This is a genomic window from Thalassospiraceae bacterium LMO-SO8 (genome assembly GCA_031655335.1).
Classification (GTDB): Bacteria; Pseudomonadota; Alphaproteobacteria; order Rhodospirillales; family Casp-alpha2; genus UBA1479.
Map to the genome: position 1 here is coordinate 1024445 of CP134226.1, position 57671 is coordinate 1082115.

A 57671-nucleotide genomic window follows, 5' to 3' on the forward strand; every position below is an offset into this window, starting at 1 on the left:
CGCCATGCGCGACTACATCACCGGCATGACCGCCTGACGACCCTTCCAACCATAAGGACCAGCAGAACACCATGACCACCACGACCACGCCAGGGCAGGACCTGGTGCTTTATCATGCCTGGGCATCCTCCGCATCGCGCAAGGTGCGCATGTGCCTTCACGAAAAGGGCCTGACGTTCGAAGCCAAGATCGTCGACCTCAACAAGTTCGAACACCATGCCGACTGGTACAAGAAGTTGAACCCGTCGGGCATCGTGCCGGCGCTGATGGTCGACGGCCGCCCGCTGGTCGAAAGCAACTTCATCAACGAATACCTGGACGAGGCCTATCCCACGCCGCCGCTGCGGCCGACGGACCCGATGCTGCTGCACGACATGCGGCTGTGGGGAAAGTACATCGACGACACCTGCCTGCCGGCGATCCAGAAACACAACTGGATGCACCATTTCCACCCCATGGCCCGCGAATGGTCCGACGAAGAGCTGGAAAAACGCCTGGCCGCCATCCCGACCGCCAACCGCAAGCATGTGTGGTACCGCATGGCCCGCGATCCCTACACGGCGGAGGAACTGGAGGCGGCGCTGAACATCCTGCGCGACATGATGGATCGCATCGAGGCGCGGATCAAAGCCACCGGCTTCGTCACCGGCGACGCCTATTCCCTGGCCGATATCGCCGCCGCGCCCTACGTCATCCGCACGGAGGAACTGGCGCCGGAAGAGGTGTCGGCGGAAAAGCGGCCCCATGCCGCCAAGTGGTGGGCGGCGGTCAAGGCCCGCCCCGCCTACAAGGCCGCGCATATGGAGCCGTTCAACGACCAGTGCTGGTCTGGATGGATGCCGCCGGCGGCGTAGCCCCGGTGGGTCAAAAACACGTCATGATGACGGCGAAGGCCAACAATATGCCGACGAAAACCGCGGAGACATGCAGGGTGCTTTCATTGCGTCGCGGTGATTGCTGACATCACCGTCGGTTTTCTGAAGCGTCGCATTTCCCACCTCTTAGCCTTCCCCAATATCCTCATCCCAATCTGTTGGGCGCTCGCGCTTCAGCCGCGCCATGAGCTCAATACAGGATTGGTGGCCAAGAATTTCGACCTCGACGCCATGATCGCGGAGGAATTTCTCGTTGCCGCCGAAATTGATGTTCTCCCCGATAACGACGCGGGGAATCTTGAACTGCACGATGGTTCCGGAACACATCATGCAGGGCGATAGGGTCGTATAGAGCGTGGTGTCCCGGTAGCTTTTCTGCCGCCCGGCATTTTGAATGCAATCCATTTCGCCGTGAAGGATCGCGCTGTCCTTCTGAATCCGCTGGTTGTGGCCCCTGCCGATGACCGCACCGTCCCTGACCAGGACCGAGCCGATCGGCAGACCGCCCTCATCGAAGCTTTTTTCGGCGAGGCGATAGGCCTCGTCCATGAACTTGATGTCATCCGCGGCCATCGCCCATCACTCTCCGTTTTTCAGACGTCGGCACCCGTGCACCCCCGGCGGCACGATCAGCCGCTTCGGGCCTTGTCGATGCGGCGGGTGAATTCCTGAATCACGCGCTCGTAAAGGGCGCCCTTCAGAACCTTGTCCTCGACCCCGCCGTCGATGTTGGGGTTGTCGTTGACCTCGATCACGAACACGCCGGCCTCTGTTTCCTTCAGGTCCACGCCGTAGAGCCCGTCGCCGATCAGGGCGGCGGCGCGGCGCGCGGTCTCGACCACCACGGGCGGGGCCGCGTCGATCGGCATGGTTTCCCAGGCGCCGGAGACCGATTTTTCGCTGTCGACATGACGGTAGATCTGCCAGTGGGAGCGCGACATGAAGTACTGGCAGGCAAACAGGGGCTCCCCCCCGATCAGGCCGATCCGCCAGTCGTAGGGCGTGTACATGTATTCCTGGGCCAGGATCACGCGGGAGCGTTCGAACAGGCCCTCCGCATGGCGCAGGAAATCCTCCCGGTTCTCGGCCTTTTCGACCCCGCGGGAAAAGGCGCCGTCGGGAATTTTCAGAACCACGGGATAGCCCATCATGGCTTCGATTTCGGCCAGACGCTTGTCGTTGAAGGTCGACCGGTTGAGCAGTTCCGTGCGCGGCGTCGGCACGTTGGCCGCCTTCAATGCTTCCGACAGGTAGACCTTGTTGGTGCAGCGCAGGATCGAGCGCGGATCGTCGATCACCGGAATGCCTTCGACCTCGGCCTTGCGGGAAAAGCGGAAGGTATGGTGGTTCAGGGCCGTCGTCTCGCGGATGAACAAGGCGTCGAATTCGGGGATGCGCTGGATGTCCTTGGCGGTGATGAATTCGACCTCGACCCGCTGATCCGCCCCGGCCTTGGCCAGGCGTTTCAGCGCCACCTCGTCCGACGGCGCCAACCGTTCGTTGGGATCGACCAGAACCGCCAGTTCGTAAAGCGCCGACGGGCGGCTCTTGCGTTGCGACGCGGGCACCCGGACATAGGTACGCAGCGCATCCTCGAACACGGCGGCCAGGTCGTCGTTGATCTTGTTGATGCCGAGCGGATGGATCGCCTGAATCCGCCAGCGCTTGTCGCGCACGATCTGGATTTCCAGGATCGGATAGCGGAAGGCATCGAAGACTTCGGCGGCAAGCCGGCGGAACCGCGCATCGTCGGGCCGCCCGAAAAACACATGCAGTGCGAACCCGGTCGTGGGCGGGCTGGCCAGCCGCTTCATCGTCGCCTGCAGGATGCGTTCCAGATCGGGGACCGCATAGGCGTAGGACCCCCGCTTGTCCAAATCGATGATGTCGACCACCGTCGGCATGGGCAGGTCGCCGCGGGATTCCGACAGCAGCGAGCAGTAATACCCCGCCGACAGATACTTGTAGCGGCGGCACAGGTTGATGACGCGGAGCGGCCGTTTGTTCGGCGTGCGCTTTTCGGCGATGAAGGCGTCGACCGTCTGGATGTTCAGGCCCTCCTGATTCCAGCGCCAATCGGAAAGGCGGTCGACGACAATGACGCTGCGGGCCATCAGGCGCTCCTCTTTTTCGGGCCGATGACAACCACCGCATATTGCTTTGACCCGCCGTAGCGCATCATGCGGTCGAACTCCTCGAGACGGATGGGAATACCGAAACAGACCGTTTCGGTCTCTCCCTCGTCGGTATCGACATAGGGTTCGTGGACATAGACGAAACGGTCGTCGAAGCCGGTGATGGCCATCCAGTGCGGCGCCTTGTAGCCCGTCAGGCGATAGGCGCTGATCAGAACGATGGGGACATGACCCTTTTCGAACCGGCGGCGCAGGTCCGCGAGCGCGGGCGGCGCATGCTTGACGCGCACGCCGGTCCTGCCGATTTCCTCGATGAAATCGGCCTGGACCAGACGGATGACTTCCTTCTTCTCCTCGTTACGCACGCCATTGGCGAACATCGCCCCGTCCTCGCTGACGAACATCTCGACGGTGAACCCCCGCTTCCAGGCGGACAGCGCCAGGCCGTAGGGTCCGCAGCCGCCGTGGCCCGACGTCATGAAGATGGTGGTCGACTCGCGCCACAGGCGCAGTTCGAACGTCCGGTCGAGCACCAGATCCGGCTCCTGGGCCTTCATGGCCATCATCAGGCAGGCCGGGCCACAGGTGAATTCCAGGGTCTGGGCATAATAGGGAACAAGCGCGTCGTCGGCCGAAAGATGCGGCGCCAGCGCCTTTTCCATGCGCACCGCGTCGACGTGATCCTCGTAATAGTCCGGATAGGTCGAAAAGGCGCGGTAGCCGGCCTTTTCGTAAAACGCGAGGGCGCGCGCGTTGTCCCGCCGCACTTCCAGCCGCATCATCACGAAGCCCTTTTCCAGGGCGATTTTTTCCGACTGGGCCAACAACACGCGGGCGATGCCGCCGCGCTGGTGGGTGGGCAGGACGGCAAACGAATAGAGGCGCGTCATCGACGTGTTGCGGTGGAACAGCACAAGACTGTAACCGGCAATGGCGCCGTCCACCTCGTCGACGATGAGGGACGCGTTACCGCGCGTCAGCAGGTAACGGAAGTTGCGCGGCGACAGCCTGTCGGTGTCGAAGCACTGCTGCTCCAGGTCCGCGAGGACCGGAACATCTTCCAAGGTGGCGTTGCGGATCACGGTGGAACCTGCGCGACTTTCAAGGGACATACAAATCAGCGGAGGGCCGGGCCCGGGCCGGCGACATTCCGCGCACGGTATTACGCCCGAACAGGTACCTCAAAAGTCGGCTCTTGGCTATAAGCCGTCGTCGATTCCCGCCATGCGGTGCGCGCGCGGCAGCCCCCTCGAAACCAGGGGGCGCGGGGGCTATTCCTCGGGCTTCAGGGCCAGGGATGCCGAGTTGATGCAATAGCGCAGACCCGTCGGCTCCGGCCCGTCCGGGAACACGTGGCCCAGATGGGCGTCGCATTTGGAACACACGACCTCGACCCGGCGCATGAAGAAGCTGACGTCCTCGTGCTCGGCCACGGCGTCCTTGCTGACCGGCTGATAATAGCTGGGCCAGCCGGTGCCGCTGTCGAACTTGGTGTCGGATGAAAACAGCGGCTCGCCGCAACAGACGCAGACATAGGTGCCCGGCGCCTTCTCGTCATGGTACTTGCCGGTGAACGCGCGCTCGGTGCCCTTCAGGCGGGTCACCTTATACTGCTCGTCGGTCAGTTGCTGGCGCCATTCGGCGTCGGATTTCTCGATCTTGCCGGTCATCTTACGTTTCCACCAATTAAGGTCCTGACCGATCATATAGGACGGCCACGCCCCCTGACGAGGCCCCTCGCGGGAAGTTTACCGGAAGGTGGCTACCCTACTTTTCCGCCAGCTTCTGATAACCGTCGCGGGTCTGCGGCAGTTTGCGGCCCAAAATCTGGGTCGCCACCATGTTGCGCAGGACCTGTGCGGTGCCGCCGCCGATGGTGAACATGCGGGCGTCGCGGTACATGCGTTCCATGGGCAGGTTGCGGGAATAGCCCATGGCACCGAACACCTGAAGCGCCTCCGACGTCACCTTGATGGCCATTTCCGAGGTGAAGATCTTGGCCTGGGCGGCCAGGGTCATGTCGGGGAAACCGCTTTGGTCCGTCTCGGCGCTGGCGGCGGCGCGGTAGATCAGCGTCTGCGCCGCCGTGATCTGGGTCGACATGTCGACCAGCATCCATTGCAGGCCCTGAAATTCGGCGATGGGGCGGCCGAACTGTTCGCGTTCCTGGGCGTAAGCCAAGGCCTTTTCGTAGGCCCCCTGGGCGATGCCCAAGGCCACCGTGCCGGCGCCCACGCGCTGCGAGTTGTAGGCCGTCATCAGGCCCGCGAAGCCGCGGCGGATGCCCTGGGGCGGGATCACGGCCATGGATTCAGGAACTTCCAGGTCCTTGAAATGAACCTGGCATTCCGGGATGCCGCGCAGCCCCATGGCCGGTTCCCGCGTGCCGATGATCAGGCCCGGATGCTCGTTGCGGATCGCGAGGAAGCCGCCGATGCCCTGTTCCTCGCCGTTTTCGAACACGCGGGCGAAGATCAGGTGAACCTTGGACACGCCGCCGCCGGTGATCCAGTGCTTGGTGCCGTTGATGATGTATTTGTCGCCGACCTTGTCGGCGCGGGTCGTCATGTCGGTGGCGGCGCTGCCGGCATTGGGTTCGGTGATGCAGATGGCGGGTTTGTCGCCGGCCAGCACATGTTCAGCGCAAAGCTTCTTCTGTTCCTCGGAGCCGTAGCGCATGACGGCGGAAATGGCGCCCATGTTGGCCTCGACCACGATGCGGCCGGTAACGCCGCACTGCTTGGCCATTTCCTCGACCACCAGAACGGCGTCCAGGAACGACCGGCCCTGCCCGCCGTAGGCTTCGGGGATCGTCATGCCCATGAAGCCGGCGTCCTTCAGCAGCGCAACGTTGTCCCAGGGATATTCCTCGGTACGGTCGACCTCGGCGGCGCGGTCGGCCACCGCGCCCTCGGCGAGGGCACGGGCCTTGGCGCGCAAGTCTTTCTGGTCGTCGGTCAGGTCGAACATGGCGGAATCCCTCTTTGTTAAATCAGTCCGTCGTCACGCAGCTTGGCGCGGTCTTCGTCGCTCAGTTCCAGAAGCTCGGCCAGGACCTCGTCCGTGTGCTGGCCCAGGGTCGGCGGTGGGCGGCGGTAGGAAACGGGCGTTTCCGACAGCTTGATGGGGTTGCCCAGAAGCGCCACCTTGCCGCCCTTGGCGAGCGGCTGGTCCATTTCGATCTTCATCTCGCGATGCTGGATCTGCGGATCGTTGAAGGTCTGTTCCAGATTATAGACCGGGGCGGCGGGCACATTGCGCTGTTCCAGGCCCTCGATCCATTCCTGGGTGGTCTTGTTCGGCGTGACCTGTTCCAGCTTGGCGACCAGTTCGTCCCGGTTGACCAGCCGCTTCGGATTGGTGTCATAACGCGGATCGGTCGCCAGTTCGGGCACGCCCGCGAACTCGCAGAACCGGGAATACTGCCCGTCGTTGCCGGCGGCCAGATAGAAATAGCCGTCCTTGGTCGGGAATACCTGATAGGGCACGATGTTGGCGTGCTGGTTGCCGCGCCGCTTGGGCAGGTCGCCCGAGGTGAAATAGTTCAGCGCCTCGTTGGACGCCCAGGCCACGGTGGTGTCGAGCAGGCCCAGGTCGATGTTCTGGCCCTGGCCCGTCTTGTCGCGGTGGCGGAGTGCGGCCAGGATCGCGGTCGAGGCGTACATGCCGCACATGATGTCGGAAATGCCGACGCCGACGCGCACCGGCTCCCCATCCGGGCTGCCGGTCAGGGACATGATCCCGCCCATGGCCTGGGCCAGGGCGTCGTAGCCGGGCCGCTTGGCGTAGGGCCCCGTCTCGCCGAAGCCGGAAATGTGGCAGTAGACCAGGCCGGGGAACTCGTCCTTCAGGTCGGCATAGCCGAGGCCGAATTTCTCCAGCCCGCCGACCTTCAGGTTATGCGCCATCACGTCGCAATGCTTCAGAAGCCGCTTGATCAGGGCGACGCCCTCGGGCCGGGAGAAATCGACCGTGACCGAGCGCTTGTTGCGGTTGACCGCCAGGTAATAGGCGCTTTCATCCAGGTCCCCGCCGTCTTCGGCCGTCAGGAACGGCGGCCCCCAGCTGCGCGTGTCGTCACCGACGCCGGGGCGCTCGATCTTGATCACGTCGGCGCCCAGATCGCCCAGCAACTGGGCACAGGTCGGCCCCGCCAGGATGCGGGTCATGTCGAGGATGCGGATTCCCGCCAAAGGGCCGGCGGGTCGGGTGGTGGTTTCGGTCATGGATGTTTCCGTTGGGATGCGGGCGGGACATGAAGGAGACGCATGCTACACCCCCGATCTGCCCAGGCAAAGACCGCGCGGCCAAAATGAAACGCTAAACCGGCGGTTAGCCGGCCGCGGTCAGGTCCGTGTGGGCCGGCTTGCCCTGAACACCCTTGTACAGGATGCTCTGGCGCAGCTTCATGATGCGCGCGTATTCGGCCAACGCCGCTTCGTCCATGTCCGCGTCGGGCGGGGTTTCATGGATGAAGTTGCCGTGGGTGTCGGTGCCGCGGACCAGCCAGGCGCAGTCCTTGTCGGCGTTGATCTGCGACACGTCGGGACGGATGTAGCGGATGGCGAAGCCGATGCGCCGGTCGTCCGTGACATTGGGCGTGGAGGCATGGGCAATCAGCACGTGATGCAGCGAAACCTCGCCGGGGTTGAGCGGCATGTAGGCCGCCTCGTCCTCGTTGACCTCGACCGCCAGTTCCTGGCCGCGGGTCAGAAGGTTGTTCTTGTCCAGGGTGTCGCGGTGGTCGACCTGGTTCCATTTGTGGCTGCCGGGCAGGACCTTCATGCAGCCCGCTTCCACGGTCGCCGGCGACAGCGCGACCCAGGCGGTCAGCACATCGGGCTTGGACAGGCCCCAATAGGTCGCGTCCTGATGCCAGGACACGAAACCCGGGTCGTGCGCGTCCTTGACGAACAGCGAGCAGCCCCAGGCCAGGATATCCGGGCCGAGCACGTCCTCGACCGCGTCGAGAATTTTCGGATGGGACACCAGTTCCGCCGCCCAGGTCTGCAACAGGTAGAGCTTCTGTCCCTTGGACAGTTCGTACCAGCCGCCCTGAGCCGTCTCGTAGGCTTCGAAGCGGCGGCGGTAGGACAGCGCCTCGTCCGCCGACATGATCGGCACCGGCGCGACGTAGCCGTCCTCGCGGAATTGAGTGACCTGTTGTTCCGACAACAGTTTCGGCATGGAGTCCTCCCAAGGATCGTGCGGATGTTCCGGTTTTTCGGAATTCTACGCGGGCCAGCCTGTTTCGACCAGTCCCAGCCCATGATTGGGCCCCAACCGCGCCTGTGCCGCAAGCGAGATTTGCTTAACGCCTGCCCAAGGAATCCTAATGCAAGGGCGGCGGCGAATCAGGTGTCAGCGGATCAGGTGACGTTGAAGTCGCTGTCGTCGAGCGCGGCGCCATCGGTATCCGTCAGTTCGATTTCCATGTCGACCTGGGCATCCCCGTCGGCATCGATTTCCAGGATCTTGGTCTGATCGTTGAACCGCGCCTGGGTGTTGCCGCCGCCGTCGAAGCCGTGGGTTTCGTCGCCCAGGAAGGCGAACACGCCGGTCACGAAGCCCGAAAAATCGAGAATATCGACGGAATTCCCGGCACCGCCGGCGTCGAAGTCCTCGATCACGTCGCGCAGGGCCGCCCCGGTGCCCGATTCATCCGCCGAGCGGTAGATGAACACGTCCCGCCCCTCGCCGCCGATCAGGATGTCCTGGCCCAGGCCGCCGGTGATCGTGTCGTCGCCGTCGCCCGTTTCCACGATGTCGTCGCCGTCGCCCGCGTCGATCACGTTGTCGCCGCCATAGGCCCAGATGTCGTCGTTGCCGGCGCCGCCGAACACGATGGCGCCGCCGTCGTCCAGGGTCACGAAATCGTCGCCGTCACCGGCGTCGATGTAATTTTCGCCGTACCCGGTTTCGATGTCGTCGTCCCCGGCGCCGCCGTAAATTTCGTTGTCGCCGTTACCGACGATGATGATGTCGTTGCCATCGCCGCCGTCGATGTAATTGTCGCCGTCGCCGGCATCCAGATCGTCGTTGCCGGCGCCGCCGAAGATGCGGTTGTCGCCGTCATCGACGATGACAAGATCGTCGCCGTCGTCACCATGGATCGTGTTCTCGCCGTTCAGCCCGTCGATCAGGTCGTTACCGGCCCCGCCATGGATCACGTTGTCGCCGTCGCCGATCAGAATCTCATCGTCGCCGTCGCCGCCCTCGACGTAATTGTCGCCGTCGCCCAGGTCGACCACGTCGTTGCCGATCCCCGCGAACACGCGGTTGTCGCCGTCGCCGGCGGAAAGATCGTCATTGCCGGCGCCGCCGATCAGCTCGTTGTCGCCGTTTCCGAATTCCCCGGCTTCGACAACGTCGTCGCCGTCACCGCCGTCGACGTAATTGTCGCCGTCGCCCAGGAATATCTCGTCGTTGCCGGCCCCGGCCAGCACCGTGTTCGCGCCGTTGCCGCCGCGCAGGATGTCGTCGCCGTCACCGCCGTCGAGGAAATTGTCCCCGGCGCCGCCGATCAATTCGTCATTGCCGCCGAGCCCGTAGATCGTGTCGTCGCCGCCAAGCCCGTCGATGGCGTCGTCGACCGACGACCCGATCAGCAGATCGCCGCCCTGGGTCGCCGTGTCGGGCACGTCCTCGACCGTGACGACGAAGGTTTCCGTGCGGCTGAGGCCGCCCGCGTCGGTCGCCGTGACCTCGACGGAAACCGAAGGCGTCGTCTCGAAGTCGAGCGTGACGCCGTCCTTCAGCTTCAGTTGCCCGGCGACGATTTCGAACCGCGCGTCACTGACCGCAAGCGTATGACTGTCGCCGGCGTCGGGGTCGGTCACGCTGAGCGTCCCGACGACCCAACCCGGCTCGTTCTCGCGTACGGGTGAGGCGTCGAGCGCGATATCCGACGGCGCCTGATTGGCGTCCGGCAGGGTCAGAACGAAGGCCGCGGTGACGGCGGCACTGGCGCCGTTGGACTGTTCCGTGGCGGTCGCCGTGACCTGGACCGTGACGTCGCCGGAAACGCCCGTGGGCGGGGTCAGCATCAGCCCGGCAAGGTCGCCAGGGGCCAGGGTGAAGGTGCCGTTGGCGTTCGCCGTGCCCGCCGACAGCAGGCTTCCGGCCGGCAAGCCGGACAGGGTCAGGCTGAGAACTTCCGAACCGTCCGTGTCGGTCAAGGCGGCGGCGATGTCGAGCGCCAGGGGCTGGCCCGCCTGACCGGACACGCCCTGAACCGTCAGGACCGGCTGATCGGCGGAGGCCTCTATCTCGAAGGTGACGGTGGCGGTGGACTGGGCGCCCGAACCGTCAACGACGGTATAGGTGAACCCGGCCGGGCCGGAATGGTTCGCGGCGGGCGTGAACACCACGTCGCCGTTCGCGTTCAGGGCGACCGTGCCGCCCTGGGGGTTGCCGAGGGCGGCGATGGTCAGCACGTCGTTGGCGTCCGCGTCCGTGTCGTTGGCAAGAAGATCGCCCGCGGAAATCACCAGGGCCGTATCCTCGACCCCGTTCGCGATCACGTCGGCGGCGGCCACGGGACCATCGTTGGTGCCGGTGATGGTGAGGGTGACCAGGCCTTCGTCCGAATCGCCGTCCGCGTCGGTGACGCGATAGGTGAAGGTCTGCGTCGCCGTTTCGCCGGCGCCCAGGTGATTGAACGCCTGGCCCGGATCATAGGTGAAGGTGCCGTCGGCATTGAAGGTCAGATCGCCCTGAGCCGGGCCGCTGACCAGCGCGACCGAGGCCACCAGATCTGGCACCAGATCGTTCGCCAGGACAGAGCCGGACACGGCGGCATCCTCGCCCGCCGTCACGAAAACGTCGTCGTTCGCCGTCACGCCCTGGTCGGCGGGATCGATCTCGACCCCGTCGACGACGATTTTCAGGTTCTCGAATTCCTTGGCCTTCAGGCCGAAGGCGGAGAACGTGAACCATTTGCCGTCGGCTTCGCCCCGGCGGCCCGTGTGATCGTCGATGAAGTCCAGATAATCGCGGACGTCCTGCTGCACGTCGGCGCGCAGCCATTCGGCCTGGGTCAGGTCCAGGCGCAAGGTATCCACGCCCTTACCGCCTTCGTAGGTGTCGCGGCTGCCGGCGTTGTCGCCCATCACGTAGACGGCGGTGTCGTCGCCCTTGCCGCCTTTGACATGATCGCTGCCCGCACCGCCGGACAGGATGTCGTCACCCTTGTCGCCGTCGATGAAGTCCCGGCCGCTGCCGCCATTGATGACGTCGTCGCCGCTGCCGCCGTGCAGGTGGTCGTCGCCGCTGCCGCCGTCGACCACGTCGTCGCCGCTGCCGGCATGAACCAGATCCCGGCCGTCGCCGCCGTCGATGTCGTCGTCGCCGCTGCCGCCGTCGATATGGTCGTTGCCGGTGCCGCCGGACAGCACGTCATTGCCGCTGCCGCCGTCGACATGGTCGTTGCCCGACCCGCCGGACACGGTGTCGTCGCCGTGGTCGCCGTGGACATGGTCGTTTCCAGACCCGCCCTCGATCACGTCGTCGCCGTTGCCGCCATAAATCCTGTCGTCGCCGCCGGCGCCGTCGAGCGTATCGTCCCCGCCGCGGCCCACAATTTTGTCGCGGCCGTTGCCGCCGACGATCACGTCATCGCCGTTGCCGCCGTATGGCGGTTGCGGCGGCGCGGGCGGGGCCGGCGGGGAGAATTTCGCGATAAGGGCAGCGAACAATTTGAAAAGAAACATGGGTGTGCTCGATTCCAGTCGTCATGCGGGGACGCGCCCGGCGCGAATGCGCCGCCGCCATGGTAGAAATTCGATTTTCCCTCAAGGCACCCTTAGTGGGCACTCGGCATGAATTGGCGCGGATACTAGCAGCCGACCCTGACAGCAAGTTGACTGGTATGAAAATCGGCCAAATACCGAAAAGCCCCCGGGTGGGGAACCCGGGGGCCTTAAGCGGAGTGACCTCATCGGTCGTTGGGGTGAGGCCCGGCGGCTGGGGGGAAGGTTGGGGAGTTGGGGAGTGGCCGCCGGGCCTCTTTCTGCGGGGTATTAGGGCAAACGTAATGGGAAAGGCTCAGCCAAAAGCGGCAGAGGCAATGACGGCGGTCGCGACCGTGATGCCGATGACTATGCCGGTCACGGTCAGTGATGTCGCTTTTGCTGAAGCGTGAATGCGCTGCATCGTCGCACCTCCTTCTTGAGGTTTGCAGGCATGGCAACTTCTCTTGCCATAGCCTCCTGCACTTAAAGTCAAGTCGTCCCAAGGCCAACATTAGGGAGGAGTCATTAACGATTTCTGAATCAAACTTAATTTTCTTTAAGCCTAAAAACGCCTAGTCTGGCGCCCAACGAAACGCAAAAACGTCCAAGAAACGAGACCCAAGGGAGTTCAGAAATGCAGACCCGCGCCGCCGTCGCCCTCGAGGCCGGCTCCCCCCTGTCCATCGAAACCGTCGAACTGGACGGCCCCAAGGAGGGCGAGTGCCTGGTCGAAATCAAGGCCACCGGCATCTGCCACACGGACGAATTCACCCTGTCCGGCGCCGACCCCGAAGGCATCTTTCCGGCCATTCTGGGCCATGAGGGTGCGGGCGTGGTGGTCGATGTCGGCCCCGGCGTCACGTCCCTGAAGAAGGGCGATCACGTCATCCCGCTGTACACACCCGAATGCCGGCAGTGCGAATACTGCCTGAACCCCAAGACCAACCTGTGTCAGGCGATCCGCGCGACCCAGGGCCAGGGCCTGATGCCCGACGGCACCTCGCGGTTCAAGCTGAACGGCAAGGACGTGTTCCATTACATGGGGACCTCGACCTTTTCCAACTTCACCGTGGTGCCGGAAATCGCGCTGGCGAAAATCCGCGAGGACGCGCCCTTCGACAAGGTCTGCTACATCGGCTGCGGCGTGACCACGGGCATCGGCGCGGTCATCAACACGGCCCAGGTCGAGCCGGGATCGAACGTCGTGGTGTTCGGGCTCGGCGGCATCGGGTTGAACGTGCTGCAAGGCGCCAGACTGGTGGGCGCCGACATGATCGTCGGCGTCGATCTGAACCCGGCGCGCGAAGACCTGGCCCGCAAGTTCGGCATGACCCATTTCGTCAATCCCAAGGACCACGGCGACGATCTGGTGGCGCATCTGGTCGAACTGACCAAGGGCGGGGCCGACTATTCGTTCGAGTGCATCGGCAACACCACCGTCATGCGCCAGGCCCTGGAATGCTGCCACAAGGGCTGGGGCGAAAGCATCATCATCGGCGTCGCCGGCGCCGGGCAGGAAATCTCGACCCGGCCGTTCCAACTGGTCACCGGGCGGTCGTGGCGGGGCACCGCCTTCGGCGGGGCGCGCGGGCGCACGGACGTTCCGAAAATCGTCGACTGGTACATGGACGGCAAGATCAACATCGACGACCTGATCACCCACGTCATGCCGCTGGAAGACATCAACAAGGGCTTCGACCTCATGCACGAAGGCAAGAGCATCCGAAGCGTCGTCACTTTTTGACGCGCCACCTGATCGCGGCCGGCTGTCTGGCCGGCTGTCTCGCCGTCGGCCTGATGGCGGGCCCGGCCGCCGATGCGGATGCCGGCGCCACGGCCGAGGGGCCGAAGCAGCTTGCCTATGGCCTGCATTTCATGAAGGCCAAGGATTACCCTCGCGCCATCGTGCATTTGACGGAGGCGATCCAGGCGCACGCGCTGGAACCCGAGCGGCTGTCCGATGCCTATTACTTCCGCGGACGCGCCCTGGTCCGGACCCAGCGCCCTGACCTCGCCCTCGCCGATTTCACGCAGGCGGTCGCCTTTTGGCCGAAAAACGTCAAGGCGCTGCGCGTGCGCTGCCGTGCCTTGACCCTGAAAGGCGAGCTGCCCGATGCCCTGGCCGACTGCGACCGGGCGGTCGAACTCGCGCCCGAGGACTGGCGCGGCTGGTTCACCCGCGGCCTGCTGCGTGAGGCGCGCAGCGAACGCAATCTGGCACTGATCGATTTCACGGCGTCGCAGGCCCGCATGCCCAAGGGGCTTGAAACCTTTCCCACCATCGCCCGCCAGTTGAAGGCCTACGGTCTTCTGACGGACGGCACGGACACCAAGGACGGCGCGCCGCCCCTGCCGGTCTGGCAGGAGGAATGATCGCCGACCGCCGGGCGAAACCACCCGCCAACGGCGTCAATCCATGGCTTTCCTTGCGTCCCGGATTCCGCTACACCGCTGGCAATCGATTCCCCGACCAATCCGACGAACGGAAGAAACCGAAAATGGACGCGCTCTACTTCGAGGATTTCATGCCCGGCCGCAGGTTTCGGACCCGCGGCATGACCCTGACCGAGGCCCAGATCATGGAATTCGCCTGGCAGTGGGATCCCCAGCCTTTCCATATCGACGCCGAGGCCGCCCGCGCGAGCCAGTTCGGCGGCATCATCGGCTCCGGCTTTCAGACCCTGCTGGTCGCCTTCCGCCTGTGGTTCCAGGAGAACATCATGAACGAATGTTCCATGGGCTCGCCGGGGCTGGATGAAATCCGCTGGCTGTTGCCGGTGCGCCCGGGCGACACGCTGCATGTCGAGGCCGAGGTGATGGAATCCCGCGCCTCCGATTCGAAACCCGACCGCGGCTACACCAAGATCAAATACGCCGTCGTCACCCAAACGGGTGACACGGTGATGACCTATGTCGCCAACCACATCTTCGCCCGCCACCCGGCCGGTGACGATCGGCGCATCTGATGTTTCCCTTGCACCGACACGGCGTTTGAATTTTTCCCCACAGCAAGCCATCATCCGGACCATGGAAAAGATATCTGAAAACAAGTCCTTCGGCGGGTTGCAAACGGTCTGGGAACACCGGTCCGACATCTGCGCCTGTCCCATGCGGTTCGCGGTCTACACGCCGCCGGCCGTGATCGAGGGCACCGCGGCGGGCCCCGTGCCCGTGTTGTGGTGGTTGTCGGGCCTGACCTGCACGGAAGAGAACTTCACGGTCAAATCCGGATTCCAGAAGCACGCCGCCGAACACGGCCTGATGGTCGTCGCCCCCGACACCAGCCCGCGCGGCACCGACCTGCCCGGCGAGCATGACGATTACGACTTCGGATCCGGCGCCGGGTTCTACGTGAACGCCACCCGCGATCCGTGGTCCCGGCACTACAACATGTACAGCTACATCACCGAGGAACTGCCCGACGTGGTGTTCAACGGCATCGGCGGCGGCAACCGCGACCGCCAGGGTATTTTCGGCCATTCCATGGGCGGCCACGGGGCGCTGGTCATGGCACTGCGCGAACGGCGGACCTATACGTCGCTGTCGGCCTTCGCGCCGATCGTGGCGCCGGCCAGCGTGCCCTGGGGCGAGAAGGCCTTTTCCGGCTATCTGGGCGACGACAAGGAGCGGTGGCAGGAATACGACGCGACCGAACTGGTCAAATCCGGCCATTTCTTCGCCGGCGACATCCTGATCGACCAGGGCACCGACGATCCGTTCCTGGACGTCCAGTTGAAGCCGCGGTTGTTCGCCGACGCCTGCGCCGCCGTGGACCAGCCCTGCACGCTGCGCCTGCAGGACGGCTACGACCATTCCTACTTCTTCATCGCGACCTTCATGGCCGACCACATCGCTCATCACGCCAAGGCGTTGAACAAATAGCCACCCGCCCGGCGCGGCAGGTCGCCGGACCCGAATTCAGAAAAGAAGAAGGCCGGCCCAAAGGGACCGGCCCGAGTTTCAGGGAGGAGGGAAGCCGGTAGACCGGACGGTGGGCCCGGTCACGGGCCATGGCTTCTCGTGGACGGTACGGAGATTTTCTCTCGGCACCTAAGCTGTTGTCCCAGCAGCGAAATCCACAAGCGCCACAATCAAAAATTATCATTCTTGTATACAAAAACAAGATGACCTTAAGTCATATGACCATAGGTCATAGGCCGGCATCGGCGCGAAACACCGCTTTGTCTCGGCGGCGGCGGCGGAATTCGGTCTGAAAGCAGGGATTTCCCGGAAGAATTGGAGCGGGTGAAGGGAATCGAACCCTCGTCACTTGCTTGGGAAGCAAAAGCTCTACCATTGAGCTACACCCGCATCCGGCCACGCGGCCATTGCGTATTGATGCTAGGCGAAGTCTATAGGTCATTGCCTTGTTGGACGCAAGCGGGCCCGAACGCCTTCGATTCAAGGCCGCACACACGGCGCGCTCACAAAAATGTTTGTGGCCGGGAGCACAGCGGTTCGGTTACAGCTTTTCATTGCCTATGTTTGAAAAACCGTCCCGGACCCACGTCCGCCGGACCATTGCGGCCCCCGAGGCCGTCAGGAAAATCACCATGATTCAGGCGATGCTGGCCGAACGGCCGGCCCTTGATGCGAAGAAGTTCCAGAACCCGACGGTCACGGCCAAGGGCGAGGCCCGCGCCGCCGTGGCGCTTGCCGGCCTGCGTACGCTGTGGATCAATACGGGATCGCTCTGCAACATCGAATGCGACGGCTGCTACATCGAAAGCGGGCCGAAGAACGACCGTCTCGCCTATATCGCCCGGGACGAGGCCGCGGCCTTCCTGGACGAAATCGCGCGGGACGGCCTGGGCACCCGGGAAATCGGCTTCACCGGCGGCGAGCCCTTCATGAACAAGGACACGGCCGCCATGGCCGGGGACGCCCTGGCGCGGGGTTTTCGCGTGCTAATCCTGACCAACGCCATGGCGCCCTTGTGGCAGAAGCGGGCGGCGGTCGCCGATCTTGCCCGGCGCCACGGCAAGGCGTTGGCGCTGCGCGTGTCCATCGACCATTTCACAAAGGACGGCCACGAGGCGGTCCGGGGGGCGAACAGCTGGGCCCCCATGATGCGCGGCCTGAAATGGCTGGCCGGCCTGGACGTCACCCTGTCCGTCGCCGCCCGCCAGCCGGTCGGCGAGACGGAAGCCGAAACCCGCGCGGGCTTTGCGGGCCTGTTCGCCGCCGAGGGCATCGCGCTTGACGCCGGATCGCCCCGCGACCTGGTCGTCTTTCCCGACATGGACGCGGCCCGCGACGTGCCGGAAATCACCACCGCCTGCTGGAACATCCTGGGCGTCGACCCGGACAGCATGATGTGCGCCACGGCGCGCATGGTGGTGAAGCGCAAGGGCGCGGCGGCGCCGGTCGTCCTGCCCTGCACTCTGCTGCCCTATGACCATCGGTTCGAGATGGGCCCGACCCTGGCCGGCGCCGGCGGCCCCGTGCATCTGAACCATCCCCATTGCGCCACCTTCTGCGTGCTCGGCGGCGCCAACTGTTCCGGAGGCGACTAAACCCATGGCCGCGACCCAACGTCCCGTCCTCGACCTCGGCCGTCTCGACGGCCCGGTCCTGCTGTTCGGCGGACCCTATTCCAACCTGCAATCGACCCGGGCGCTGCGCGCCGAGGCCGGCCGCCTCGGCATTCCCGCCGGCCGGACGATCTGCACCGGCGACGTGGTCGCCTATTGCGGCGACCCGGACGGGACCCTCGACGAGATCATCGATTGGGGCTGCCATGTCGCCATGGGCAACTGCGAGGAAGCGCTCGGCGAAGGCGGCGACGACTGCCGCTGTGGCTTCGAAAAGGGATCGCAATGCGACCTTTTGTCCGTGCGCTGGTTCGCCCATGCCAGCAGCCGCGTGACGCCCGCCCACAAGGCCTGGATGGCCGGCCTGCCGCATCCCATCACGTTCGAGATGGGGGGGGCGAAATTCGCCGTGGTGCACGGCCATTCGCGGGACATTTCCGAATGGGTGTTCGCCTCGACCCCGGAAGGGGAAAAGCGCGTGGCGCTCGACGATCTGGGCGTCGACGGGGTGATCGCCGGCCATTCCGGCCTGCCGTTCACCGATGTGCTGTCCGACGGGCGCCTGTGGCACAACCCGGGCGTCATCGGCGTGCCCGCCAACGACGGCACGCCCCGGGTCTGGTATTCCGTGCTGGCCCCCGCCCCGGGCGGGATCACCATCCGCCATCTGGCGTTGGATTACGATTTCGAGGGGGCGCGGACCCGCATGGCCGCCGAGGCCCTGCCCGACGCCTATCGCCAGGCGCTGAAGGACGGCCTATGGCCCAACCTGGACGTTCTGCCGACGGCGGAAGCCGCCCTGACCGGACAGGCGCTGGCCTTTGAGCCGGTCACCTGGACCTTGCCGGAGCCGCGCGTCGGCAAGGTCGCCTGACGGCAGGTTCGCTTACTTGTAGCGGATTTCGCAGATTTCGTAGGCTTTGGAGCCGCCGGGGGCGGCGACCTCGACCGCATCCTCGGCCGACTTGCCGATCAAGGCCCGGGCCAGGGGCGAGGTCACGGAAATCTTGCCCTTTTCCAGGTCGGCCTCGTGCTGCCCGACGATACGGTAGGTGACTTCCTTGCCCGTGTCCTCGTCGGCAAGCACCACCCAGGCGCCGAACCGCACCGTGTCGCCGGCCATGGCCGACGTGTCGATGACCTCGGCCAGGCTGATGGCGGCCTCCAGCTCGGCGATGCGGCCTTCGATGAAGCCCTGCTTGTCGCGCGCGGCGTCGTATTCGGCGTTTTCCGACAGGTCGCCATGGGCCCGCGCCTCGGCGATCGCCTGGATGACCGCCGGGCGGTCCACGGACTTCAGGCGCTTGAGTTCGTCTTCCAGGGCCTGAAGGCCCTCGCGCGTCATCGGAAGTTTGTCCATCTCACCGCTCTCCTGCGCCGATCCGGGCGCGTCAAAACACAAAATCATGGTGTCGGCCCTTATCGGTAAGGGCCCGTCTATCACCGGATCATGCTGGATTGGTCTAGTACGTCTTAGAAAAATAATCTTGAAGCGGCGCCACTTCAAGCGTCCCGTGGGCCATCGCCTCCATCGCCGCGACCGCGGCGGCGGCGGCGGTCAGGGTGGTGTAGTGGGGCACCCCGTGTTCCAGGGCCGCGCGGCGGATCGACCGCGAGTCCTCGATCGCCTGGGCACCCTCGGTCGTGTTGATGACCAGATGGATGTCGCCGTTGACGATGGCGTCCTCGCAATGGGGCCTGCCTTCGAGAACCTTGTTGATGCGCGCCACGTCCAGGCCCTGATCGGCCAGAAAGCGCTGCGTGCCGCCCGTGGCCACCAGGCTGAAACCGATCTCCGCAAGCCGCCGGGCCAGCGCCGCCATGCCGGTCTTGTCCCGGTCCTTGACCGAGATGAACACCGTGCCCGAGGTGGGCAGGCTCATGCCCGCGGCCAGCTGCGATTTGGCGAAGGCACGGGGGAAGTCGCGGTCCAGGCCCATGACCTCGCCCGTCGATTTCATTTCCGGGCCCAGCACCGTATCGACGCCGGGGAAGCGCGAGAACGGGAACACCGCCTCCTTCACCGCGACATGGCCGCCGACGGCGCGCGAGGTCAGGTCCATGTCCTTCAGCTTTTCGCCGCACATCAGGCGGGTCGCGATCTTGGCCACCGGGATGCCCGTCGCCTTGGCGACGAAGGGCACGGTGCGCGACGCCCGGGGGTTGACCTCCAGGATATAGATGTCGCCGTCCTTGACCGCGAACTGCACGTTCATCAGGCCGACCACGTGCAGGCCCTTGGCCAGGGCGTGGGACTGGCGTTCCAGTTCGGCGATGATGTCGGGGCCGAGCGAGAATGGCGGCAGCGAACAGGCGCTGTCGCCGGAATGGATGCCCGCTTCCTCGATGTGCTGCATGATGCCGGCGACGAACACGTCGGTGCCGTCGGCCAGCGCGTCCACATCGACCTCGATGGCGTCTTGCAGGTAGCTGTCCAACAGGACCGGGCTGTCCCCCGACACCTTGACGGCGTCGGTCATGTAGCGGCGCAGGGCCGTCAGGTCGTGGACGATCTCCATGGCGCGGCCGCCCAGCACGTAGGACGGCCGGATGACCAGCGGATAGCCGATGCGTTCGGCCACGGCTTCGGCCTCGGCCTGAGACCGCGCCAGGCCGTTGGCCGGCTGGCGCAGGTTGAGGTCGGTCAGCAGTTTCTGGAACCGCTCGCGGTCCTCGGCCAGATCGATGGCGTCGGGCGAGGTGCCGAGAATGGGAATGCCGGCGCTTTCCAGCGCCAGGGACAGCTTCAAGGGCGTCTGCCCACCGAGCTGCACGATGACGCCACGGAAATCGCCCTTGGACTGCTCGCCCCGGATCAGCTCGATCACGTCCTCGGCGGTCAGGGGTTCGAAGAACAGGCGGTCGGAGGTGTCGTAATCGGTCGAGACCGTTTCCGGGTTGCAGTTGACCATGATGGCCTCATACCCGGTTTCCTTGAGCGCATAGGCGGCATGGACGCAGCAGTAATCGAATTCGATGCCCTGGCCGATGCGGTTGGGCCCGCCGCCCAGGATCGCGACCTTTTTGCGGTTGGTCGGCTCGGCCTCGTTCTCCGGCGGGCGCGATCCGTCGCCTTCGTAGGTCGAATACATGTAGGACGTCTTGGCCGGAAATTCGGCGGCGCAGGTATCGACCCGCTTGTAGACCGGGGTGACGCCCAGGGCGCGGCGGGCTTCCGACGCGCCCTGGGCGGTCGTCTCCGTCAATTCCGCCAGGCGCGCGTCGCAGAAGCCCATTTTTTTCAATTCAAGCCAGCCGGCGGCGTCCGTCGGCAGGCCTGCCTGCTTGACCCGCGCCTCGACATCGACGATGGCCTTCAACTGGTCGAGGAACCAGGGATCGTATTTGGTGATGGCGGCGGCCTCGTCCACGGGCATGCCCTGGCGCAGGGCCTCGGCGATGGCCAGGATGCGGTCCGGCGTGGGGCGCGAAATGGCGGCGCGCAGGACGTCGCGGTTGGCCTCGAACCCGGCGTCCGGGTCCAGGCCCTCGATCTCCACGTCGTTCAGGCCCGTCAGGCCCGTTTCCATGGAACGCAGGCCCTTTTGCAGGCTTTCGGCGAAACAGCGGCCGATGGCCATGGCCTCGCCCACGGATTTCATGGCCGTGGTCAGGGTCGGCTCCGCACCCGGGAATTTCTCGAAGGTGAAGCGCGGGATCTTGGTGACCACGTAGTCGATGGTCGGCTCGAAGCTGGCGGGCGTGACGCCGGTGATATCGTTGTCCAGCTCGTCAAGCGTATAGCCGACGGCCAGCTTGGCCGCGATCTTGGCGATGGGAAAGCCCGTCGCCTTGGACGCCAGCGCCGAGGACCGCGACACGCGCGGATTCATTTCGATGACCACCAGACGGCCGTTTTCCGGGTTAACGGCGAACTGTACGTTGGACCCGCCCGTATCGACCCCGATCTCGCGCAGCACCGCGATCGAGGCGTTGCGCATGATCTGGTATTCCTTGTCCGTCAGGGTCAGCGCCGGCGCCACGGTGATGCTGTCGCCCGTATGCACGCCCATGGGATCGATGTTTTCGATGGAACAGATGATGATGCAGTTGTCGGCGCTGTCGCGCACGACCTCCATCTCGTATTCCTTCCAGCCCAGAACACTTTCCTCGACCAGGACTTCGGTGACCGGGCTGGCGGCCAGGCCGCCGGCGACGATCTTCTCGAACTCGGGCCGGGTATAGGCGATGCCGCCGCCGATGCCGCCCATGGTGAAGGACGGGCGGATAATGGCGGGCAGACCCGTTTTCTCCAGCGCCGCAAGGGCTTCGGCCATGGAATTGACGACCGTCGATTTCGGGCTTTCCAGGCCGATCTTGTCCATGGCGTCGCGGAACTTCTGGCGGTCCTCGGCCTTGGCGATGACCTCGGCGTCGGCGCCGATCATCTCGACCCCGTATTTCTCCAGCACGCCGTTCTCGAACAGCGCGATGCCCGTGTTCAGGCCCGTCTGCCCGCCCATGGTCGGCAGCAGCGCGTCGGGCCGTTCCTTGGCGATGATCTTCTCGACCATTTCGGGCGTGATGGGCTCGATATAGGTCGCATCGGCCATGCTCGGGTCGGTCATGATGGTGGCCGGGTTCGAGTTGACCAGGATGACCCGGTAGCCTTCCTCGCGCAGCGCCTTGCAGGCCTGGGCGCCGGAATAATCGAACTCACAGGCCTGGCCGATGACGATGGGTCCGGCGCCGATGATGAGGATGGAGGAGATGTCTGTTCTTTTGGGCATTAGTCTTGTCGCCTCACAGGAAAGGCGCTCGGGGATGGTGGGGTTGGCCGAGCGCCGCTCTTTCAATTCAAATTTGTCATACAATCAAAGCGATAATTGCTACGATGAGCCCGCCAATCGCAGCAATCTGAGCTAACGGTTCCAAAATCTCTTTAACTTTCCCCCATTTCGGAACCGGTGCATTCGCCAACTTTTCCGCTGCCTCTAGCTGCGCAGATGCTTGGCTTTGATCTGCATTGCTCAAACCAGCATTAGGCAATTCAGCAATCGCTAGCTTTATGAGGTTGCGAATTTCCTCTTCTTTCTCAGGCTCAAGCTCGCCTACGTAATCAGGTTCATTCCAAACGTTGTCTCGATTGGTAACTGTCCTATCTGATGCCGGAACTGAACTAATCGGAAAGTAGATGCTGCGAAGTCTTTCAGCTTCTTCGAGCCCTTGACCAGTCAACTGGCAATCTAAACCTCGATCTTCACCGCCCCCCAGAGAAAAAGCTTCAGAAACATAACCATAGTCTCTGAAAGAGATCGCGGCTTTCCTTACCCAGCCTTTGCGGAAATCTAAACCAGCCTCTTCAGCAATTTCGGCAGGCTCATAATAATTCGAACCGAATTTCTCTTCGTATTCAGCAATTGCAATTAGCAACCTATCTTTAAACTCGCTATACCCGCCACGCTCTGTGTGTAGGTCTGATGGAGAAGAGTCCGCTTTCCCGGATCCAACATCTTTGTCCAACGCCTCGATGAAGTTTTTCGTGAATTGCCATTCACCACCATGCTCATCTGTAACAGCGCTTATCTGACTCAACATATTTCGAGCGTACAATTCATCGAGGATAGTTTGTGCATATCCATAGCCGATAGAGTCGGCTATCACCTGTTTGAGTTCTGATCCTGAAAACGAATCGACCTCAACTTCTAATTCCGAAACATATATGTCGATGGCATTTATCGCCGTATCGATCATTGCTTCGAATCTACTCACTACTACCCCTCCATTAGCTTCACGAACCGCTTGAAAAGGTAATGGCTGTCCTGCGGCCCCGGCGAGGCTTCCGGGTGGTACTGCACGGAGAACACGGGCTTGCCGTCGACGCGGATGCCTTCGAGGGCCCCGTCGAACAGGGAACGGTGGGTTTCGATCACGCCCTGGGGCAGGCTGTCCCGTTCGACCACGAAGCCGTGGTTCTGGCTGGTGATTTCGACCTTGCCGGTCTCCAAATCCTTCACCGGCTGGTTGGCGCCGCGGTGACCCAGGTGCATCTTCGACGTCTTGGCGCCCAGCGCCAGGGCCAGGATCTGATGGCCCAGGCAGATGCCGAACACGGGCAGGCCGGTCGCCATGACTTCCTGGACCATGGCGACGGCGTATTCGCCGGTGGCCGCCGGATCGCCCGGACCGTTGCTAAGAAAAAGCCCATCGGGACGATGGGCCAGGATCTCTTCGGCGGTGGCCGTTGCCGGCACCACGGTGACCTTGCAGCCCTCTGCCGCGAGGCAGCGCAGGATATTCTGTTTGGCCCCGAAATCGACGGCGACGACGTGATGCTTGGGGGCCGTCTGGGTGCCGTAGCCTTGGCCCAGCGTCCACATCGTGGTGTCCCAGGAATAGGTCTGGGCACAGGACACGTCCTTGGCCAGGTCCAGACCTTCAAGCCCGGGAAAGCCCTGGGCAATGGCAACGAGGGCCGGAATGTCGAGGGGGCCGTCGTCTTTATAGGCGACGACACCGTTGGGTGCCCCGCCGTCGCGGATCAGCCGGGTCAGGCGCCGGGTATCGACCCCGGTGACCGCCGTCAGGTTATGGGATTTCAGCCAGGCGTCCAGATGCTGGGCCGCGCGCCAGCTGGCCGGATCGGTGATGTCGACGCGCATGACCGCCCCCCGGGCCGCCGGGGTGATGGTTTCCATGTCTTCCGGATTGGCGCCGACGTTGCCGATGTGCGGGAAGGTGAAGGTGATGACCTGACCGGCATAGGACGGATCGGTGAGGATTTCCTGATAGCCGGTGATCGAGGTGTTGAAACAGACCTCGCCCACGGAGGCGCCGGGAGCCCCCGCGCCGCGGCCCCAGAAAACTTCGCCGGACGCCAGCACCAGGGCCGCGTTTGCGTTCGGCGGTTGGGCGGCCACGGTCGTGGTCGCGGGCTTGGAGGCTTCGGACATATGACTTTTTCGGGCTGGGGTTGGACCAAGGCGCCCGGGCCGCGCCGACGGCGACGACCCTGCATGCGTTGGAAACAAGCTTCTACGCGTGTCCCGGCATCAGGTCAAGACTCGTTTCAGAAAAAATATCCTTATATTTCAACAAATTAAAGAATCGGAACGCGTTTGCCTTGGGGGGCGATTTGAGCTAGGGTCCGCATCTTCCGCCACAACCGGGACACACCCATGCTACGCGAGCAGATTTCGGCTGCGCTGAAGACCTCCATCAAGTCCAAGGAAGCCTGCGCCACGGCGACGCTGCGGCTGATTAGTGCTGCCATCAAGGACCGGGACATCGCCGCCCGGGACAAAGGCAACCAGGAGGGTATTTCCGACGAGGAAATCCTGGGCCTGCTGCAATCCATGATCAAGCAGCGCGTCGAAAGCGCCGACATCTATGAAAAAGGCGGGCGCCAGGAACTGGCCGACCGCGAGCGCGAGGAAATCACCGTCATCGAGGGCTTTCTGCCGGCCCAGATGTCGCCGGACGAGGTCGTCGAGGCCGTCGAGGGCGCGATCAAGGAAACCGGCGCCGATTGCATCAAGGACATGGGCAAATGCATGGCCGCCTTGAAGCAAAAGTACGCCGGCCGCATGGACTTTTCCAAGGCCAGCGCCCTGGTCAAGGACAAGCTCTGCTAGTCCAGCCCTGCCCGGTCGATTCGCCCGGCCTTTCATCAGCGATATCCACACAAATCCGTTGTGGATGACTTGAGAATCACGGGGATAACCCCCGTGACTCCACTGCTGCGCCCGTACCCTTATTATGGGTATGGTCGCAGGTTCCAATCCTGCCCTTAAACCAAAGACAGGCGGCCCATCGCAGATGGCGATTCCCCCGGAATTCCTGGAAGAACTGAAGGCGCGGCTGCCCGCGACGGAGGTCGTGGGACGGCGGGTCAAGCTCATCCGCTCGGGCCGCGACACCAAGGGCTGCTGCCCCTTCCATAAGGAAAAGACGCCGAGCTTCCACGTCTACGACGACCATTACCACTGCTTCGGCTGCGGCGCGCACGGATCGGTCATCGATTTCGTGATGGAAAGCGAGGGCCTGGAATTCCGCGAGGCGGTTCAGCGCTTGGCCGGCGAGGCCGGGCTGCCCATGCCCGAGGAAACGCCGGAAGACCGCGAGCGCCGGGCCCGCAACCGTACCCTGGCCGAGGTCGTGGAAATGGCGGCGGCGTTCTTCGAGAAATGCCTGCGCATGCCCGAAGGCCGCCCGGCCCTGGATTATCTGCGCGGGCGCGGCCTGACGGACGAGACGATCCGCCGGTTCCGCTTGGGTTTCTCCCCCGACGGGCGCGGCAAGCTGAAATCCATGCTGGCGGCGGAAGGCGTCGAAGAGGGCCTGATGATCGCGGCCGGGCTGCTGGTTCAGCCCGAGGATGCGGGGCGCGAACCCTACGACCGGTTCCGCGGCCGCGTCATGTTCCCGATCACCGACCGCCAGGGCCAGGTCATCGCCTTCGGCGCGCGGCTTCTGGCCGGTGACGGGCCGAAATACCTGAATTCCCCGGAAACGCCCCTGTTCCACAAGGGCCGCAACCTGTACGGCCTCGCGCAAGCAAAAGACGCCATCCGCGCCGCCGGCACGGTCATCGTCTGCGAAGGCTATACGGACGTCATCGCCCTGGCCCAGGCCGGGATCGGGCAGGCGGTGGCGCCCTTGGGCACGGCATTGACGGAAGACCAGATCGCCCTGCTGTGGCGATTGGCGCCGGAGCCGGTGTTGTGCTTCGACGGCGACGCGGCCGGCCAGCGCGCCGCCGCGCGGGCGGCGGAGCGGGCATTGCCGCTGCTCAAGGCCGGGTTCGGCCTGCGCTTCGCCCTGCTGCCGCCGGGCGAGGATCCGGACAGTCTGGTCCAGGGCCAGGGCCGCCAGGCCTTCGACACGCTGTTGGCCGGCGCCACGGCCCTGTCCGAGCTGATCTGGCGGGTTGAATCCGGTGGCCGCCTGCCGCCGACGCCGGAGGGCCGGGCGGATCTGAACAAGCGCCTGGACCAGCGCATCCGCGACATCCCCGACCCCACCGTGCGGCGTTATTTCCAGGATTTCTTCAAAACCCGCCTATGGCCCGACGGGCCCGGCCGGCAGGGCGGGCGCGGCGGCCAACGGCAGGGGCGCGGGTTCGGCAAGGGGAAATGGAGCGCCAACGCCTGGGTCGGGCCGTCTGAGCGCCTGCGCGCCGACACCGCCGACACCCGGCCGGTGGAGAGTGCCCGCCTGCGCTGGGCCATCCTTTTGGCCACCGCGATCAACCATCCGGAACTGCTGGCCGAGGTCGAGGAAGAACTGGGCCAGGTCGCCATCAATGACCAGAACCTTGACAATCTGCGTCAGGCGATATTAATCACCCACGCGGGTGGTTTACCCCTTGACACCGAAGGGCTTGTAAACCACTTGTCAGAGCAGGGTTATTCCCAGGCGCTGAGCCAGCTATTAAGTGCGCGAACCTACGACCACGCTAGATTCGCCCGACCCAATGCGGGACATGCAGAGGCCAGACAGGGTTGGGAAGCGACCATTAGCCACTTGCGCGGAGAGGACCTGGAGTCCGAGCTCCAAGCAGCCCAGGATGCTGTCCGGCGCGACCCGTCGGAGGCAAACATGAACTGGGTTGTTCGGGTTCGGCGGATGATGGACGAAAGCGAACAACCGGAAGCGGCCTTCGACTAGGCGGCGGCCGAACGGCAAGTGGTTAAACCAGCAGGCAGTTTGACGAGACGCGTTTTATCAGACTGGGACATGGCATCGGGACCCCATTGAGGTTTGAGACGGACCGGACGCCTAAGGGCGGCAAGGACCGGAAGGGGCGGGGTTCCCCGGACAACGGATTTAGAGGTCGAGCGTGGCAAAAGCACAAGCGAAAGATCAAGAAGGCGGCGACACCCAGGAAGAAGGCGGCGACAGCCCCCTTCTCGATACCCTGGGCGCGGCCGTCAAGAAGATGGTCGCCAAGGGCAAGGAACGCGGGTACGTCACCTATGACGACCTGAACGGCGCCCTGCCCCCGGAAAAAGTGTCTTCGGAACAGATCGAAGACACCATGGCGATGTTGTCCGAAATGGGCATCAACGTGGTCGAAAACGAAGAGACCGACGACACCCCGGCCGAGACCGACGGCGACGGCGACGACGAGGAAAAGACCACCTCGACCGCCGGCAACGTCGACGAGAACGACCTGGGCCGCACGGACGACCCGGTGCGCATGTACCTGCGCGAAATGGGCTCGGTCGAGTTGCTGTCGCGCGAGGGCGAAATCGCCATCGCCAAGCGCATCGAGGCCGGCCGCGAGATGATGATCGGCGGCCTGATGGAAAGCCCGCTGACCATCAAGGCCATCACCCTGTGGCATGACGCGCTGGTCGCCGAGGACATGCTGCTGCGCGACATCATCGACCTGGAAGCCACCCACGGTGGCGGCCCGGGCCAGCCGGGCGCCGTTCCCGCCAACACCAACGGCGGCGATAGCGACGACGACGGCGGCGACGGTGACGGCGACGCGGCCCCCGCGGAAAACGCCAAGGAAGGCGCCGCCGAGACCGCCAAGGACAAGGACGCCAAGAAGGCTGCCCCGTCGGACGACGACGCGGACGAAACCTCAAGCGAGGACGGCGAAAGCAAGAGCAGCAGCGACGACGATGATGACGACGAGGACGACGGCGAAAACAACCTGTCCCTTGCCGCCCTCGAAGCCAAGCTGAAGCCCGAGGTCATCGAGACCTTCGAGAACATCGCCAAGACCTACAAGAAGCTTCACCGGGTACAGATGCAGCGCCTCGAGGCCCTGACCTCGGGCGAGCAGCCCAAGCCGAGCCAGGAAAAGCGGTTCCAGAAGCTGCGCAAGGAACTGATCGAGTGGATGGAGGACGTCCACCTCAACAACAACCGGGTCGAACAGCTTCTCGACCAGCTTTACGGCCTCAACCGCCGGCTGGTCGGGCTGGAGGGCAAGATCCTGCGTCTCGCCACCACGGCGCGCATCAACCGCGACGAATTCCTGGAAGCCTACCAGGGGCACGAGCTTGATCCGGGCTGGCTGAAGCGGGTCGAAAAGCTGCCCGCCAAGGGCTGGCAGCGGTTCGCCTCCCGCAACAAGGACGACATCGAGGACATGCGCGCCCAGGTCGCCGAGGTGTCCCAGACGGCCGGCCTGCCGATCCTGGAATTCCGCCGCATCGTCTCGACGGTCCAGAAGGGCGAGCGCGAGGCCGCCAAGGCCAAGAAGGAAATGATCGAGGCCAACCTGCGGCTCGTCATCTCCATCGCCAAGAAGTACACCAACCGCGGCTTGCAGTTCCTCGACCTGATCCAGGAAGGCAACATCGGCCTGATGAAGGCGGTCGACAAATTCGAATACCGCCGCGGCTACAAGTTCTCGACCTACGCGACCTGGTGGATCCGGCAGGCCATCACCCGGTCCATCGCCGACCAGGCGCGCACCATCCGCATCCCCGTGCACATGATCGAGACGATCAACAAACTGGTCCGCACCTCGCGCCAGATGCTGCACGAGATCGGCCGCGAACCGACGCCGGAAGAACTGGCCGGGCGGCTTTCCATGCCGCTGGAAAAGGTGCGCAAGGTGCTGAAGATCGCGAAGGAGCCGATCTCGCTCGAAACGCCGATCGGCGACGAGGAAGACAGCCACCTCGGCGACTTCATCGAGGACAAGAACGCGGTGCAGCCGCTCGACGCCGCCATTCAGGGCAACCTGCGCGAAACCACCACGCGGGTGCTGGCCAGCCTCACGGCCCGCGAGGAGCGCGTGCTGCGCATGCGCTTCGGCATCGGCATGAACACGGACCACACGCTCGAGGAAGTCGGCCAGCAGTTCTCGGTCACCCGCGAGCGAATACGCCAGATCGAAGCCAAGGCGCTCAGGAAGCTGAAACATCCGTCCCGGTCGCGGAAACTCAGAAGCTTCCTGGACTACTAAACGCCAGGCGAAACGGACCAAACGACAGGCCGGGAGCACCATCGCTTCCGGCCTTTTCCGTTCCACAGGGGGGACGGAGGAAAAACCGAATAAAGGGCCAGTAGCTCAACTGGTTAGAGCCGACGGCTCATAACCGTCTGGTTGCAGGTTCGAGTCCTGCCTGGCCCACCACTCCCAAGCCTCTGATATTCCAGCCACCCTCCCCGCGCCAAAACGCACAAATCTGTGCACCTCGACCGCTCGCGTCTGACCAGAAGCGGAGATTCATCGGTTCTCATTGGCGAGGCGTACCAAGTAATCAATGATCAGGCGCCGTTCCGTAGCGTCCTTGAGGAAGTGGCGGAACAGTTTTTCGTCGAACGCCTTTCGGGTGGTTTCGAGATTCTCGACGCTACGGAAGCTCGTGGCCAAGCGGCCTGCACTATGACAGCGGCCACATTTTATGCTGAACAATATTTCGCCGGCATTTTCATCGGCAGCAGCAAAGGACGGCAGAAAATTACCAGCGATCATAATCACGCCAATAATAGAAATATGGGAACGTAGAAAGGTCATGGTTCAATAACGGCGGGCGGCACGATAATCCCAAATGGAAACCTTGCCGTCGCCGTCGGTATCGGCGGCTTTATGTTGTTCTTCCCCCGACTTCAGGAACTCCAGTTTTTGGATAATACCGTCGCCATTCGTATCCATGCTTTTGAAGCGGGCCCGCTTCCGCTCGTCCATTTCCGCCCGGCGGGGGCCGAGGCCGGGTCCATGGGGGCCGCCGCCAAACCGCACAGCGAGGTATTCATCAAGGGTCAGAGTGTCGTCATCGTTGGCGTCAATAATTGCGAACGTCTCTTCGTGACGGACCGCCGCCTCGTCAGCGCTGATCATGCCATCGCCGTCCAAATCAACGAGTTGGAATTGGATCACCCGGTCCTTGCCGGCGGCGGCGGCGCCCTGCTGGGTAAAAGCCGACACGCCCCCTCCTGCAATGCCGGAAATACCGACAGCAGCCGCGAAAGCTGCAATTCCTGCAAGATTAATCGAAAGCTTCATTTAATCGTCCGACAACCAACCTATAAAGCGACCACAGCCTGAATAGAGAACATTTTAAACAAAATCTTACCTCGGGGAATTTTCCGTCGCTTTGACCGGTGTCAACATTCGATAATGTTCCGAAGAGAATAAAATTCTTTCCCAGCCCTCCTTGTTCGAGAAATTTTCCGCGGCCAACCCTCATTTTTTCGTCCGTTACTGACTAGAGACGGACGTTCACTTGCCCGAAAGCAGCGGCAACCACGCGGTCCGCGGATTCACCCTGCTTGCCCCCCTGGGCTATTCGTGGGACCCGCTGCCCGCCTGCGTCTTGGCGGCGCCGGTGACCGGCGCGATGCTGGAGCGCGCGAAGTATTCGGTGATGAGGTCGCCCATCACGTCGGCGGCCGCGTTGTTGCGCTTGCCTGCGCGGTAGAGCACCAGATCGACGCCTTGCAGGGCCGGGAAGCTTTCCGCGGCGCCGAGCACCCGCATGCCCGGCATGACCGAGCTTTTGGCCACGACGCTGACCGCGCTGCCGCTGAGCACCGCCGCCTGCAGGCCGCTGATCCCGGCGCTGACGAAGGCGATCTTCCATTTCCGCCCCATGGTCGCGAGGCCCGCGAGCGCAAGGTCGCGGAACACGTTGCCGGGCGGCAGGACCGCGAGCGGCACCGGGTTGTTGTTGTGCAGGGAACGGGTTTCCCCCGTCACCCAGACCAGCGGTTCGCGGGCGACCACGTCGCCTTCGTCGAAGGCCCGCATGTCGGTGACCAGGGCGAGGTCGATCTCGCCGCGCTTGAGCTGGGTGACCAGCGGGCTCGACAGCAGGGTGCGCAGTTCGACCTCGATGTCGGGAAAGGCGTTGGAGAAGCTGGACAGGATCGGCGGCAGCAGATAGGCGGCGTACAGGTCGGGCACGCCCAGCACCACCTTGCCGCTGAGCTTGGGCGCGGTCAGGCGCACCTTGACCTCTTCCTGCAGGTTCATGATCGTGCGCGCATAGCCGAGCAGAAGCTCCCCATCCGGGGTCAGCACCAGCTTGCGGTTGACCGTGGTGAACAGCTTGGCATGCACCGTTTCCTCGAGCCGCCGCATCTGTAGGCTGACGGCCGGCTGGGTGCGCCCGAGCCGGCGCGCCGTTTCCGACACGCTGCCCGTTTCCACCAGCAAAATGAACGCCTGCAACAGGCGCAGATCCAAGGGCTGCTTCATGATCTGGGCATTAAATATATTTATGGAAATTATTTAAAGAATAAATTTTGTAAATTGTGCACTGCACCCTAACGTCTTCGTTGCGTCATACAAGCCGGGACATTCCCGCCACAACAGGAGATCGTCATGTCAGGCACCACACGCCGGAAATTCATTCACGCCGCCCTTGCCGGCGCGCTCTGCGCCTTTACCGCCGCGGCTTCCACGCCCGCGACCGCCGCCGACCGGGTGATCAAGGTCGGCACGCTGAAACTGATCCACGGCATCACGCCCTATTTCTACGAAAAGTTCGCACCTGCGGGATACAAGATCGAGGTCATCCCCTTCGAAAGCCCGACGGACGGCAAGAACGCCGTGGTGACCGGGACCGTCGATTTCGGCATTTACGGCCTTGCCGCCGCCACCCTGGGCGCGGCCGCCGGTGAGCCGGTCGTCGTCGTCGCCGCCGCCTGCAACCGCGGCATGGCCGTGGTTTCCGGCGCGAAGTCGGGGCTCAACACGATCAAGGACCTGAAGGGCAAGAAGGTCGGCATCTGGCCGGGCTCGACCCAGGAAGTGGTCATCCTCGACCGTTTGAGCGCCGAAGGCATGACCATCAAGGACATCAAGCCGATCCGCGTTTCCTTCAGCGACATGGCCCCGGCGCTGGAACGCGGCGACCTCGACGCCTATGTGGGCGCCGAGCCGGGCCCCGGCATCAGCCTCGCCAAGGGGGTCGGCAAGATCGTCGAATATCCCTATTCGACGCCGACCGGGTCGCTCAACATGGTCCTGACCACCAGCCAGGAAAAGATCGACAAGGATCCCGAACTGGTGATGACCCTGTTGACCATTCACAGCAAGGCCGCCGAATACGCCATGAAGACCCGCGCCGAATTCGTCGCCGTCGCCATGCAGAAGCTGGGCCAGCAGAAACCGTCGATCGAGAAGGCCGCGCCGAACGTGGAACTGACCTGGAAAATCGACGACCTGTTCCTCAAGCAGGCGAACTATTACGGCACCCAGATGCTCGCCAAAAAACAGATTCGCCAGTTGCCGGATTACGCGACCTTCATCAACCCGACCTTCGTTCAGAAAATCGCGGGCATGTAATCGTCGACATGGCCAGCGACATGAACATCACCGCCCAATGCCAAACGGTTGCGCCCGGGGACACGTCCCCGGCGCAACCCGCTTTGAGCCGGGCCCTCCTCAGGCGGCTGCGAAAGATCGGCCTCGGGCTGATCGTGCCCCTGACCCTGATCGGGTTCTGGGAACTGATGGTCCGATGGACCGGCACCCGGCTGATCCCGCCACCGGCGGATGTCCTCGTCATGATGTGGGATTTCGCCTTCGGCGGCGTCTACGACGACGGCTTCAGCGCCAGCCTGCCGATCCATCTGTGGGTCTCCCTACAACGCGTCTACGGCGGGTTCCTGGTCGCGGCCCTGGTCGGCATTCCGCTGGGCGTGGCGCTCGGCCGCTCTCCCCTGCTGCGTGACATGCTCGACCCGACCCTGTCGCTGCTGCGGCCCGTCCCGGTCACCGCCTGGCTGCCGCTATCGATGATCTTTTTCGGCCTGGGGCCCAAATCGGCGGTGTTCCTGGTGTTTCTCGGCGCCTTCTATCCGATCCTGTTGAACACCGTGTTCGGGGTGAAATCGGTCGATGCCCGCCTGTTGGAGGCCGCCGCCATGTTGGGCTGCAAGGGCTCCCAGTTGTTCCGCTCGGTCGTGCTGCCGGCGGCCACCCCCAACATCTTCAACGGCCTGCGCCTCGGCCACGGGTTCGCCTGGATCCTCATCGTGGTCGGCGAGATGACCGGCGTGCCCGAAGGCCTGGGCGCCGTGATCATGGACGGGCGGACGCTGTCCCGCACCGACCTGGTCATCACCGGCATGATCGTGATCGGCGTGACCGGGTTCCTGTCGGACCGCCTGATCGTCCTGCTTAACAACCGCCTGCTGCGTTGGAGCCCCCAACATCATGTCTGATCCCCAGAACCCACAGGCGGCCGGCGCGCCGCCCATCATCCGCATCGCCGGGCTGAACAAATCCTTCGAGTCCGACACCGGCCGGTTCCTGGCCCTCAGCGGCATCAACCTCGACATCGACAAGGGCGAATTCGTCTGCCTGCTGGGGGCGTCCGGCTGCGGCAAGTCGACCCTGCTGCGGATCATCGCCGGCTTCGAGACGGCCAGCGAGGGAACCGCCAGCGTGTTCGGCCGCCCCGTCCACGAACCGGGCCCGGACCGCGGCATCGTGTTTCAGGACTATGCCCTGTTTCCCTGGCTGACCGTCCATGAGAACATCGCCTTCGGCCCCAAGCACGCGGGAATGAGCGCCAAGGAAGTAAAACGGATCGCCGATAAGTTCACGGAAATGGTCGGCCTGACCGCCTTCACCGGCCATTACCCGGCGCAACTGTCGGGCGGCATGAAACAGCGTGTCGCCATCGCCCGCGTTCTCGCCAACGACACCGACATCCTTTTGATGGACGAACCGTTCGGCGCGCTCGACGCGCTGACCCGGGCGAAACTTCAGGAAGAACTTCTCGACATCTGGCGGCAGACGAAGCTGACCGTTATCTTCGTCACCCATTCGGTCGAGGAGGCCGTGGTGCTGGCCGACCGCATCGTCGTCATGAGCGCCGGTCCCGGCCGGGTCGACTGCGACATGGCGGTCGATCTGCCCCGTCCCCGCGACGTGTCGTCGGAACCGTTCAACGCCGTCCGCCGCACCGTGGCGCAGCGGCTCAGCAGCAACTTAGCGCCGGGCCGCCGGCTTGCAACCGGAGACGCCGCCTGACATGCCCACCGACCAGACCGCCGACACCTACCGTGGCATGGAACGAGCCGCGATCGACGCCGCCTACAACAACTCCGCCGCCGTCGCGGACAGCGCCGACCGCGTGGAAAAATGGCGCCGCCGCAGCGAGAAAACCCGCGCCCGGCCCGGGGCGCGGCTTGACCTCCGGTACGGGTCCGGCGCCAACAACCGCATTGATTATTTCCCCACGGACATGCCGTCGGCGCCGCTGTTCATCTTCATTCACGGCGGCTACTGGTTCCGCAATACCAAGGAAATCTTCGCCTTCGTCGCCGACGCCCCCTGCGCCAACGGCATCAACGTCGCGACCATCGGTTACACCCTGGCCCCCGAAGCCGGGCTCAGCCAAATCGTCCAGGAAGTCAGCCAGGCGATCGATTTTCTGGTGAGTTCCGCCGACCACCTGGGGTTCGACCGTGCCGCCGTCATCGTCGGCGGATGGTCGGCCGGCGGGCATCTCACGGCCCTTGCCGCCGGTCACCCGGATGTCGCCGGCGTTCTGCCCATCAGCGGCATTTTCGACCTGACCCCGATCGCGCTCAGCTATATCAACGACGCCCTGTCGCTGACGGCGGCGGAAGTCGAGACCCTAAGCCCCCTATTCAACCTGCCCCGGCGGAAAATCCCGCATCGGCTGTTCGTCGGCGGCGACGAACTGCCGGAACTTCAGCGGCAATCCACGGCCTATGCCGCAGCGGCCGCCGCCGACGGCATTCCCGCAGCACTGGAGGTCGTCCCCGGCCAAAATCACTTCACGATCGTCGATGAACTGGCCGCCGAAAACGGCGTGCTCCTGCGCGGCCTGCTCCGCCTTGTCCGGCAGGTTTCCAAGAATCAGGGCGTCTGAACAAGGATCGATTGCGCCGCTCTGGCGGCTCTCGTTGTGTTGCCGCCGGAGATGTCGAATCTGCACGGTCGCAACCGAAGTTCCTGATTTTTTCCTGTCATTTTCCGCTCATTCAGGTCTTTTCTGTACGAAAGGACCATCCAAATCCATGCGGGGATCAATGACCAAGGCATTTGACGGAATTCGCGTTATTGACACGACGCATGTCCTGGCGGGACCTTTCGCCAGTTATCAGATGGCCGTCCTCGGCGCCGAAGTCATCAAGGTCGAAGCCCCCCATGATCCGGACCAGGCGCGTTGGCAGGGCTCGGACCGCGCCCTAAGCGACATCGGCATGGGCACCGCCTTTATGGCGCAGGCGTCGAACAAGAAGACACTGGCGGTGGATTTGAAGACCGAACCGGGGCGCGACGCCCTCAAACGGTTGATCGCGACGGCCGACGTGTTCGTGGAAAATTACCGGCCGGGGGCTTTCGAAGATTTGGGTCTGGGCTACGATGCCATGGCCAAACTCAATCCGGGTCTGATCTATTGCTCGATCTCGGCGTTCGGCGCGACCGGCCCCCGCGCCCACCTTACCGGCTATGACAACATCCTTCAGGCGTTCTCGGGCATGATGGCAATGACCGGCCATCCCGACGACCCCCGCCCCCTCAAGACCGGCGCCCCGGTGGTCGATTACGCCACCGGCACCACGGCGGCCTTCGCCATCACGTCCGCGCTTCTACAGCGCGAACGGTCCGGCGGGAAGGGTCAGTTCGTCGATGTTTCCATGCTGGAAGTCGCGCTGATCCTGACCAGTTCGCACCTCACCGGGTTCAAGTGGAACGGCAAGCATCCCGAACCCAAGGGCAATACCTTCCCCTTCGCGACGATCGGCTGTTACGAAGCCTCGGACGCGCCGATGATGATCGCGGCGTCGAACTTGGCGCAACAGGAACGCTTGTGGACCGCCCTGGGCCGCCCGGACATGGTCAAGACCGACAACAATCAGCGCCTGGACGCCCATGGGGGGGAACAAGCCGCCCTGGCCGCGATCATCGCCACCAACACGGCCGACTACTGGGAAAAATTCCTGCAACAACGGCGCATCCCGGCGGCCCGTATCCGCCGCCTGGAGGAAGCCCTTGCCGACGATCAGGTTTCCGCGCGCCAGGTGCTGCATACGCACGTCGCACCCAACAGCGTCGCGGACGGGCTGACCGTGCCGGTCCTGCCGTTCCATATGTCCGAAAGCCCGTCGGAAGTGACCCTGCCGCCCCAGCCGGTCGGGGCGCAGACCGCCGAAATCCTTACCGAACTCGGCTATGACGCCGACGAGATCGCCGCGATGAGATCGGCCGGCTGCATCAACTGACCGCTCCGGGGCAGCGGCGTTATTTCGCCACCACCCAGGGCCGCCAGATCTGCCGCTCGCGGATGCCGCTGCACTTCTGCATCAGGACGGCGGCCCCTTTGGCCGCGCCGTCGATCACGGTCATGCAGAAATCGGATTTCAGCATCTTGACGTGGCCGTCGGCCTGCAACTCCCACTGCATGCTGGGGATGGACTGGCATTTGGAGATCAGCACCGGCGTGCGGTCCCGGGGCTGGGCTTCGGCGCTGGCGACGCAAAACTTGCCGCTGAACACCAGGGCGTTCGGCAACTCGTTCGGCCTGATCCACAGGGTATCCCGCTGTTTGCAGTCGGCCAGGGCCATGGCTTCCGTCGGACCCTCGCTTTTGCTCAGGCACAGTCCGGGTGCGCTGGTCAGTTCGAACCGCAGCGTCCCCTTGGGCTGGTTCCGCTGCCGCTTGATCGCGGCGATCAAGGCTTTTTCAGCGGTCGGCGCCGGGGCCGCGGCCGAGTTGCCGACAACCACCGACGTCGAGGGAATGGTCTCGATCTTGATCGAATTCGGATCGATGGTGGACGAGTTCGGCGTGGTCTGGCCCGTGTTGACGTTGTTGCCGAAGTTGATCGTCGGCATGGTCGGCCCGGTCGGCTTGGCGTCCGGGTCCTTGCCGGCCTTGTAGGCGGCCAGGCGGGTTCTGAAATTGGCGCTCGGCTGCGTGTCGGCGCCGATCACGGCCGCCCAATGAAACAAAAATTCATCCGGCCCGTCCTTTTGCTGAAGAAAAATATTGAGATCGAGGGGGCGGTTCGCGATATCGATCGACTGTTGGATTTTTCCGGCCGCTTTCTCCAACGCCATGAACTTGTCGATTTCCATTGTCACGATCACCCCGGCGGCGATGGCGATCATCAACGGCCCGAGAGCCGCCGTCGCAACGCCCGACGTTGTCCAACTGCCGGCACCACCACCCGTCTTGAGGGCCGTCTCGACCACTTTTTTCGCCGCCTCCTGCGACGCCTTTATCGCCGCCTTCCTGAACGGAAATGTCGCAATATGCACCGGCTTGACAAACAACGGCACGAGAATGCTGCCCGCCGGCCCGGCAAAGCCGGCCGCCATCTGGATGGACCCCACGAGCATCTCGTTATAGTCGGGCGGCGTGACCATGGAATCGGAATAGATGACGGCGGCGCCCATCTTCGACGCCGCGACCTCGTAGGCCTTTTTGGACGCCAACTCCCAGGTTTGATGCGCCTGTTTCGCCTGATAGGCGATGAACTGCCGGTTCCACTGGATAAGCTGGGCAACCTGCCCCATCAGCTGCTTCTCGGATTCCGTCCGCTGACCGGCGGGTTTGGCGGCGGCATCCATCACGGCCGCGCCAAGTGCCGCGGACAGATAGGGGCTTTCCCACGGCCGGTTGTCGATGACCTCCCAGGCCTCCTTTAGAACCTCTTCCGGGTTCTTATTCGCTAGCTTCGCAGCCTTTTTGATCTGGGTATCCAACGCCGTGCGTTCGGCGATGAGTTTGGCGAGAATGTCGTCGGCGCCCCTGCCGAGGCCGAACAGGCCGTACTTTCCGCGTTCAGGCAGGACCCAACGCATCTTGTTGTTGCGGCAGGCCTTGGCGGATTTGATGCTGAACCACGTACGCTTGGCCCCTTCCGGGCAGGTCCAGCAGGTGCCGCCGTCGATCATGTCGAAGATCTGACCGGGTTCGCACTTGAGATCGCCCCGTTGGACTGCCGGCTCGAACGCGAAGGACGTCTTGCAGGCCGCCTTCCCGGTCACAGCATTGGCCGTGCGGTTGTAATCTTCGGGGCATTTCCAGCATTCACCGCCATTGCGCGGATCGCGGAAGGCATCCTGATCGGGACATTGCCGTCCCTTGAAGATCGCCGATGTCGCCTTCTTGCCGATCTTGCCGCAGGCATTCCACTGGTCGACCTTCGCGGCGGTCCGGCCATAGCCCGCGGGGCAGCTCCAGCACTCGCCGCCGTTGCGCCCGTCCTTGAAAGAGCCGCTCGGGCATTTGACCGCCCCGAGGAACGTGGCGGGCCCCGTCCGGTCCGGGACGTTCTTCTGACAGGCCCGTTCATGCGTGATTTTCCGGGCGCTGCGCACATATCCCGTCGGACAAACCCAACAAGACCCCAAATCGGCGAACGTTCCTTTCGGGCACGCCTTGATGGATTGCCGGATATAGGTGGCCTTCTCGAAATTACAGGGGGCCTGGAGATTCCCGGCCTTGTCGACGCCGCCGCAGGCGGAATGGCCCTGGAGCTGCTGCCAGGCCGAATTCGCCCGCGCGTCATTTGCGTCAAAACTCAGGATAAACAGACCGAGGAATAGAATACCCAGGTATTTCGGCAGCAACCTTGCAACAAACGACGCCATAGACGGTTCCCCCTCGCGGCGCATATCGCGCCGAAGTCATGAATTTCGATACTTATGTTCTTAAATCACCTAAGCGCGCCGAAATCATGCCTTTTGGGCCGCGTCGGATGGGGTCCGAGGAATTTTCTGCGCACCGGCGACAGCGATTGCGCATTTGAAGTAATTCCGGCGGCGCGAGAGGAGGGAGGGACTCCAGAAGTGGCAAAAAGGCACCCTCAGCCGCGGGACCGCAAGGTTTGCGACGGCAGAACGCCGAAGCGTTCCAAATAGCATTTGGAGAACCAGCCCATGTGGGTAAATCCCCACTTGGCGGCGATCGCGCGGACGGAAACGCCGCTGTCGGCTTGGCGCAGGTCGTCGTGGGCAAAGGTCAGCCGCACGTATTTGACGTAGGCGATGGGCGACATGCCGAAGGCGTCGTTGAACGCGGTCTGCAGTGTCCGGTAACCGCACCCCGCATGATGGGCCAGGGTTTCCAGCGTGATCGCCGTATCCGCATGGGCGTGGATGTAATCGCGGGCCCGTTTGACGTAATAGGGGACGGCGACGGCCTTGGGACGGCCCTGCAAGGCATCCGTGGCGGAATTGGGCAACAGCGACAGCACGCTGGTCAACAGCAAGTCCTTGAGGCCCGCCAGCATGATGGGGTTGTCCGCCCCGCACATGGGACCATCCAGGGCCTCGGCGATATAGGCGACCGTATTGCGCAGGTGCTGCCCGCCGGGGGTGGTCAGGTCGAGTTTGACGTCGAACCGGATGTCCATCAAAGCGGCGTCGTCGCCGACCAGCTTGCGGGCATGTTCTTTGAGGCATTCGAGAGGCAGGGGAATCACGAAGCTTTCGAAGGCGTCCTGACGGGCCGTCAGAGGCAGGCGCTTGTCGCGGATCAAGCCCGTGGCCGTTGAAATCTCGAACTCTTCCCCGCCATGCCGGACACCGGCCGCGCCGCCGGTCAGGATGAACAGCAGCAACGTGTCCTCAGCGTGCTCGTAGGCATGCACGCGGGTCGGCACGTCACCGTAGGTAACATGCATGATGCTCAGACCGTCGAGGTCGGCGCACTTGAGCGAGGCGTCGATTTCGTGCCCCTTGCCGATGACGTCGATTTCATCCGTGTTTGTCAGGCGCGTCAGGATATCCCGCATTTCATGCAGGTCCGTGGAGGTCAGTATTTGATGGTTTTCAAGGAACGTCATGTGGGAGGCGCGCCGTGATTTATCCGACGAGTAGCCATGCATTATAGCTCAACCCCTGCCTGTGACCATGGTCACATTGGCCGCCGCCAACTTGAATTTTTTCTCATGCTCCGGGCGATCATGGGCATGGGCACTTCCCGCCCCGGCCTGTTCAGGGCTGCGCAAATCCGCTAAATGAGGGCGGTCCTTAGAACAAACCGCAATCAGGAGAACATCCAATGGGGGAACAATGCGTCGTCGTGACCGGCGGCAGCAGCGGCATCGGGCGCGCCTGCGTCGAAGCCGTCGCCGCGTCGGGCACCAAGGTCGTCAATCTGGACCGCAATCCGGCCGAACTCATTCCGGGCGAGACCTTTATCGAGCTCGATCTCTACGACCACGGCAAAATCCGTGATGTGTTCGCCGATATCGCCCAGACCTTCGACATCGTCGGCCTGGTCAACAACGCCGGCATGTCGCTCGCCAAAACGTTGGCCGAGACCGAGGCCGAGGATTTCGCCAAGGTGGTCCCCCTCAACATGGTCGCACCCGCACTCTGCGCGAAATACGCGGCGGAACACATGAAACGCGTCGGCTGGGGCCGCATCGTCAACATGTCCAGCCGCGTCATCCTGGGCAAGGAACTGCGCACGACCTATGCCGCGACCAAGGGCGGCATCGCCGCCATGGCCAAGGTCTGGGCCCTGGAACTGGCGGCCGACGGCATCACCGTCAACACCATCGCCCCCGGCCCCATCGCCACGCCCCTGTTCAAGGAGGTCAACCCGCCGGGCAGCCCGCGCACCCAGAAAATCATCGACGGCGTGCCGGTCAAGCGCCTGGGCGAGCCAGAAGACATCGCCAACGCCGTGATGTTCTTTTTGAAGAAGGAAAGCGGCTTCGTCACGGGCCAAACCCTGTTCGTCTGCGGCGGCCTGACCGTCGGCGGCGCGCAATGACGGGCACCGTCACGCCAGCGAAACATCGCTGGAACGGCGCGTCGTAATCCGTCACAAAGAGGGACGCGGCGTTCCGGCCGTGATCCCTCGCATAAAGGAGCATCTGCATGACCGCGATCCTGATTTTGGGTTTTCTGATCGGGATTCGTCATGCGTTTGAGCCCGACCACTTGGCCGCGGTGACCGCCATGGCGTCCGGCAAGACGTCGCTTCGCCAGACCCTGCGCCAGGGCGCGGTCTGGGGCCTGGGCCATACCACCACCCTGTTCCTGGTCTGCGGCGCCGTGATCTACATGGAAACCGCGATTTCCGATTTCGCCGCGCGCATGATGGAGGCCGTGGTCGGGGTGCTGCTTGTCGGCCTGGGGGCCGAGGTGATCCGCCGCATGATCCGCGACCGCATCCACTTCCACGCCCATCGCCACGCCGGCGGGGAAACCCACTTCCACGCCCATTCCCACAAGCACGAAACGCGCGAGGCCATGCATCCGCGGACCCACGACCACGACCATCCGGCGGCTTTTCCGCTGCGCTTTTTCGTGGTCGGCCTGATGCACGGCATGGCGGGATCGGCGGCCTTGGCCGTGATGACGGCGCAGACCACGGCATCGCCCTGGCTGGCGCTGGCCTATGTCGCCCTGTTCGGCGTCGGCTCCATGGCCGGCATGGCGTTGTTCTCGGCGGCCATTTCCCTTCCGCTCCGGGGTGCCCGCTCCCTGACCTGGGCCCACAACGGCCTGCAGGCGGCCATCGGCTGCCTGACCGTCGGCCTGGGCGCCACGACGGTCATCACGTCGCTCTTTCCCTGATCCGGCCCTGACCCGGCCCTGACCCGGCCCTGATCACGCCTTGAGGTTGGTCGGCGCCACGGGAACCGCGGGGGCGACCGGCAACGCGGGCTCGGCGACCGGCGCGGCCACCGCGCGCAGGCCGGCGAACACCTCGCCCACCCCGATCAGCACCGGACCCTCGCCCATCGCCGGCGTCTGGCCCGCCAGATAGCCCAGGGTGCGCGCCTCGCGCATCTCGTCGGCGCGGCTGACGTTGGCGACGATCACGGCGGGGGTGCCCGGTGCCCGGCCCTGTTCGATCAGCCTGCGGGCCAGGGTGCCCGCCGTGCGCCCGGCCATGTAGACCATCAGCGTCGTGCCCGCATCGGCCAGGCCCCGCCAGTCCATATCCTCCGGCAGGCCGCCCGCGTGCCCGTGCCCGGTGACGAAGCGGACGGAGCGCGCCTGGTCGCGGTGGGTCAGCGACACGCCGAGCGCCGCCGCCGCCGCCAGCGCCGCCGTGATGCCCGGCACCACATCGACGGCGATGCCGCGGGCCTTGAGCTCGGCGATTTCCTCGCCGGCGCGGCCGAAGACCATGGGATCGCCCGATTTCAGGCGCACCACCTGCTTGCCCTGGCCGGCCAGCTTGATCATCAGGCCGTTGATCTCGTCCTGGCGGCAGGACGGCCGGTTGCCCCGCTTGCCGACCAAAAGACGCTTGGCCTCGCGCCGCGCCAGTTCGAGCACGTCGTCGGACACCAGATCGTCGTACAAGATCACGTCGGCGGCCTGAAGCGCGCGCACGGCCTTGAGCGTCAGCAGTTCCGCGTCGCCCGGCCCGGCCCCGACCAGGGTCACCCGGCCCGTTCCCCCGGCGGTGCGGATTTTCAGGTCCGCCGGGTCCATGGCGGTTTCCGGTCGGGGATGGTCCGGCTCGGCGAAGGCGCGTTCCGCCTGGGCCCGCCAGAACAGGCGCCGCCGCGCGGCCTCGGGCATCAGGGTCCGCACCCGGTCGCGCAGCGCCTGCGCGGCGGCGGCCCAGTTGGCGATGCCCGGCGGCAGCAGGGTTTCAATGCGCCGGCGGATGGCCTGACCCAGCACGGGGGCCGCCCCGGCGGTCGAGATGCCGATCACGACCGGCGAGCGGTTGACGATGGCGCCGAAGGAAAAATCGCAATGGGCCGGACGGTCGATGATGTTGACGGGCACGCCCGCCGCCCGCGCGGCGGCGGCGAGCGATGCCGCCTGATCTTCGTCCGCCGCATCGGCGACGGCCAGCGCACATCCGGCCAGATCGCCCGCGTCCCACACGCGGCCGTCCGTGATCCGCCGCACCTCGGCGCCGGCGGCCGTGACAAGCTCCGATTTCCAGCCCGCGGCGTCCGTCGCGCCCCAGACCGCGACCGGGCGGCCCTTCAGGTCGTGGAACAGGGGCAGCACGGCGAGGTCCGCCATGGCGCCTGGGGTGCGTTCTTCCGGCTGTCTCGGCATGTCAGCTCGCTTTCTTAAGTTCGGCATCGGCGATCAGGACCTCGATCTCCGGGCGGCAGGACCCGCAGGTGATGCCCGCCCCCGTGCAGGCCCCCACGGCGTCGACGGTGGCGCAGCCCTGATCCACGATGGCGCGGCGGATGTCGTTGGCGCCCACGAACATGCAGGTACAGACGATGGCCCCGGGGTCGGCCTTGTCGGCGGCGCGGCGCCCGGCCAGGACCGCGATGCGGTCCGCCAGGGTTGCGGCATTCGCCGTCAGCTTCCCGGCCAGCCAAGCGCGGTCCACGGTCACCGGGTTCCGCGCCGCGAACAGGGCGCCGATCAATTGATCTCCCTGGAAGGCGGTCATGCGATATCCCCCGGCGGCCCGGTCTTCGCTCGCCATGATTCGGATGGCGCCGTCCGCCGTATCCAGGCCCAGAACCGTCGCGACCCAGGCCGCCCAGTCCTCCGGCACGGTGGCACCCGCCAACTCCATCCGCCAGCCGCCCTCGGCCCGGGCCAGGGCCCAGTAATCGGCGCCCGCCGGATCGGGACGCCGGACCGAGACGGCAAAGCCGTAGAACCCGGCGGCGAAGGGCGTGACGCAGACCGGCGTGTATTTGGCTTCCGGCTGGCCCGACACGGGATCGACGTGGGAGGCGACCAGGGCGTCGGCCCGCGCCTTGCCCGACCACTGGTCGTTCCAATGCATGGGCATGAAGACCTGACCCGGGCGCACGCGGCGGGTGATCAGGGCCCGCACCAGGCATTCGCCCTGGGGGCTGGTCACGCGGGCCAGCATGGCCGGGCCGAGGCCCAGGCGCTCCGCATCCTCGGGCGCGATTTCCAGGAACGGTTCGGCGAGGTGCTGGGACAAGGCCGGCGACAGGCCCGTCCGGGTCATGGTGTGCCATTGGTCGCGGATGCGCCCGGTGTTGAGCACGAGCGGATAGGCGATGTTGGGCGACGTCGCCGGGGCGCGGTCCGAAACGGCGATGAAGCGCGCGCGCCGGTCGGGGGTGAAGAACCCGCCGTCGGCGAAGAACCTTTCCTCGGAGACCCCCTCGGCCCGCTGCGGCCACAGGGTCGGCGGAAGGGCTTCATAGGCCGCGTCGTCGATCGCCGCCATGGCGCCCAGGTCCAGGTCACGGGCAAGCGCCGCGCCGGCCCGCGCCGTGAGCGCGGCGTATTCGCGGAAGATGTCGGCGGGCCCGGCATAGCCGAACGCGTCGCCGTGGCCCAGGCGTTTGGCGACTTCGCCGATCATCCACCAGTCGGCGCGCACGTCCTCGGGCACGGGCAGGAAGGCGCGCTGCCGGGAAATTCGGCGCTCCGAATTGGTCACCGTGCCCTCCTTCTCGCCCCAGGCCTGGGCCGGCAGCAGGACATGGGCCAGCGCCGCCGTGTCCGTGTCCCGCGTCACGTCCGACACGGCGACGAAGGGGCATTGGCGGATGGCCTCGCGCACCCGGTCGGCGTCGGGCAGGCTGACCGCCGGATTGGTCGCCATGACCCAGAGCGCCTTGATGCGCCCGTCCGCGACGGCGTCGAACAGATCGACGGCCTTGAGCCCGGCCGCCCCGGCAACCCCCGGGCTGGCCCAGAAATCCTGCACCAGGGCGCGGTGGGACGGATCGTCCAGTTCCAGATGGCAGGCCAGTTGATTGGCGAGCCCGCCGGTTTCCCGCCCGCCCATGGCGTTGGGCTGGCCGGTGACCGAGAACGGCCCCATGCCGGGCCGGCCGATGCGGCCCGTCGCCAGATGGCAGTTGATGATGGCGTTGACCTTGTCCGTTCCGGCCGAGGACTGGTTGACGCCCTGGCTGTAGACGGTGACCGTACGTTCCGTGCGCACGAACAGATTGTAGAAGGCCATGACCTGATCGAGGGTCAGGCCGCAGCGCGCCGCCACCCATTCCGGGTCCGACGCCTCGGCCGTGCGCAGGGCCTGGGTCACGCCCGCCGTGTGGTCGGCGATGAAGGTGCCGTCGAAACCGCCGTTCTGCGCCAGCCAGGCCAGCAGGCCGTTGAACAGGGCGACGTCCGATCCCGGCTGAAGCGCCAGGTGCATGTCCGCCGTCTCCGCCGTCGCCGTGCGCCGGGGATCGATGACGACGACGCGGGTGCCGCGCGCTTTCCGGGCGGCCTGTAGGCGCTGGTACAGCACCGGATGACACCACGCCAGGTTGGAGCCGACCATGACCACCAGGTCCGCCTGCTCCAGGTCCTCGTACAGCCCCGGCACCGTGTCCGTGCCGAAGGCGCGCTTGTGCCCGGCGACCGAGGACGCCATGCAGAGCCGCGAGTTGGTGTCGATGTTGGCCGAACCGATGAACCCCTTCATCAGCTTGTTGGCGACGTAATAGTCCTCGGTCAGCAATTGGCCGGAGACATAGAAGGCCACGGAATCCGGGCCGAATTCATCGATCGCGGCACGGAACCGGGAGGCGACAAGATCCAGGGCGTCGTCCCAGGATGCCTGACGCCCCCCGATCTCCGGGTGCAGCAACCGGTCGTCGCGGGAGAGGGTCTCTCCCAAATTCGTTCCCTTCGAGCACAGCTTGCCGAAGTTGGCCGGATGGTCGGGATCGCCGGCGATGGTGACGGCGCCGTCGGCGGCCACGGTGGCCTGCACGCCGCAGCCGACCCCGCAGTAGGGGCAGGTCGTCGCGGTGCAGGTTGCCGCCATTTCCGCCATGCCGTCGGTCATGCGTCCCGCCCCCTTTACGCCAACAGCGCCCGGTCGATGAGCACCCGGCCGTCGCGCACCTGCACCGGGAAGGTCCGCGCGCGCCCTTCGTCCGGCGCCTTGGCGACGCCGGTTTCCAGGTCGATGACCCAGTTGTGCAGCGGGCAGGTCACGCCGTTCTCATGGACGATGCCCTGGCTGAGCGGCCCGCCCTTGTGCGGACAGCGGTCCTCCAGCGCGAAGACCTTGTCCGACGCCGTGCGGAACAGGGCGACGCAGCCGAGCGTCGCCCGGATCACCCGCGCGCCCTGCGGCGGGATGTCTTCCAGCCGGCAGATTTCGATCCAGACCTGTGTTTTCGTGTTCATGCTCATGTCGTTCATCACGCCACTTTCCCCAAATGCGCCAGACGGAAGGAGGTGAATTCCTCCGCGTCCTTGCCCTGGGCGCGCTCGGCCCAGGGATCGTTCTGCATGAATTTCTGCGAGTAGACGAAGCGCGCGTTCAGCTCCTTGCGCCGGTCCGCGTTCTCCACCACCTGTTCGCGGGCCACGTCGAGGCCGACCCGGTCCGCCCATTTGTAGATGCGCTCCAGGTAGCGGCCCTGCTCGCGGTAGAGCTGCGTGAGGGCGCCGATGTATTCCAGAACCTCCGCCTCGGTCGCCACGGTGCACAGAAGCTCCGTGCCCTTGACGTGCATCCCGGCCGCCCCGGCGAAATGGATTTCATAGCCACTGTCGACGCAGACCACGCCGATGTCCTTGCAGGTTGCCTCGGCGCAGTTGCGCGGACAGCCGGACACCCCGAGCTTCACCTTGTGCGGCGTCCACGACCCCCACATGAACCTTTCCAGCTTGATCCCGAGACCCGTGGAATCCTGGGTCCCGAAACGGCACCAGTCGGTGCCGACGCAGGTCTTCACCGTGCGCAGCGACTTGCCGTAGGCATGGCCCGAGACCATGCCCGCCGCGTTCAGGTCGGCCCACACGGCCGGCAGGTCTTCCTTCTTCACGCCCAAAAGATCGATGCGCTGGCCGCCGGTAACCTTGACCGTCGGAATCTTGAACTTGTCGGCGACGTCGGCGATGGCGCGCAGTTCGTCCGGCGTGGTGATGCCGCCCCACATGCGCGGCACCACGGAATAGGTGCCGTCTTTCTGGATGTTGGCGTGAACCCGTTCGTTGATGAAGCGGGACTGCTTGTCGTCCACGTATTCGCCGGGCCAGGTCGCCAGAAGGTAGTAGTTGAGCGCCGGGCGGCACTTGGCGCAGCCGCAGGACGTCTTCCAGTTCAGTTCCTGCACGACGGCGGGAATGGATTTCAATTCCTGAGCGACGATGAGACGGCGCACGTCGTCGTGGCCCAGGTCCGTGCAGCCGCACATGGGCTGCACCGCGTCGGGCTGGAAGGCGTCGCCCAGGGTGACCTTGAGCAGTTGTTCGACCAGCCCCGTGCAGGTCCCGCAGCTGCCCGACGCCTTGGTATGGGCGCGCACGCCGTCGACGCCGGTCAGCCCCTTTTCCGTGATGGCCTGGACGATGGTCCCTTTGCACACGCCGTTGCAGCCGCAGATTTCCGCGTCATCCGGTAAGGCTGCAACGGCCGCCGTAGGGTCCAGCGGGGAGCCCCCCGCATAGGCCTGGCCGAAGATCAGGGTGTCCCGCAGGTCCGAAATGTCCGTGCCCTTCTTCAGCATGTCGAAGAACCAGGCGCCGTCGGCGGTGTCGCCGTAGAGCACCGCGCCGATGATCTTGTTGTCCTTCAGCACCAGGCGTTTGTAGACGCCGCCCGCGGCGTCGCGCAGGACGATCTCCTCGCGGTCGTCGGCCTCGGCGAAGTCGCCGGCGGAATAAAGATCGATGCCCGTGACCTTCAGCTTGGTCGCGGTGACCGAGCCCGTGTATTCCTGGGCCTCGTCCCCCGCCAGGTTGGCGGCGATGACCTTGGCCATGTCGTAAAGCGGGGCGACCAGGCCGTAGCACTGTCCCCGGTGTTCGACGCATTCGCCGACGGCCAGGATGTCCGGATCGCTGGTGCGCAGATGATCGTCGACCAGGATGCCGCGCCCGACCTCGAGCCCGGCGTCGTCGGCCAGCTGCGCGCTGGGCCGGATGCCCACGGCCATGACCACGATGTCGGCGGGAAGCTTGGTGCCGTCCTCCAGCACCACGCCCGCGACCTTGCCGTCACGGCCGGTGATTTCCTTGGTGTTGGCGCGGGTGATGATCCTGATGTCGCGGTCGGCCAGCGCCTTTTCCAGAAGGTATCCGGCGCTGGGGTCCAACTGGCGTTCCATCAGGGTCGGCATCAGGTGCAGGACCGTGACGTCCATGCCCTGGCGCTTCAGGCCGTAGGCGGCTTCCAGCCCCAGCAGCCCGCCGCCGATGACGACCGCATGGCCGCCCGACTTGGCGGCGGCCAGCATGGCGTCTACATCGTCCAGGTCGCGGTAGGTGACGACCCCGGCCAGGTCCTTGCCCGGCACGGGAATGACGAAGGGCGACGATCCCGTGGCGATCAGAAGCTTGTCGTATTCGGCCACGGTGCCGTCGTCGGCCACGACCTTGCGGTCGGCGCGGTCGATCTCCAGGATCTTCTTCCCCTTGTGCAGGGTCACGCCGTGGGTTTCGTACCAGGCGTCGTCGTGGATGATGATGTCCTCGTAGGCCTTTTCCCCGGACAGCACCGGCGACAGCATGATGCGGTCGTAATTGACGCGCGGTTCGGCGTTGAAGATCGTCACCTGATAGGCGCCGGGCGCCTTTTCGAACAAATGGTCGAGCACCCGCCCCGGCGCCATGCCGTTGCCGATGACGACGAGTTTCTTGGGGGTTGTCTGGCTCATCACGCTGCCTCCTCCGTTGTTGGCGAACCGCTCTTGCCCTGGTGGCCGTGCTCGTATTCCTCCAGGAAGTCCAAAAGCTCGGCCCGGTACTCGTAATATTTCGGATGTTCGAGAAGCTGCTTGCGCGTGCGCGGACGCGGCAGGTCCACTTCCATGATCTTGCCGACCCGGGCGTTCGGCCCGTTGGTCATCATGATGACCCGGTCGGCCATCAGGATCGCCTCGTCCACATCATGGGTGACGCAGATCGCCGTGACCTGGGTGCGGGCCCAGACCTCCATCAGCACTTCCTGCAATTCCCACCGCGTCAGGCTGTCGAGCATTCCGAAGGGCTCGTCGAGCAGCAGCAGCTTGGGCGACAGGGCGAAGGCGCGGGCGATGCCGACGCGCTGCTTCATGCCGTTCGACAGGTCGCAGGCGGCCTTGTCGGCGGCGTCGGACAGACCAACCCGGCCCAGGTAGTAGCGCACGACGGCTTCGCGTTCTTCCCGCGTCGCGTGGGGGTAGACCTTGTCGACACCCAGCGCCACGTTCTCCAGCGCCGTCAGCCAGGGGAACAGGGACGGCGCCTGGAACACCACGCCGCGGTCGGGCCCGGCGTCGGAAACCTCGCGCCCGTCCAGGATGATGCCGCCGTCGGAGATCGGGTTGAGCCCCGCCGCCATGGACAGCACCGTCGACTTGCCGCAGCCGGAATGGCCGATGATGGAAATGAACTCGCCCCTCCGCATTCTGAGGTCGAAGCCCTCGACCACGGTCAGCGGCCCCTTGGGCGTGGGGTAGGTCTTGGACACCTTGGCGAAATCGCAATAGCGCTCGTCATGGGGCGTGCGCGGCTGGGCCGCGTCCTGGGCGACCTGCGGCAGCTTGGTGTGCAGGTCGATGGGAACCACGTTGGGCAGCACCAGGTCGTCCTCCGTCTCGGACGCGCGCTCGACGCCGACGGACATCAGGTACTGCGTGACGTCGCGGCGCAGCGCCTTGAACGCCGCGTCGTGGTTCATGGCCGCGCGGTCGCGCGGTCGCGGGATATTGACCTTGAATTCGGGCCCGAAGGTCGCCCCTGGCCCAGGGTTCAGCGGAATGATGCGGTCGGCCAGCAGGATCGCCTCGTCCACATCGTTGGTGATGAGGACCACGGTCTTCTTGTCCCGGCTCCAGATTTCCTCGATCTCGTCTTGCAGGTTGGCGCGGGTCAGGGCATCTAGGGCGCTGAGCGGCTCGTCCAGCAGCAGCACCTCCGGCTCCATGGCCAAGGCGCGGGCCACGGCGACGCGCTGGCGCATGCCGCCCGAAAGTTCCGCCGGCTTGCGCGTGATGGCGTGACTGAGACCGACCATGTCGACGTATTTCTCGACCCGCGCCCGGCGCTGTGCCTTGCTTTCGTTCTTGAACAGCACATCGACGGCGAGGCCGATGTTGCCGGCCACGGACAGCCAAGGCATGAGGGAATAGTTCTGGAACACGACGCCGCGTTCCGGCGCCGGCCCGTCGATCTCCTTGCCCTTCATGACGATGCGGCCGGCGTCCGGCTTGATCAGCCCGGCCAAGGCCGAAATCAGGGTCGTCTTGCCCGACCCCGAAAACCCGACGATGGCGACGAACTCGCCTTCCTCGATCGAAAGGTTGATGTCCTTGAGGATTTCGGTCTTGGCGGCGCCCGAGCCGTAGGACTTGGCGACGCCTTGAAGTTCCAGGAATGCCATGGCTTTCCGTCCTTTGTCCTAGCGTTTGTCCGAGAAGGTCAGCAGCCCCTGCAAGGTCTGCATGACCCGGTCGAGCAGGAAACCGATGATCCCGATGGTGAACACGGCGACCATGATCTTGCCGAGGGAGTGAGAGGAGCCGTTCTGGAATTCGTCCCACACGAATTTGCCGAGCCCCGGGTTCTGGGCCAGCATCTCGGCCGCGATCAGCACCATCCAGCCGACGCCGAGCGACAGGCGCAGGCCCGTAAAAATCAGCGGCAGGGCCGACGGCAGGACCATCTTCAAAACCTTGGTCGACCAGTTGAGTTGCAGCACGCGGCCGACGTTGACCAGATCGCGGTCGATCGAGGCGACGCCGACGGAGGTGTTGATGAGCGTCGGCCATAAGGAACACAGTGTCACCGTGATCGCCGAGGTCAGGAACGACTTGTCGAACATGGGGTCGTTGGTGACGTAAACGGCGCTGACCACCATGGTGACGATGGGCAACCAGGCCAACGGCGACACCGGCTTGAAGATCTGGATCAACGGGTTCATGGCGGAATTGAACAAGGGCGACAGGCCGCACAGGATGCCGATGGGCACGGCGAACAGGGTCGCGATCAGAAAGCCCATGAACACGGTCTTCAGGCTGGTGACGATCTGGTCGACGTAGCTGGGCTTGCCCGTGTAGGTGCGCCATTTCAGTTCGGCGTTGGGGTCTTCCGCCAGCTTGGCCGCATGGCGCTTTTCCTGGCGTTCATAAAACGCGGCCTGCTTTTCGCGCTGAATCTTGTGGTCTTGCCACAGGCTGACCGCCTCTTCGTAGACGGCGACGGGGCCGGGAATCTTGCCCAGGCTGGTTTCCACCTGCGACGCCATCTGCGACCACAGGCCCAGGAACACGGCAAAGGCCAGCATGGGCACGCCCAGAAGGCGCCACAGCTGCACCATCTCGTGGCGCGGGTTTTCGCCGGCGATCATCCGGATGACCGGCGTGAACCAGGTCAGGCCGATGAGGGTCAGGACGTTATTGACCCGGGTTGCGGTGATTGCGGTCATTTTTCTGTCTCTTTCAAACTGTCACTTCAGACCGGAGGGGGAGACGGAACCACCCGAGGCGGCGGTCCCGTCCTGTCCCCGCGGGCGGGGTCAGCCCTGCACGTCGGCGCCGACCACGACCTGATTCTTCTTCAGGCCGATGGGAAACTTGGCGAGATAGTCGTTGGGTTTGCGGCCATCGAAGGTGATGCCGTCGATGAACTCGGCCTGCGGGGCGCGGAAGCCGTCCGTGTCCCAGGGGAAGTCGGCCTTGGCCGCCTTGCCTTCGTCGACCAGCATCTTGGCCGCCTTCAGGTAGATGTCCGGGCGGTACACCTTCTTGGCGATATCGTGATACCAGGCGTCCGCCTTGCCCTCGGGAATCTGGCCCCAGCGACGCATCTGCGTCAGGTACCACACCGCGTCGGACAGATAGGGGTATGTGGCGAAGTAGCGGAAGAACACGTTGAAGTCCTTCAAGGGCCGCTTGTCGCCCTTTTCGTATTCGAAGGTGCCGGTCATGGAATTGGCGATGACCTCGTAGTCGGCACCGACGTATTCGCTTTTGGCCAGGATCTTCACGGCTTCCTTGCGGTTGCCGTCGTTGTTGGCGTCAAGCCACATGGCGGCGCGGATCAGGGCCTTGGTCAGGGCCAGGGTGGTGTTGGGATATTTTTCGGAAAATTCCTTGGTGATGCCGAACACCTTCTCCGGATTGTTCTTCCAGATTTCGTAATCGGTGATGACCGGCACGCCGATGCCCTTGAACACGGCCTGCTGGTTCCACGGCTCGCCCACGCAGTAGCCGAAGATGGTGCCGGCCTCCATGGTCGCGGGCATCTGCGGCGGCGGCGTCACGGACAGCAGGGCGTCGGCCTTGATCTGGCCCGAGATGTCGGTCTTGGAATAGAAGCCGGGATGAACCCCGCCGGCCGCGAGCCAGTAGCGCAGTTCGTAGTTATGGGTCGAGACGGGGAACACCATGCCCATCTTGAACGGCTTGCCGGCGGCCTTGTATTCGGCGACCACGGGTTTCAGGTAGTCGGCCTTGATCGGATGGACCGGCTTGCCGTCCTTGTGCGGCACGTGCTTCTTCATCTTGGCCCAGACCTCGTTCGACACGGTGATGCCGTTGCCGTTCAGGTCCATGGAAAAGGGCGTGATGACGTGGGCCTGGGTGCCGAAGCCGATGGTGGCGCCCAACGGCTGGCCGGCCAGCATGTGCGCACCATCCAGTTCGCCGTCGATGACGCGGTCGAGCAGAACCTTCCAGTTGGCCTGGGGTTCCAGGGTCACGAACAGGCCCTCGTCCTCGAAGTAGCCCTTCTCGTAGGCGATGGCGAGCGGCGCCATGTCGGTCAACTTGATGAAGCCGAACTTGAGCTCTTCCTTCTCGACCTTGAGGGCCTTGGCCGAGGCCGCTCCCTGGCCGACGCAGAGCGCGCCGGCGATGATCGCCGCAGCGGTCAATGTCTTCACGAACAATCGTCTTTTCATCGTGGTGTCGGTCATATCGTTGCTCCTTCGTTGCCCCGGACGCCTGGCGCCGCGCAGGGCCGGTATCCGGGAAATTCAAAACAAAAAGCCGCATTCCCTTGGTCGGCTCTCCGGATAAGGAGAGCGGTCAAGGAAGCGGCCATGCTTCGAGGGCGCGTAATTGGGCCCGGATGTTCGATGTAAGGGGCTCGTCCGCGAGCCCGGTCTACGTCATATGAACGGCAACGTTGGCGTTCGACTGTTGAAATGCGTTTTGCACAATGCGTGCCAGGGAAATAATTGTTTTATTTCAATTGATTGAGACTTTTTTCTTTGACTGCCTCTTCATCAAATTGGTGATAATTTAGTCATCAACGGCTTATGTGATTACAAAATATACAAATATCGGAGGCGTGGCCGGACGGTCCTTCGACCGGCCGACCACAGCCCGACAACGGCATGGCCTCACGCCGCCTCCGCCGCCGCGTCCTTCATGACGGACGCAAGCAGGCCGTAGGCTTCCGCCCAGGCGGATTCGACCTCGGGCGTGAAGGCATCGCCCAGGCCCTTGCCCAGGGTCCACAGCAGGGCGCCGCCGACGATGTCGTAATGCTCGTCCTTGACGCCGTAGCCGACGTGGCGGCGGCCCAGGTCCTGGACCGGCGCGACGATGGTGTCGACCTGATGCAGGTTGGTGACGGCGACGCCGATCATCTGCATCAGCTTTTTCTTCTGTTCGCTCATGTCCTGGGGAAACATGGGGCGCAACTGCGGCGCCACCTCGAACAGGCGGCCGTAGAAGATATCGGCCGCCGTGTCGGCGATGGGGATGACGGACTTGAAGCTGTCCTGGACCAGTTTGATCTGTTCGGGTGTCATGTCTTTTCCTTTCGTGACGTCTTGCGCCAACCAGCGGCCCGGCGGCCGGAACGGCGCCGGGCCGGGCCGGACTAATTCATGGGAACGCGGATCACGACGCCGCCCATCACCTCGCCCAGCTTGAAATCGGTGCGGGGCGAATCCTTGTGCGCGTTGTGGCAGGTGACGCAGGGGCCGGCGACGGCGACGTCGGCGTAGACGGCGGTGAAGTAGTTTTTGCCGCCCAGTTCTTCCTCGCTGTAGAACGGCTTCTCTCCCTTGTTCTCGGCGATGAAGGCGAGGCCCTTCTTCTCGGTCTCCGTGCGCGGCGCGTTCTGCTTGTTGATCGGCCAGAGCGACAAAAGCTGATAGGCGAACTTGTCCGTCTTGCTCGACACCATTTCCGAGCCGAAGCGGAACATCTGCGCCGGCAGCGGCAGGGCCTTTTCGTCCTCGAAGTGTTCGGACGCCTTGATCACCTTTTCCTTGGCGGCCAGGCGGGCGACCACTTTCTTGGTGTAGATCGCGCGGTCCGACGCCATGACGAGATGCAGCATGTCGGTGAAGGTTTCGTAGGACACGCCTTTCTTGTCGTCGCTGCCGAACAGCCCGGCCTTGGCCGGCGTGCCGAGCCCCATGGCGAGCACGCCGGCGCAGGCGAGCGCCGTGCATGAGGCGGCAATGGTCAGTTTCTTGGTCATGGTCATCTCCTTGTTGTCTTCCTGTCTCGTTGAACGCGGGATTTACTGCTGCTGTTGGCGGCGCGCCCGTTCCCGCATCCTGTTTTCCACCCAGTCGATGCTTTCGACATGGTGGGCGGGCTTGCCTTTGAAGTTGTTCTTGATGAGGGCCGGATCGGCCAACGCGTCGATGGTGAAGCGCAGGCCGTGGCAATCGGCGCAGACCGTGCGGATCATCTTTTCGTTGGGCCGCAGGTTGTCGTTCTGGTTATGGGTGACGAAGACCTTTTCCGTGCCGTAGTCGTCGCGCACCAGATGTTTGGGCATGTGACACGTGGCGCAGGTCACGCCCGACCCCTTGGGCAGGTCGCCCGAGGCTTCCCGGTCGACCAGCGAGTTATGCGGCGACATGCGGAAGGCCTTGGTGTGGTCGTCGGCGTGGCAGCTTTCGCAGGCGTCGACCTGTGCGAATTTGACGTCGTACTTATGCGCGCCGTGGCAGGTGTTGCAGGTCAGCGCCGTCGCGTGCACGTCGTCCTTCATGGGCAGGCGGGCCAGGGCCGGCGTCATGGGCGGCAGGCCCTTGTCCTCGAACAGGCCGAGGAAATCATCCTTGCGCGACACCCACAGGCCGTCGCGCTGACGCATGCCGTGCTTGCCCTCGGTGAAGGTCTTGGCCTCGGCCGTGTGGCAGGCGGCGCACTCCTTGGCGGCGGGTGCGGCGACCCATTCATCGGGACGCGTGCGCTTGCGCGGCTGGTGACAGCCAGAACAGTTGACGCCCGCCGCCGCATGGCCGGAAGCGGCCCAGTCGGCAGTATGCTTGAGCGCGCCCCGATGCGCGGCCGGCGCATCGGCGTCGAGCGCCCTCAGCGCCTTGCGCTCGGGCTTCGGCTGGTCCGCCGGCGGGGTCCAGTTGGACAGGGCGACAAGCAGGACCTCTTTGAAATCAGGTTCCCCATGGCGCTTTTCCAGGAAGTCCTCGTAAAGCGCGCGGTTGTCATGGAAGTTGTGGCAGCCGGAATTCCCGCAGGTGTCGAAGGCAAGGCCTTCGTGGCTCGGCCGGTTCTTGGCGATGTCCTGATGGCACAGCGCGCAATAATCCGTCGGCAGGGTGACGGCCATGGCGTTGGTGATGCCCGGCTGATGTTCACGGTGGCAGGTCACGCAGTAGCGCGCGTCCAGCACGGCGACGCGGTCGGCGTTGCGCGGATCGATGAACTTGGACCGGGGATGGGAATCGTTGGCCGCCTTCAGCTCGTCCCCGTGGCAGGTGACGCAGCCCTTCTGCAGGGCGTCGATGCCGCCGAACATGTCCGTGTGGCAGGCGTCGCAGGCCATTTCGATCTGGTGGTGGCCCGACGTCGTCTTGCCGATCAGGAACACGGAGCGGAAGTCACCGCCGTAGTGCATGGTCGCCGCGACCGCACCGCCCCCCATGAGGGTCGCCGTGATCCAAACCAGCCAGAGCAGCTTGTTGCGCATGGTCGCCGCCGCCCCCTCAGTAGAAATACACGGTCGCGACATGCGCGGCCAAAAGAAGCGGGATGGGCCACAGAAGGAGGATATGCGCCCAGGTCGGTAGCACCCGGGGCGCGGTCTTCGCACCCTTCAGGGGGCCGTTGAGCAGCCGATGCTCCACCGACGTGACGAGACCGGCCACCGCCCCCAGCACCGACAGCGCCAGGAACGTGCCCATCAGCCAGCTGTTCAGGTTCTCGCCCAGGTGAAAGCCCGTGTGCACGAACAGCCCGGCGATCAAAAGCGCGCCGACGATGCCGTGCACCAGGCGCCAGCCGTTGTAGCCGCCGAGCCGCTGGAACAGCTTGATCCGCTTGCGCAGGCCCAGCACGGCGGCGATGACCATGAAGCCCAGCAGGGTAAAGCCCGAGATCTGCTTGATCAGAGGATCGATCCACAGAAGATCGACCCGGAGCTTGTCCTGCACGCTCACCGAATAGGGCCAGGCGGGCGTGAAGACCGTGACCAGGGCCAACACGGCGGCCAGCATTGAGAACACGAGCAGCGATGTCGACCAGCCCACGGGCTCGGCCTTGGCCTCCGCGCCCAGCAGGTCCTGCAACAGCGGCTGGCAGGTGCCGCAGACGGTGGAGGCGCAGGTCGCGCGCTGAAGATCGCCGAGCGTCGTGCAGCCGGCGGCCATGGCCTGGCCCAGCATGCCGCGGGTCACGCCCGTGCAGTTGCAGACGGTCGCGGCATCGGCCCAGTCGCGCACCGACTGGGGCGCCGCGTCCTTCAGCAGCAGGCCCGTGGCGCGCAGGCGGCGCTGCTGCCAGGGGGATATCCGCGCGCGGGCCTTGATCATCTGTTGCAGGTGGTTGATTTCCGCCCATTTCCCGATGGCGATGGCCCCGACGGCGCGGCCGCGACGCACGATCACCCGGCGGTAAAGGCCCGCTTGCGGATCGGACCAGACCACCGAGGTCAGGGCCGGGTCGTCGTCGATCTGTTCGACCTCACCCATGGAAAACACGTCGATGCCGACGACCTTGAGCCGCGTCGCCGGCACGCTGCCCGCGTAATCGACGCCCTTGCGGCCGAGAATATGATCAACGCAGGCCTGGGCCTGTTCCAGGCCGGGGCCGACCAGACCGTAACAATGGCCGTCGAATTCGGCGCATTCGCCGACGGCGTAGATGTCCGGATCGTCGGTCCGCATGTGGGCATCCACGGTGATGCCCCGGCCCACGGCCAGCCCGGCGTTGCGCGCGATTTCCAGATTGGCGCGCACCCCGGCGCAGACGATCACGGTATCGCAGGGAATGACCTCGCCCGAAGACAGCACGACGCGCTCGACCCGGCCGTTGCCCTCGACCGCCTGGACCCGGGTCAGGGTCCGCGCGGTGATGCCGAGGCGTTCCATCCCCGCGGCCACCAGGTCGCCCGCCGCCTGATCCAACTGGCGCGGCAGCAGGCGGCTTTCGTGTTCCAGCACCCAGGTCTCGACGCCCTTGGACGACATGCCGCGTGCCGCTTCCAACCCCAGCAGTCCGCCGCCGATGACCACCGTGCGGGTGGAGCGGAAGGCCCGCGCGACCAGCCGTTCGACATCGTCGAAATCGCGGAAGGTATAGACGCCGTCCAGCGTGCATCCCGGAATGTCGGGCACATGCGGGCGCGATCCGGTGGCGATGACCAGGCGGCTGAACGGCCAGGTGCGGCCGTAATCGTCGACGGCGACGCGGCCTTCGCGGTCGATTTCACGAATGCGCAGA

At 64.6% G+C, this 57671-nt stretch carries 46 protein-coding genes and 2 tRNA genes (2 of these 48 running past the window's edge); 19 read left to right on the forward strand and 29 right to left on the reverse strand.

All coding sequences use genetic code 11. The annotated features are described in order from the left end of the window. Both RJ527_05010 and RJ527_05015 read left to right on the forward strand, forming a co-directional pair. Nucleotides 1–37 carry the end of a CBS domain-containing protein gene (locus tag RJ527_05010; protein WND77106.1) on the forward strand. It extends 401 nt beyond the left edge of the window, so only the last 37 of its 438 coding nucleotides appear in the window; its start codon lies off the left edge, out of view; it ends in the stop codon at nt 35–37. Between the two features lie 34 nt (nt 38–71). Then, the gene (locus tag RJ527_05015) at nt 72–854 is read left to right on the forward strand and encodes a glutathione S-transferase family protein (protein WND77107.1); all 783 of its coding nucleotides are present in this window, start codon (nt 72–74) and stop codon (nt 852–854) included. 147 nt (nt 855–1001) lie between these two features. Here RJ527_05015 and RJ527_05020 read toward each other — a convergent pair whose 3' ends face one another. The 8 genes from RJ527_05020 to RJ527_05055 form a co-directional block, all read right to left on the reverse strand. Beyond that, entirely contained in the window at nt 1002–1424 is a 423-nt protein-coding gene (locus tag RJ527_05020) for a nucleoside deaminase (protein ID WND77108.1), read from the reverse strand. Nucleotides 1425–1504: 80 nt separating this feature from the next. Next, nucleotides 1505–2989, reverse strand: coding sequence for a RimK family protein (locus tag RJ527_05025; GenBank protein ID WND77109.1), 1485 nt, complete (start codon nt 2987–2989; stop codon nt 1505–1507). Continuing rightward, complete coding sequence (locus tag RJ527_05030) at nt 2989–4092, reverse strand: GNAT family N-acetyltransferase/peptidase C39 family protein (GenBank protein ID WND77110.1); 1104 nt, start codon at nt 4090–4092, stop codon at nt 2989–2991. The genes RJ527_05025 and RJ527_05030 overlap by 1 nt, the downstream gene beginning before the upstream one ends. Before the next feature lie 189 nt (nt 4093–4281). Further along, a complete protein-coding gene (msrB, locus tag RJ527_05035; GenBank protein WND77111.1) occupies nt 4282–4680 on the reverse strand; it encodes a peptide-methionine (R)-S-oxide reductase MsrB in 399 nt (132 codons plus the stop codon). 97 nt (nt 4681–4777) lie between these two features. Beyond that, nucleotides 4778–5980, reverse strand: a complete 1203-nt coding sequence (gene acdA, locus RJ527_05040) for a 3-sulfinopropanoyl-CoA desulfinase (protein WND77112.1) — start codon at nt 5978–5980, stop codon at nt 4778–4780. Nucleotides 5981–5997: 17 nt separating this feature from the next. After that, nucleotides 5998–7236: a CaiB/BaiF CoA-transferase family protein gene (locus tag RJ527_05045; protein WND77113.1), complete on the reverse strand. Its 1239-nt coding sequence runs from the start codon at nt 7234–7236 to the stop codon at nt 5998–6000. 106 nt (nt 7237–7342) lie between these two features. Next, nucleotides 7343–8197, reverse strand: a complete 855-nt coding sequence (locus RJ527_05050; protein WND77114.1) for a phytanoyl-CoA dioxygenase family protein — start codon at nt 8195–8197, stop codon at nt 7343–7345. A gap of 182 nt (nt 8198–8379) precedes the next feature. Further along, nucleotides 8380–11721: an Ig-like domain-containing protein gene (locus tag RJ527_05055; protein WND77115.1), complete on the reverse strand. Its 3342-nt coding sequence runs from the start codon at nt 11719–11721 to the stop codon at nt 8380–8382. A gap of 655 nt (nt 11722–12376) precedes the next feature. Between RJ527_05055 and RJ527_05060 the strand changes: the two genes are divergently transcribed. The 4 genes from RJ527_05060 to fghA all read left to right on the forward strand — a co-directional run bounded on the left by RJ527_05060 (nt 12377) and on the right by fghA (nt 15624). Next, nucleotides 12377–13486 carry an S-(hydroxymethyl)glutathione dehydrogenase/class III alcohol dehydrogenase gene (locus RJ527_05060; GenBank protein WND77116.1) on the forward strand — a complete coding sequence of 370 codons (1110 nt, stop codon included), beginning with the start codon at nt 12377–12379 and terminating at the stop codon, nt 13484–13486. Beyond that, nucleotides 13483–14115 carry a tetratricopeptide repeat protein gene (locus RJ527_05065; GenBank protein WND77117.1) on the forward strand — a complete coding sequence of 211 codons (633 nt, stop codon included), beginning with the start codon at nt 13483–13485 and terminating at the stop codon, nt 14113–14115. Before RJ527_05060 ends, RJ527_05065 begins: the two co-directional genes overlap by 4 nt. Before the next feature lie 125 nt (nt 14116–14240). After that, nucleotides 14241–14708, forward strand: coding sequence for a MaoC family dehydratase (locus RJ527_05070; protein ID WND77118.1), 468 nt, complete (start codon nt 14241–14243; stop codon nt 14706–14708). Nucleotides 14709–14769: 61 nt separating this feature from the next. After that, entirely contained in the window at nt 14770–15624 is an 855-nt protein-coding gene (gene fghA / locus RJ527_05075) for an S-formylglutathione hydrolase (GenBank protein WND77119.1), read from the forward strand. 355 nt (nt 15625–15979) lie between these two features. Here fghA and RJ527_05080 read toward each other — a convergent pair. After that, nucleotides 15980–16053, reverse strand: a tRNA-Gly gene (locus tag RJ527_05080). Nucleotides 16054–16295: 242 nt separating this feature from the next. Between RJ527_05080 and RJ527_05085 the strand changes: the two genes are divergently transcribed. Together RJ527_05085 and RJ527_05090 are read left to right on the forward strand one after the other, a co-directional pair. Beyond that, nucleotides 16296–17258 (forward strand): radical SAM protein, encoded by a 963-nt coding sequence (locus RJ527_05085; protein ID WND77120.1) that lies wholly within the window; start codon nt 16296–16298, stop codon nt 17256–17258. A gap of 4 nt (nt 17259–17262) precedes the next feature. Beyond that, nucleotides 17263–18150 (forward strand): hypothetical protein, encoded by an 888-nt coding sequence (locus RJ527_05090; protein ID WND77121.1) that lies wholly within the window; start codon nt 17263–17265, stop codon nt 18148–18150. Between the two features lie 12 nt (nt 18151–18162). Here RJ527_05090 and greA read toward each other — a convergent pair whose 3' ends face one another. The 4 genes from greA to carA form a co-directional block, all read right to left on the reverse strand. Next, nucleotides 18163–18636 carry a transcription elongation factor GreA gene (gene greA / locus RJ527_05095; GenBank protein ID WND77122.1) on the reverse strand — a complete coding sequence of 158 codons (474 nt, stop codon included), beginning with the start codon at nt 18634–18636 and terminating at the stop codon, nt 18163–18165. A gap of 103 nt (nt 18637–18739) precedes the next feature. Then, nucleotides 18740–22006, reverse strand: coding sequence for a carbamoyl-phosphate synthase large subunit (gene carB, locus RJ527_05100; GenBank protein WND77123.1), 3267 nt, complete (start codon nt 22004–22006; stop codon nt 18740–18742). 76 nt (nt 22007–22082) lie between these two features. Next, nucleotides 22083–22988 carry a hypothetical protein gene (locus RJ527_05105; protein WND77124.1) on the reverse strand — a complete coding sequence of 302 codons (906 nt, stop codon included), beginning with the start codon at nt 22986–22988 and terminating at the stop codon, nt 22083–22085. Between the two features lie 2 nt (nt 22989–22990). Beyond that, nucleotides 22991–24169, reverse strand: coding sequence for a glutamine-hydrolyzing carbamoyl-phosphate synthase small subunit (carA, locus tag RJ527_05110; protein ID WND77125.1), 1179 nt, complete (start codon nt 24167–24169; stop codon nt 22991–22993). A gap of 225 nt (nt 24170–24394) precedes the next feature. Here carA and RJ527_05115 point away from each other — a divergent pair, with 225 nt between their 5' ends. The 4 genes from RJ527_05115 to RJ527_05130 all read left to right on the forward strand — a co-directional run bounded on the left by RJ527_05115 (nt 24395) and on the right by RJ527_05130 (nt 29319). Next, nucleotides 24395–24850 (forward strand): GatB/YqeY domain-containing protein, encoded by a 456-nt coding sequence (locus RJ527_05115; GenBank protein ID WND77126.1) that lies wholly within the window; start codon nt 24395–24397, stop codon nt 24848–24850. Between the two features lie 184 nt (nt 24851–25034). Continuing rightward, complete coding sequence (gene dnaG / locus RJ527_05120; protein ID WND77127.1) at nt 25035–26885, forward strand: DNA primase; 1851 nt, start codon at nt 25035–25037, stop codon at nt 26883–26885. A gap of 172 nt (nt 26886–27057) precedes the next feature. Then, on the forward strand, nt 27058–29148 hold the full coding sequence (gene rpoD / locus RJ527_05125) for an RNA polymerase sigma factor RpoD (GenBank protein ID WND77128.1): 2091 nt from the start codon (nt 27058–27060) through the stop codon (nt 29146–29148). Nucleotides 29149–29242: 94 nt separating this feature from the next. After that, nucleotides 29243–29319: transfer RNA gene (locus RJ527_05130), tRNA-Ile, on the forward strand. 93 nt (nt 29320–29412) lie between these two features. On the opposite strand, the gene RJ527_05135 is transcribed toward RJ527_05130, so the two are convergent. The 3 genes from RJ527_05135 to RJ527_05145 form a co-directional block, all read right to left on the reverse strand. Next, nucleotides 29413–29703, reverse strand: a complete 291-nt coding sequence (locus tag RJ527_05135) for a hypothetical protein (GenBank protein WND77129.1) — start codon at nt 29701–29703, stop codon at nt 29413–29415. A 3-nt stretch (nt 29704–29706) separates the two neighbouring features. Continuing rightward, nucleotides 29707–30192, reverse strand: coding sequence for a hypothetical protein (locus RJ527_05140; protein WND77130.1), 486 nt, complete (start codon nt 30190–30192; stop codon nt 29707–29709). Between the two features lie 279 nt (nt 30193–30471). Next, nucleotides 30472–31386, reverse strand: a complete 915-nt coding sequence (locus RJ527_05145; GenBank protein WND77131.1) for a LysR substrate-binding domain-containing protein — start codon at nt 31384–31386, stop codon at nt 30472–30474. 126 nt (nt 31387–31512) lie between these two features. On the opposite strand from RJ527_05145, the gene RJ527_05150 reads away from it, so the two are divergent. From RJ527_05150 to RJ527_05170, 5 genes are all read left to right on the forward strand, one after another. After that, nucleotides 31513–32478 carry an NrtA/SsuA/CpmA family ABC transporter substrate-binding protein gene (locus RJ527_05150; GenBank protein ID WND77132.1) on the forward strand — a complete coding sequence of 322 codons (966 nt, stop codon included), beginning with the start codon at nt 31513–31515 and terminating at the stop codon, nt 32476–32478. 83 nt (nt 32479–32561) lie between these two features. Beyond that, nucleotides 32562–33359 (forward strand): ABC transporter permease, encoded by a 798-nt coding sequence (locus tag RJ527_05155; GenBank protein ID WND77133.1) that lies wholly within the window; start codon nt 32562–32564, stop codon nt 33357–33359. Further along, nucleotides 33352–34173, forward strand: a complete 822-nt coding sequence (locus RJ527_05160) for an ABC transporter ATP-binding protein (protein WND77134.1) — start codon at nt 33352–33354, stop codon at nt 34171–34173. The genes RJ527_05155 and RJ527_05160 overlap by 8 nt, the downstream gene beginning before the upstream one ends. A 1-nt stretch (nt 34174) precedes the next feature. Then, on the forward strand, nt 34175–35041 hold the full coding sequence (locus RJ527_05165) for an alpha/beta hydrolase (protein ID WND77135.1): 867 nt from the start codon (nt 34175–34177) through the stop codon (nt 35039–35041). A 160-nt stretch (nt 35042–35201) separates the two neighbouring features. Next, nucleotides 35202–36398, forward strand: coding sequence for a CaiB/BaiF CoA-transferase family protein (locus tag RJ527_05170; GenBank protein WND77136.1), 1197 nt, complete (start codon nt 35202–35204; stop codon nt 36396–36398). A 19-nt stretch (nt 36399–36417) separates the two neighbouring features. On the opposite strand, the gene RJ527_05175 is transcribed toward RJ527_05170, so the two are convergent. Beyond that, entirely contained in the window at nt 36418–38775 is a 2358-nt protein-coding gene (locus RJ527_05175; GenBank protein WND77137.1) for a ricin-type beta-trefoil lectin domain protein, read from the reverse strand. Between the two features lie 215 nt (nt 38776–38990). After that, entirely contained in the window at nt 38991–39971 is a 981-nt protein-coding gene (locus tag RJ527_05180) for an AraC family transcriptional regulator (GenBank protein WND77138.1), read from the reverse strand. Between the two features lie 218 nt (nt 39972–40189). Here RJ527_05180 and RJ527_05185 point away from each other — a divergent pair, with 218 nt between their 5' ends. Together RJ527_05185 and RJ527_05190 are read left to right on the forward strand one after the other, a co-directional pair. Then, entirely contained in the window at nt 40190–40909 is a 720-nt protein-coding gene (locus RJ527_05185) for an SDR family oxidoreductase (protein WND77139.1), read from the forward strand. 107 nt (nt 40910–41016) lie between these two features. Continuing rightward, nucleotides 41017–41718 carry a hypothetical protein gene (locus tag RJ527_05190; GenBank protein ID WND77140.1) on the forward strand — a complete coding sequence of 234 codons (702 nt, stop codon included), beginning with the start codon at nt 41017–41019 and terminating at the stop codon, nt 41716–41718. A 33-nt stretch (nt 41719–41751) separates the two neighbouring features. Here the strand turns inward: RJ527_05190 and cysG are convergent, their stop codons facing one another. The 11 genes from cysG to RJ527_05245 all read right to left on the reverse strand — a co-directional run. Beyond that, the gene (cysG, locus tag RJ527_05195) at nt 41752–43173 is read right to left on the reverse strand and encodes a siroheme synthase CysG (GenBank protein WND77141.1); all 1422 of its coding nucleotides are present in this window, start codon (nt 43171–43173) and stop codon (nt 41752–41754) included. A gap of 1 nt (nt 43174) precedes the next feature. Then, a complete protein-coding gene (locus RJ527_05200) occupies nt 43175–45868 on the reverse strand; it encodes a molybdopterin-dependent oxidoreductase (GenBank protein ID WND77142.1) in 2694 nt (897 codons plus the stop codon). A gap of 14 nt (nt 45869–45882) precedes the next feature. Further along, complete coding sequence (gene nirD, locus RJ527_05205; GenBank protein WND77143.1) at nt 45883–46230, reverse strand: nitrite reductase small subunit NirD; 348 nt, start codon at nt 46228–46230, stop codon at nt 45883–45885. Next, nucleotides 46230–48692 (reverse strand): nitrite reductase large subunit NirB, encoded by a 2463-nt coding sequence (nirB, locus tag RJ527_05210; protein WND77144.1) that lies wholly within the window; start codon nt 48690–48692, stop codon nt 46230–46232. The genes nirD and nirB overlap by 1 nt, the downstream gene beginning before the upstream one ends. Further along, complete coding sequence (locus RJ527_05215) at nt 48692–50398, reverse strand: nitrate ABC transporter ATP-binding protein (GenBank protein ID WND77145.1); 1707 nt, start codon at nt 50396–50398, stop codon at nt 48692–48694. Before RJ527_05215 ends, nirB begins: the two co-directional genes overlap by 1 nt. An 18-nt stretch (nt 50399–50416) precedes the next feature. After that, on the reverse strand, nt 50417–51442 hold the full coding sequence (locus RJ527_05220; protein ID WND77146.1) for an ABC transporter permease: 1026 nt from the start codon (nt 51440–51442) through the stop codon (nt 50417–50419). Nucleotides 51443–51532: 90 nt separating this feature from the next. After that, entirely contained in the window at nt 51533–52933 is a 1401-nt protein-coding gene (locus RJ527_05225; protein ID WND77147.1) for a CmpA/NrtA family ABC transporter substrate-binding protein, read from the reverse strand. A 429-nt stretch (nt 52934–53362) separates the two neighbouring features. Beyond that, entirely contained in the window at nt 53363–53776 is a 414-nt protein-coding gene (locus RJ527_05230) for a globin family protein (GenBank protein ID WND77148.1), read from the reverse strand. A 71-nt stretch (nt 53777–53847) separates the two neighbouring features. Next, entirely contained in the window at nt 53848–54456 is a 609-nt protein-coding gene (locus tag RJ527_05235; protein ID WND77149.1) for a DUF3365 domain-containing protein, read from the reverse strand. A gap of 42 nt (nt 54457–54498) precedes the next feature. Next, a complete protein-coding gene (locus tag RJ527_05240) occupies nt 54499–55920 on the reverse strand; it encodes a cytochrome c3 family protein (GenBank protein ID WND77150.1) in 1422 nt (473 codons plus the stop codon). A 16-nt stretch (nt 55921–55936) separates the two neighbouring features. Further along, nucleotides 55937–57671, reverse strand: partial view of an FAD-dependent oxidoreductase gene (locus RJ527_05245; GenBank protein ID WND77151.1) — the 3' portion only. The gene runs 287 nt beyond the window's last position; only the last 1735 of its 2022 coding nucleotides appear in the window; its start codon lies off the right edge, out of view; the stop codon is at nt 55937–55939.

Coding starts and splice junctions, on each gene's coding strand:
- RJ527_05015 (WND77107.1), top strand. CDS start 72: ATGACCACCACGACCACGCCAGGGCAGGACCTGGTGCTTTATCATGCC.
- RJ527_05020 (WND77108.1), bottom strand. CDS start 1,424: ATGGACGAGGCCTATCGCCTCGCCGAAAAAAGCTTCGATGAGGGCGGT.
- RJ527_05025 (WND77109.1), bottom strand. CDS start 2,989: ATGGCCCGCAGCGTCATTGTCGTCGACCGCCTTTCCGATTGGCGCTGG.
- msrB (WND77111.1), bottom strand. CDS start 4,680: ATGACCGGCAAGATCGAGAAATCCGACGCCGAATGGCGCCAGCAACTG.
- acdA (WND77112.1), bottom strand. CDS start 5,980: ATGTTCGACCTGACCGACGACCAGAAAGACTTGCGCGCCAAGGCCCGT.
- RJ527_05045 (WND77113.1), bottom strand. CDS start 7,236: ATGACCGAAACCACCACCCGACCCGCCGGCCCTTTGGCGGGAATCCGC.
- RJ527_05050 (WND77114.1), bottom strand. CDS start 8,197: ATGCCGAAACTGTTGTCGGAACAACAGGTCACTCAATTCCGCGAGGAC.
- RJ527_05055 (WND77115.1), bottom strand. CDS start 11,721: ATGTTTCTTTTCAAATTGTTCGCTGCCCTTATCGCGAAATTCTCCCCG.
- RJ527_05060 (WND77116.1), top strand. CDS start 12,377: ATGCAGACCCGCGCCGCCGTCGCCCTCGAGGCCGGCTCCCCCCTGTCC.
- RJ527_05070 (WND77118.1), top strand. CDS start 14,241: ATGGACGCGCTCTACTTCGAGGATTTCATGCCCGGCCGCAGGTTTCGG.
- fghA (WND77119.1), top strand. CDS start 14,770: ATGGAAAAGATATCTGAAAACAAGTCCTTCGGCGGGTTGCAAACGGTC.
- RJ527_05085 (WND77120.1), top strand. CDS start 16,296: ATGATTCAGGCGATGCTGGCCGAACGGCCGGCCCTTGATGCGAAGAAG.
- RJ527_05090 (WND77121.1), top strand. CDS start 17,263: ATGGCCGCGACCCAACGTCCCGTCCTCGACCTCGGCCGTCTCGACGGC.
- greA (WND77122.1), bottom strand. CDS start 18,636: ATGGACAAACTTCCGATGACGCGCGAGGGCCTTCAGGCCCTGGAAGAC.
- carB (WND77123.1), bottom strand. CDS start 22,006: ATGCCCAAAAGAACAGACATCTCCTCCATCCTCATCATCGGCGCCGGA.
- carA (WND77125.1), bottom strand. CDS start 24,169: ATGTCCGAAGCCTCCAAGCCCGCGACCACGACCGTGGCCGCCCAACCG.
- RJ527_05115 (WND77126.1), top strand. CDS start 24,395: ATGCTACGCGAGCAGATTTCGGCTGCGCTGAAGACCTCCATCAAGTCC.
- dnaG (WND77127.1), top strand. CDS start 25,035: ATGGCGATTCCCCCGGAATTCCTGGAAGAACTGAAGGCGCGGCTGCCC.
- RJ527_05135 (WND77129.1), bottom strand. CDS start 29,703: ATGACCTTTCTACGTTCCCATATTTCTATTATTGGCGTGATTATGATC.
- RJ527_05140 (WND77130.1), bottom strand. CDS start 30,192: ATGAAGCTTTCGATTAATCTTGCAGGAATTGCAGCTTTCGCGGCTGCT.
- RJ527_05145 (WND77131.1), bottom strand. CDS start 31,386: ATGAAGCAGCCCTTGGATCTGCGCCTGTTGCAGGCGTTCATTTTGCTG.
- RJ527_05150 (WND77132.1), top strand. CDS start 31,513: ATGTCAGGCACCACACGCCGGAAATTCATTCACGCCGCCCTTGCCGGC.
- RJ527_05160 (WND77134.1), top strand. CDS start 33,352: ATGTCTGATCCCCAGAACCCACAGGCGGCCGGCGCGCCGCCCATCATC.
- RJ527_05165 (WND77135.1), top strand. CDS start 34,175: ATGCCCACCGACCAGACCGCCGACACCTACCGTGGCATGGAACGAGCC.
- RJ527_05170 (WND77136.1), top strand. CDS start 35,202: ATGACCAAGGCATTTGACGGAATTCGCGTTATTGACACGACGCATGTC.
- RJ527_05175 (WND77137.1), bottom strand. CDS start 38,775: ATGGCGTCGTTTGTTGCAAGGTTGCTGCCGAAATACCTGGGTATTCTA.
- RJ527_05180 (WND77138.1), bottom strand. CDS start 39,971: ATGACGTTCCTTGAAAACCATCAAATACTGACCTCCACGGACCTGCAT.
- RJ527_05185 (WND77139.1), top strand. CDS start 40,190: ATGGGGGAACAATGCGTCGTCGTGACCGGCGGCAGCAGCGGCATCGGG.
- RJ527_05190 (WND77140.1), top strand. CDS start 41,017: ATGACCGCGATCCTGATTTTGGGTTTTCTGATCGGGATTCGTCATGCG.
- cysG (WND77141.1), bottom strand. CDS start 43,173: ATGCCGAGACAGCCGGAAGAACGCACCCCAGGCGCCATGGCGGACCTC.
- RJ527_05200 (WND77142.1), bottom strand. CDS start 45,868: ATGACCGACGGCATGGCGGAAATGGCGGCAACCTGCACCGCGACGACC.
- nirD (WND77143.1), bottom strand. CDS start 46,230: ATGAACGACATGAGCATGAACACGAAAACACAGGTCTGGATCGAAATC.
- nirB (WND77144.1), bottom strand. CDS start 48,692: ATGAGCCAGACAACCCCCAAGAAACTCGTCGTCATCGGCAACGGCATG.
- RJ527_05215 (WND77145.1), bottom strand. CDS start 50,398: ATGGCATTCCTGGAACTTCAAGGCGTCGCCAAGTCCTACGGCTCGGGC.
- RJ527_05220 (WND77146.1), bottom strand. CDS start 51,442: ATGACCGCAATCACCGCAACCCGGGTCAATAACGTCCTGACCCTCATC.
- RJ527_05225 (WND77147.1), bottom strand. CDS start 52,933: ATGACCGACACCACGATGAAAAGACGATTGTTCGTGAAGACATTGACC.
- RJ527_05230 (WND77148.1), bottom strand. CDS start 53,776: ATGACACCCGAACAGATCAAACTGGTCCAGGACAGCTTCAAGTCCGTC.
- RJ527_05235 (WND77149.1), bottom strand. CDS start 54,456: ATGACCAAGAAACTGACCATTGCCGCCTCATGCACGGCGCTCGCCTGC.
- RJ527_05240 (WND77150.1), bottom strand. CDS start 55,920: ATGCGCAACAAGCTGCTCTGGCTGGTTTGGATCACGGCGACCCTCATG.